Genomic DNA, 56723 nt, shown 5'->3' with positions numbered 1-56723 from the left:
CTGCCGCAGAAAGCGCCGAGCGACGCCGAACTGGAAAGCCTGTTCGCCGCCCGCCTCGCCGGGCGCACGCTCGATGCCAGCGAACTCGGCCAGTATCTGGCCGGTCTGCTCGCCCACCTCGGGCGGCACTATGCGCGCCACGACTGGGCGATGTGTCTGCACATCGGCGCACAACGCAATAACAACAGCCGCCAGTTCGGCACGCTGGGCGCCGATACCGGATACGACTCGATCTCGGACATGAGCTGCAGCGCCGGCCTGGCCTGCTTGCTCGACCGGCTCGACAGCGACGGCTGCCTGCCCAAGACCATGCTGTTCTGCCTGAACCCCGGCATGAGCACGATTCTGTCGACCATGCTGGGAAATTTCCAGGATGGTTCGATCGCCGGCAAACTGCAGTTCGGTCCTGCCTGGTGGTTCAACGATCACCGCGACGGCAATCTGGAACAGATCCGCACCCTGGCCTGCCACGGCGTGCTCGGTTCCTTTGTCGGCATGGTGACCGACTCGCGCAGCTTTGCCTCCTATCCCCGCCATGATTACTTCCGCCGCCTGTTGTGCCGGCAGCTGGGTCAATGGGTGGACGGCGGCGAATATCCGGCCGGCGAAAGCGCGCTCGCCGAAATCGTACAAGGTATCTGCTACACCAACGCGAAAAACTACTTCGCGTTATAAGAACGGCGCCCCGCCGCCCATACGGCGGGGTAAGCCCATACATACCAGCCGTCTGCCGCTCGGGAATAAACCGGCAGACAGCCGGAACCAACGCTATTTTTTTGGAGGTGGGCCACGGCCAGGCGCCGTGCCCGGAGAGAGGAACGATTATGAAAATCAAAGGACTCCGCTGGTGGATGATCGGGCTGGTGACATGCGGCACGATCCTCAACTACCTGGCGCGCAATACGCTGGCGGTTGCCGCTCCGACCTTCATGGCCGAGCTGCATATCACGACCCAGCAGTACTCTTACATTGTTGCCGCCTTCCAGGCCTGCTATATGTTCATGCAGCCTGTCGCCGGCTTCCTGCTTGACTTGCTGGGCACCAAAATCGGCTTCGCCCTGTTTGCGATCGCCTGGTCGGCTGCCAACCTGGTCCACGGCTTCGCCTCGGGCTGGCTGTCGCTGGCCATCTTCCGCGGCCTGCTCGGCATGTCCGAAGCCTCGGTGATTCCGGCCGGCCTCAAGGCCTCGTCCGAATGGTTCCCGGCCAAGGAACGCTCGATCGCGACCGGCTGGTTCAATATCGGTTCGTCGATCGGCGGCCTGATCGCCCCGCCGCTGGTGGTATGGTGCATCCTGCACTCCGGCTGGCAGAGCGCGTTCATGGTCACCGGTGGCATCGGCTTCATCTGGGCCCTCGCCTGGCTGCGTTTCTACAAGCACCCGAAAGACCAGGCGGCACTGACCGAAGAAGAACGCGATTACATCCTCGACGGCCAGGAAGCGCAACACAAGGTGGACTATGAAAAGCCGTCCTGGAAAGCCATCGTCGCCTGCCGCCAGTTCTGGGGCATCGCCCTGCCGCGCTTCCTGGCGGAACCGGCCTGGCAGACGTTCAACTTCTGGATTCCGCTGTACATGATGACGGTTCATCACATGAATCTGAAGGAAATCGCGCTGTTCGCCTGGATGCCCTTCCTGGCGGCCGACCTGGGTTGCATCGTCGGCGGCTATCTGCCGGCCTTCTTCCTGAAGTACTTCAAGGTCAACCTGATCACCTCGCGCAAGCTGGTCGTGATCATGGGCGCGGTACTGATGATAGGACCGGGCTGCATCGGTCTCGTAGCCAGCCCCTATACGGCAATTGCGCTGTTCTGCCTGGGCGGCTTCGCTCACCAATCGCTGTCCGGCGCGCTGATCACCCTGTCGTCCGATGTCTTCGGCCGCAAGGAAGTCGCGACCGCCAATGGTCTGACCGGCATGGCCGCCTATCTGGGCGCCACCATCTTCACCCTGATTCTCGGCGTACTGGTCAAGACCGTCGGCTACACCCCGATGTTCTTCGCCCTGGCCGCTTTCGACCTGCTCGGCGCGATCATCGTGTGGAATGTTCTGCAGAACCGTCCGGCTTTGCTCGGCGTCAATCAGGACCGCGACGCCGTCGTCGCTCACAAACCCGCTTAAGCTCCGCGGCCGGGCCTTGCCCGGCCGGTTTTGAATGGAAAAATCATGCTGAAACTTGAACACTTCTCGATGGGCGTGGGCGACCGCTTTGCGCACCAGGCCCGCGCGCAACTGACCGCCCTGATCGAAGGCCGCAAGCTGGGGATCAATGTCGTCCCGGTGTGGAATAAATCCTTCCGCGAACACGATATCGTTCACTCGCAACCGGCCAGCGTCCGCGTCGCCGCCGACGCCGCCGTCGCCGCGCTCGAATGGACGTTGCCCTACCACGTCGACGCCGACCACATTCGGCTGTCCACGGTCGACGGCTTTATCGACAGCAGCGACTTTTTCACCCTCGACGTGGCCGAAGCCATCGGTCAGCCGGCCGATGCCGCTCGTGTCGCCGCCTTCGTCGACCGTCATCCCGAACTGCAAACGACGCTCACCATCGCCGGCATCGCCGAACCGCTCAAGCTCGACCGCAGCCGTTTGGCCGCCATCGTCGGCCAATATCTGGCACCGGTCGAAGAAGCCGCCGCCATTTACCAGCACATCGCCGCGCGCCGCGACGCAGAGACCTTCATCGTCGAAGTCTCGATGGATGAAGTGGACACCCCCCAAAGCCCGCTGGAACTGCTGGTGATCCTGGCTCTGATCGCCGAGCTCGGCATCCCCGCGCAGACCATCGCTCCGCGCTTCTCGGGCCGCTTCAACAAGGGCGTGAACTACGTCGGCAACCCGGAAGAATTCGAACGCGAGTTCCGCGCCGACATCGCCGTCATCGCCTACGCCGTCGCGCACTATGCGCTACCGGCCAATCTGAAACTGTCGGTGCACTCCGGCAGCGACAAATTCTCCATCTACGGGCCGATCCGCCGCGTTCTGGCCGAAACAGGGGCCGGCCTGCATCTGAAGACGGCCGGCACCACCTGGCTGGAAGAAATCATCGGCCTGGCCGATGCCGATGGCGAAGGTCTCGCGGTCGCCAAGGACGTCTATCGTCAGGCTTTCCACCGTCGGGATGCCTTGTGCGCGCCTTACGCCAGCGTGATCGACATCGACCCTTCGCGTCTGCCGGAACCGGCCGTCGTCGACGGCTGGACCTCGGCCGAATTCGTCGCCACCCTGCGCCATGAACTGGCCGAACCGCGCTACAACGCCGATATGCGCCAGCTGTTGCACGTCGGCTACAAAGTCGCGGCCGAAATGGGCGATCGCTATCTGAATGCTTTGGTTGAGCACGAAGAGCATATTGCCCGTAACGTGACTGAAAATCTGCTGGAACGCCACCTCAAGCGGGTGTTCCCGGCAGCCTGAGCACCAAAAGCAGCTCCCAGAGACACCCTGGTGGGGTGTAGTTTGCGCCGATGGACTTGCCGTCCATCGGCGTTTTTTTATCTCTGCAGCGCAAGCCCGCATCGCCCGGGGCGAAGAGTCGATTGCTGTGGCCAAAATATTTCTTGCAATTAAATTGCACGCAATGTAAATTGCTTTCCAGAGGGCGCGGCCACCCGCCATCGCCCGCCGGACAACCACTGGAGAACCCCATGTCGATCGAAAACGTACTCTACCGTGCCCATGCCAAAGTCAGCGGGGGGCGCGAAGGCCACGCCGTCTCGTCCGATGGCGTACTCGACGTCAAACTGACCACGCCCAAGGAACTGGGTGGCGCCGGCGCCATCGGGACCAATCCGGAACAACTGTTTGCCGCCGGCTACTCCGCCTGCTTCATCGGCGCACTGAAGTTCGTCGCCAACCGCGACAAGATCGCGATCCCGGCCGATGTCTCGGTCGAGGGCACGGTCGGCATCGGTGTGATCCCCAATGGCTTCGGCATCGAAGTCGAGCTCAAGGTCGCGCTGCCGGGACTCGATCGCACCATCGCGGAAGACCTGATAGCGCGAGCCCACGTGGTCTGCCCGTACTCGAACGCCACCCGCGGCAATATCGACGTGCGCCTGTCGCTCATCTGAAGACAGCCCGCAGCGCCCGCGGCGACGGCACCAGCCTGCGGCGGGCGTTCAGCCGCCGCGGCAGGGCCAGGGCTCGACGACGAAGCGCAAGCGCAGCCACCGCAGCATCAGCATCAGCCCCCAGCCAATGACCGGCCAGCGCGACCAGCTGATGCCATGGTTCTGGCTCATGTCCAGCATCAGCATGAAGGCCGAGACCGCCAGAAACACCAGCACATGGTACTGGCCCCAGCTCAGATGAAAGCTGGGAGCCGCCGGCTTGACCGCCGGCGCGGCGGTGGCAAGCGTCGCCGCGCCCGCCGTTTCGCACGCGTCAAGCGTTTCCAGCCCGACGCCGAAAGCAGCGGCAATCGCCATGCGCGACTCGGCCGAGGCATTGCCTTCGGCCTCTATACGCTGAATGGTACGCACGCCGAGCCCGGCCGCCGCAGCCAGATGCTCTTGCGACCACGCCCGGCGTTCGCGCAGTTGCCGGATCCTTTCCGCATTTACATTCATAATCGTTTGCGACGCTCCCCGACTATAGCGGTTCAGTACGCGCTACCGTCGTTTCGCTTCGCCTCCTCCATGCCACAAAATCACACACCAGACGCCCGGGCGGCGCCTTCGCTATTCGGCCAGGCTCTGCAAAGGCGCCAGCAGGAATGGATCACTCAGATGCGGCAGCGCCAGATAGCCATGCGACTGCATCTCGGCCAGGCGGCTCACGGTACGAAAGAACTCGCTGGCCTGCACGCCCTCGGTGTATATCGCCTCCGGCTCCGCCGCCGCCGATGCGATCAATTTGACGCGATGATCATAAAATACATCGACCAGCCAGGTCAGCCGCCGAGCTTGCGACGCCTGGGCCGCTCCCAGTACAGGAATGCCCGACAACAGCACCGTCGGATACTCGCGCGCGATTTCCAGATAATCGTTCTGCGAGCGCGGGCCATCGCACAAGGCGGCGAAATCGAACCAGACCACGCTGGCGGCATGACGCCTGACCGCGATACGACGCCCGAGGATCTCCAGGCTGGCGACATCATCGGCCCCATCTCCTGCCAGGCGCTCGAACATCTGCTCGAGCTGGGCTGCGGCATGCGCATCGTCCGGCACGACAAACAGCGGCTCGCGCGTGAGTTCGCGCAAACGGTAATCATTGCCGCCATCGACATTGAGGACGTCGAGATGGCGGTTCAGCAAAGCGATCGCCGGCAGAAAATTCGCACGCTGCAATCCATTGGGGTAAAGATCGTCAGGCGCATAATTTGAAGTCATCACCAGGACGACGCCGCGCTCGAAAAGCACGGTCAGTAACCGCGACAAGATCATCGCATCCGCGATATCGCTGACGTGAAATTCGTCGAAACACAGCACCCGGGTTGCGCGCGCGATGCGCAGTCCGACCTCGCGCAAAGGATCGGGCTCGCTCGACAGCGTGCGCAACTCGCGGTGCACTTCGGCCATGAAGTGGTGAAAATGCACGCGCCGCTTTCGCCGGAAAGGCAGCCCCGAGTAAAAGGCATCCATCAGAAAACTTTTACCGCGGCCGACGCCGCCCCACAGATACAGACCGCGCGGCACGGACGGGCTGCGCAGACTGCGGCCGAGAAAGCGGTTGCGCCCGGCCTTGAACTCGACCAGCGCCTGCCACAGTCCATCCAGACGCTCGATGGCGGCTCCCTGCGAGGCATCGCGGACGAAACCCTTGCGTTCCAGTGCCTGCCGGTACCATTCGAGCGGACGCTCGAGCGTTCCCTCTTGCTGGGAAAAATACGATGCTTGCGGCATAAACACCTCAGGCAAACAGGCCGGTCGACAGATAGCGATCGCCACGATCGCAGACAATGCTGACGATGACGGCGTTTTCCACTTCCGCCGACACCTTCAACGCAGCGACCAGGGCGCCGCCGGAGGACGGCCCCGCCAGAATGCCTTCTTCCCGCGCCAGACGGCGCGCCATCTGTTCGGCGTCATGCTGTGACACCAGCTCGAGGCGGTCGATGCGGGAAAAGTCGCAGATCTTCGGCACATAGGGTTCTTCCCATTTGCGAATGCCGGGGATCTGGCTGCCGGGCTCTGGCTGAACGCCGACAATGGTAAGCGCCGGGTTCTGCTCCTTCAGATAACGGCTGGTTCCCATGATGGTGCCAGTGGTCCCCATGCTGGAGACGAAGTGGGTAACACGCCCTTGCGTAGCCTGCCAGATCTCGGGGCCGGTGCTTTCATAATGCGCGAGCGGATTATCGGGATTCGAGAACTGGTCGAGGATGCAACCGACGCCGGCCGCCTCCAGGCGCCGCGCTTCGTCGATGGAGCCGGGCATGGACAAGGCGCTGGGCGTCAGGACGACTTCCGCACCATAGGCACGCATGGACTGGACACGCTCGGCGCTCGAATTGTCGGGCATGACCAGGATCAGGCGGTAGCCCATCACTGCCGCCGCCATGGCCAGCGCGATGCCGGTATTGCCGCTGGTGGGCTCGATCAGGGTGTCGCCCGGGTGGATATCGCCGCGCTGTTCGGCGCGACGGATCATGGACAGTGCGGGCCGGTCCTTGACCGAACCTGCCGGATTATTGCCTTCCAGCTTGAGCAGTACGATATTGCTCGTCGCGCCGGGCAGGCGCTTGAGCTTGACCAGGGGGGTACGGCCAATGAAATCTTCTAGGTACGCGTACACAGGGATTCTCCGGATCGGATGCCACATTATAACGTCATTGTGGCTGCGAGCCAGAGCCCCCGTGCTTCCTGCACCGTTTCAGCGGCGGACCATCCAGTCGACGTAGCGGTCCACGCCCTGCTCCACCGTCAGCATGGGCGACTGATAACCGGCCGCGCGCAGCTTGCCGATATCGCCCTGGGTGAAGCTCTGGTATTTACCCTTGAGCGCATCCGGAAAATCGATGTACTCGAGGATGCCGTGTTCCACCATCTCGGCCAGAGTCAGCGCCGGTTTGTTCTCATGCCGGCGACAGGCGTTAACCGTGCTCATGGCAACGTCGTTGAACGGCTGGGCACGCCCCGAACCGAGGTTGAAGATGCCGCTCTTCTCCGGGTGGTCCAGAAAATACAGATTGACCTTGACCACGTCTTCCACCGAAACGAAGTCGCGGCTTTGCATGCCATCGGCCCAACCATCATTGGAACCGAACAGCTTGACCTTGCCGGTTTCGCGGTACTGGTTGTAATTATGGAATGCCACCGACGCCATGCGCCCCTTGTGCTGCTCGCGCGGACCGTAGACGTTGAAGTAGCGGAAGCCGACGACCTGCGCCGACAGGCCTTCCTTGATGCGACGGCGCAGCACCTGATCGAACAGGAACTTGGAATAGCCGTAGACATTGAGCGGCCCTTCAAACTCGCGCTCTTCGCGAAAGACGGAGCCCGCGCCATAGGTGGCGGCGCTCGAGGCATACAGCAAGGGAATTTCTTCGTCCTGACAGTAGTCGAGCAGCGACAGCGTGTACTGATAGTTGTTCGCCATCATGTACTTGCCATCGTGGTTCATGGTGTCGGAGCACGCACCCTCATGCAGCACGGCGCGGATCTCGCCATCGAACACGCCGTCCTGCAGCTGCGCGAGGAAATCGTTCTTGTCGACGAAATGCGAAATTTCACAATCCACCAGATTGAGGAACTTCTCCCCCTTGGTGAGATTGTCTACCGCGATGATATCGGTGACGCCGCGATCATTCAGCGCCTTGACGATATTGGATCCGATAAAACCGGCAGCACCGGTGACAACGATTGACATGCGTGCCTCTCTCGCAAAATTAGACGGCGAACAATTCATCCTGGCGACAGACCGCCGTGCCCAGCTTGCCAACCACGATGCCGGCCGCGGCATTGGCGAGCGACATGGCTTCAGGCATGGACAGGCCGGCGGCCAACATCAGGCCCAAGGTGCCGATGACGGTATCGCCGGCACCGGAAACATCGAACACTTCGCGCGCAAGCGTAGGCTCGTGCTGCGCGCCGGCAGCCGAAAACAGCGTCATGCCCTCTTCGCTGCGGGTGACGAGCAGGCCGTCGAGTTCAAGCTGAGAACGCAAGGCCTGCGCCTTGGCGATCAGTTCGTCCTCATCCTGCCAGCGTCCTGCGACTTCCCTGAATTCGCTGCGGTTCGGGGTCAACAGCGTCGCGCCCGCATAGCGTGCGTAATCGTCGCCCTTGGGGTCGATCAGGACCGGTTTGCCATGAGCGCGCGCCACTTCGATCATGCGCGCCACATGGGTCAGCCCTCCCTTGCCGTAATCCGAAAGAATAACGACATCGTGGTGTTCAACCAGCTCTTCGTACTTGCTCAACGTCGCGGCCAGAACCTCGTGGCTGGGCGCATCCTCGAAATCGAGCCGGATCAGCTGCTGTTGACGCGCAAGCACACGCAGCTTGATCGTCGTGCAGATCGAGGCATCGCGCTTGAAGAAAGTGCGGATGCCATCGGCCTGCAGCAACCTCGTCAAGGCGGCAGCCGCCTCGTCGTCGCCGACGACCGAAAGCAGGGTCGCCTGCCCCCCGAGACTGGCGATGTTGCGCGCCACATTGGCCGCGCCGCCGGCGCGCTCTTCCATCTTCCCGATTCGGGCCACGGGGACCGGGGCCTCGGGAGAAATTCTGGACACATCGCCGAACCAGTAGCGATCGAGCATGACATCGCCGACAACCAGCAGACGAGCATTGCCGAGCCGCTCGGCCAGCGCGACGGGTTCCAGTCCCAGGGTGTTCAGTCGTCCCATAGCGTCCTCAGCGTCCGATTGCCTGATAATCGAAGCCCAGGCTGCGCACCCAGACCGGATCATACATATTGCGACCGTCTATGATCAGCGGCGTCTTGAGCGCAGCGCGGATCGCGGCGAAATCAGGGCTGCGGAAGACCTTCCACTCGGTGACGATCAGCAGCGCATCGGCCCCCTGCAACGCAGACATCATGTCATCGGCGAAAGCGACCGCGGGATTGCCGGCCAGAACCCGGCGCGATTCGTCCATTGCGACAGGATCGAAGGCCGTCACGCGGGCGCCGCGGCGGGTCAATTCGTCGATGATGACGCGTGATGCCGCTTCGCGCATGTCGTCCGTATTCGGCTTGAACGCCAGCCCCCACAAGGCGATGGTGCGGCCATCCAGATTGTCGCCGAAACGCGCGACCAGCTTTTCGACCAGGCGGTGCTTCTGTGCCTCATTGGCCTCTTCAACTGCGGTCAGCACGCGCAGATGATGACCGTTGTCCTGCGCGGTCTTGATCAGCGCCTTGACGTCCTTGGGGAAGCAGGAACCACCGTAGCCGGCACCCGGATACAGGAAATGATAGCCGATGCGCGGATCGGAGCCGATACCGCGCCGGACGAGTTCGATATCGGCGCCCAGGGTTTCGGCCAGATTGGCCAACTCGTTCATGAAGGAGATGCGCGTCGCCAGCATGGCATTGGCCGCATATTTGGTCAGTTCGGCCGAGTGCACATCCATGAACAGGATGCGGTCGTGATTGCGCTGGAACGGCGCATACACCCGGCGCATCACCTCGATCGCACGCTCGTCCTCGGCGCCGACCACGATGCGGTCCGGCTTGAGGAAGTCTTCGATGGCCGCCCCTTCCTTCAGGAATTCGGGGTTGGACACCACGGAGAACGGCAGGTCGACGCCACGCGCGGCCAACTCTTCGGCCAGGGCCGCACGCACTTTGTCGGCGGTGCCGACCGGCACGGTCGACTTGTCGATGACGACCTTGTATTCGGTCATGTGACGACCGATGCTGCGCGCCGCGGCAGTCACATACTGCAGGTCGGCCGAGCCGTCTTCGTCCGGCGGCGTGCCCACGGCGATGAACTGCACCTCGCCGAAGGCAACCGACTCGGCCACATCGGTGGTGAAACTCAGCCGCCCGGCTTCGACGTTACGGCGGACCAGATCTTCCAGGCCCGGTTCGAAAATCGGAATGCCGCCGGCATTCAGGGTGGCAATCTTGGCGGGGTCGACGTCGAGGCAGCAGACATGGTTACCGACTTCGGCCAGGCAAGTCCCTGTGACCAGACCAACGTATCCAGAACCGATGACAGTTATTTTCATGATTGTTTAGCCATGTAGTAAGAAATTTCTTGATTGATTTTATTCAGCACCGACATCGGGTCGTCGGCGCGGGTGATCGGACGGCCGATCACCAGATAATCGGATCCGGCGGCAAGCGCGCTCGTCGGCGTCATCACGCGGCGCTGATCGTCGGCCGCGCTGTCGGACAAACGGATACCCGGCGTCACCAGCTTGAAAGTCTGCCCGAGGGCCGCCTTCAGCATCGGCGCTTCCTGCGCCGAGCACACCACGCCGTCGAGGCCGCAGTCCTGCGTCAGTCGTGCGAGGCGCAACACATGATCCTGCGGCGACTCCTCGATGCCGATATCGGCCAGATCGGAGGCATCCATGCTGGTCAGCACCGTCACGGCGATCAACAGCGGGCGCTGGCTGAAGCCGGACAACCCTTCGCGCGCGGCCTCCATCATGCGCCGTGCGCCGGAGGCATGCACGTTGACCATCCAGACGCCGGCGTCGGCCGCCATTTTGCAGGCCTGCGCCACCGTATTCGGAATATCGTGGAATTTGAGGTCGAGAAAAACCTGAAACCCGCGCACGGTCAACGTTTCCACCAGGCTGCGCCCGGAAGCGGTAAACAATTCCTTGCCGACTTTGACCCGGCACTCGGCAGGATCCAGCCGCGCGGCAAAGTCCAGCGCACGATCGGCGTCGTCGAAATCGAGCGCCACAATCACGGGGGAGACGGGCTCCAGTTGCAGACCGGCTGCGATCATAGGATTCATCGTATCTCCTGATTCAATGGGATTCGGAACGGTTGGCCGTGAAACTTTCCCATTCGCCGCAGGCCGGGCAATGCCAGAAGAAGGCGCGCGAGCGGAAATTGCAGCACTTGCAGCGATGTACCGACAGACGTTGCGCATGCTTCATGATCAGCGCGCGCGCCGTCTCCGCATCCATGCGTCCTTCGGGCGAAAGGACGTCCATTTGCGCTTCGATCAAGCGATAGATGCCTCCCAGGCTCGGCCGAGCGTGCACGGCCTCGCGCGTCGCTTCCAGCGCGCGGTCGCTGTCTTCGTAAATGGCGATTTTCTGGTACAGCAAATCGGTCAGTTCCAGCTGCGGGAATGTCTTCTGATAACCGCGCAGCAGCGCGATACCTTCCGCCGGCTTGCCCAGTTTTTCGTAGGCATCGAACAGGCGTTCGGCGGCCATGGCCAGATATTCGTGGTTCTGTTTCTCTATGCTCTGCCAGGAGGCGATGGCTTTGCCGTACTCGCCTTCGGCGAACTCGATGTCGCCAAGAATCAGGCTGGCCCGCACGCATTTGCGATTGGCCGACAAGGCCTCGGTCACGCGCAGGCGCGCCGATGCGAAATCGGAGCGGTACAGATCGCCCTGCGCCAGCTCGCAATAAAATTGCGCCACCTCATGCATGAAGGTGTGCGCATCGCTGGCCAGGTCGCGCGCGGTCTCGATCGCCTTTTGCCAATCGCGATCCTGCTGATAGATATCCAGCAGCTGTCGGCGAGCGGCGAGCCCCATATTGCCTGGCAGCAGGGTCAGCAGGATTTCCTCGGCGCGGTCGACCAGACCGGCCTTGCGAAAATCCTGAGACAACTCGAACCGGACCGGGTCGCGATGCTCGGCGGCCAGATCGCTCGACTCGAGCATGCGTTGATGCAGACGTATCGCGCGGTCATTCTCACCGCGCTTGCGATACAGTTTGCCCAGCGTCAGTTGCAGCTCGGGCACCGACTGCTGCTGACGGGCGACCTCGGCCAGCGCTTGCGCGGCGATGTCGGTCTTGTCCTCGACCAGGGCATCCAGGCCGCGGAAAAATCCGGCCGGCACCTGCTTGGCCTGTTTAAGGACGGTGCGCATATCAACACGGGCGGCCAACCAGCCCAGCGAAAAAAAGGCAGGCAGAAGCAACAGCCACCAAAGGTCTAGTTCCAAGCGGAATCCTTTTCAATCGAGCGAAACGCGCATCTAATCCGCCAGCACGTCGCTGGGGTCGTTCGGCACCTTGCCCTGATGCAACTGCCGAAGTTCTTTTTTTAGATGAGACAGCTCACGCCGCATGCGCAAGTAATAGGAAAACGTTCCCAGCAAACCCAGCAGGATGCCGCCCACGAAGAAGCCCAGCAGATAGACGATCAGCGGCGCATTCCAGGACTGCCCGAAGAAGAGACGGAACTCGACCGACTGGCTGTTTTGCACGGTGATGGCGACCAGGAGCACCAGCAAAGCCAGTTCAACGATCCGGAGCAAGTAGCGCATGGCTATTCTCGTGATGTTTCCAAGTGTGCAAGTTTAAACGATAGCCCGCGCCAACCCAAGCAGGACGTCGCGACCGGCGCGTAAAAATTCTGCGTCGGGGCCTGGGCAAATTTGGAAAGACGGGCCGCGCCGCCTGCGGGCAGTATACCCTGCCCCCCCGACAGGAGACCACCATGCCCGAACCCGGTTCAGCCCTCCATGGCGCGGAAGCCGCCGTCTATCGGCCGCAACTGGCCGACCCGCCTGAAACCCTTGCCGACGATCTGGAACACTGGGAGTTTTCTCAGCCGGGCGAGAACCGCGGCGTCGCCGCCGCGCGTCTACGCGAAGTCCGTGAAAAAAGACTGACGCGGCTGGATTTGAGCGACTGCGACGCACTGAGCAGCCTGCCCTCGACGCTGCCGGACTGCCTGCACGAGGTCGACCTCAGCGGCTGCAAGTCGCTGCTGGCGCTTCCGGTACAGGGAGCGCACGCTTTGCACCTCATTCCACCGCCCCACCTCGCGGCAGCGCACGGGGCGACCGAAGTGGACATCGGCCTGCTGCCCACGCCGGACCGGCTGCGCACCGAGGCGCAGGTTCCCTTCAAACGGCGTGGCAAAGACTATCTGACCCTGCTGGACGCACTGGCCCGGGTGCATCGCTTGCAGGGCGATGCCCGGCTTGAGGCCCTGCCCGCGCTGCATGGCATCGCGCACCGCTACCGCGAACAACACCCGGGATCGGGCCGCAACGCCGCCATCGACAAGCTGTGCGGCGCCATCGCCAGCGTCATCCTGTCCGCGCACGCGGCAGCGGATGACCTGCCGCGGCAACGTTACTTCGACGAAGTGCGCGCCCGCTTCGAACTGGAGAAAATCCGGGTGCCGGTCATCACCCATGCCGGGCAGGGCGACGTCCGGATAGAGATACGCATGGACGGCCCCTGTCGCCTTCACAGCGCCGGATGGCAGGCGAGGCGATCCTCGGCGGCATCACCGCCAGTCGGCGCCATGAATGGCCGGACGGCTTCGTCCGCACGCTGGTCTTCGGGGTCGGCGACGCGTTGAAAACGCAGGCCTTCGCCGGCAACGCGCGCCAGGTGATCACACTGGGCAGGAACCTTTTCGAGCCCAACCCCATGCAGGCCGGCAGCGAGCACAGCATCGCAGGCGGCCTGGGTACACGGGGGCCGCGCGGCGTGGCGGACATTGTTGCAGATCGCGCGGGGACAGCGGCGCTGCACCGCCGTGGCGAAGCCATCGTCGGTCACGAGATGATGCATCTACTGCACCAGGCGATCGACCCCGAGGGCTTCTGGCGCTCCAAATTCGACAGCAAGCAGGCCCAGGCTGCGCGCCACCTGCCGGCAGCCTTCGAGCTCAGCCACTACTCGAGCGGCAACGAGCTCGAATATGTCGCGGAAGCACTCACGCATGAGCTCTATCTCGGCCAATTGCCGCAACGCGCCGACGCTGCGCTGCGCACCATCCTGCGCGAAGCTTGACGCGCGGACAAAACAAAACCCCGGGTTTCGAAAAACCCGGGGTTGGTCAGAGGTCTGAAATCCACCGCCTGAGCGGCAGGACTTCTGGGCTGTGTAATTACTGCTCGGCCCGCGCCGCCTCTTCCATCTCGAGAGACAGATCGACGCGTTCGCGCAATTCCTTGCCGGCCTTGAAATGAGGCACGAACTTCTCAGGAACCGAGACGCTGCTGCCCGACTTCGGGTTACGCCCGACACGCGGGGGACGGTAGTTCAGATCGAAGCTACCGAACCCGCGAATCTCGATGCGTTGCCCCTGGGACAGGCTACTGGCCATTTCGTCCAGAATGGTCTTGACGGCCAGCTCAGCGTCCTTGTAGACCAACTGAGAATTGCGCTCGGCAAGACGTTCCGCCAGCCTCGCGATCAGCTCAGACTTGGTCATGATGTCACTTACTCAGCGCTGTTGCCGGAGGACAGCTTCGCTTTCAGAAGCGCACCCAGATTGGTGGTACCGGCAGTCACGTTCTCGGACTGCAGACCCTTCATGGCTGCGGTTTCTTCTTGAGCGTCCTTGGCCTTGATCGACAGGCTGATGGAACGGCTCTTGCGATCCACGGCGATGATCAGGGTTTCGACTTCGTCACCTTCCTTCAGGTGGGTGCGAATGTCTTCGACGCGATCACGCGACACTTCGGAAGCACGCAGGTAGCCTTCGACTTCGGTATCCAGGGCGATGACGGCACCCTTGGCGTCCAGAGTCTTGACGGTGCCCTTGACCAGGGCGCCCTTGTCGTTCATGGCAACGTAGTTGTTGAACGGATCGCCTTCCAGTTGCTTGATGCCCAGCGAGATGCGTTCCTTCTCGACGTCGATGGACAGAACAACGGCCTCGACTTCGTCACCCTTCTTGAACTTGCGCACGGCTTCTTCGCCGGTGTCGGTCCAGGACAGGTCGGACAGGTGCACCAGACCATCGATGCCGCCCGGCAAGCCAACGAACACGCCAAAGTCGGTGATCGACTTGATCGCGCCCTTGAGCTTGTCGCCCTTCTTGAAGTTCTGGGCGAATTCGTCCCACGGGTTGGCCATGCACTGCTTCATGCCGAGGCTGATACGACGGCGGTCTTCGTCGATCTCGAGGATCATGACTTCGACTTCGTCGCCAACTTGAACGACCTTGGACGGGTGTACGTTCTTGTTGGTCCAGTCCATTTCGGACACGTGAACCAGGCCTTCGATGCCTTGTTCGATTTCAACGAAGGAACCGTAGTCGGTCAGATTGGTGACCTTGCCGAACAGGCGGGTGCCCGACGGGTAGCGGCGCGACAGGCCAACCCACGGATCTTCGCCCAGCTGCTTCAGACCCAGCGATACGCGGTTCTTTTCCTGATCGAACTTGAGAACCTTGGCTTCGACTTCGTCGCCCACGGCCAGAACTTCGGACGGGTGCTTGACGCGGCGCCATGCCAGATCGGTGATGTGCAGCAGGCCATCGATGCCACCCAGGTCAACGAACGCACCGTAGTCGGTGATGTTCTTGACGATGCCCTTGACGACGGCACCTTCCTTGAGGGTTTCCAGCAGCGCCTTGCGCTCTTCGCCCAGGGTCTCTTCCAGAACGGCGCGGCGCGAAACGACAACGTTGTTGCGCTTGCGGTCGAGCTTGATGACCTTGAATTCGATCTGCTTGTTTTCGTACGGGGTGGTGTCTTTCACCGGGCGGACATCAACCAGCGAACCCGGCAGGAAGGCACGGATGCCATTGACCATGACGGTCAGGCCACCCTTGACCTTGCCGCTGATCAGACCGGCCATGATGGTGCCGGCTTCCAGCGCTTCTTCCAGCTCGACCCAGGCGGCCAGGCGCTTGGCTTTTTCGCGGGACAGCTTGGTTTCGCCAAAGCCGTTTTCCAGCGCGTCGATAGCTACGGTGACAAAGTCGCCGACACCCACTTCAACTTCGCCCTTGTCGTTCTTGAACTCGTCGACGCTGATCAGGGATTCGGACTTCAGGCCGGCATTCACGGTCACGAAGTTGGAATCGACGAAAACAACTTCGGCGGTGATCACTTCACCCACACGCATGTCGTGCAGGGTCAAGCTTTCTTCGAACAGCTGGGCAAAGTTTTCCATAGCGAGGCTAGTCATTAATGAGTACTCACACTTGCATGCCTCACGGCATGCGGGTTAGGGTTGAACACAACGTTGCTTGCTGCGATGCAGCAACAAACGTCTTACCAAAAATTCACGAACCGGAGACTTGCCGCTCGGAGAACCAGCCCAGAATGCATTCGACAGTGCGATCGATGCCAATCGAGGTGGTATCCAACAGCAAGGCGTCCGGTTCTTGTCGCAACGGCGCCACCGCCCGGTGGGCGTCGCGTTCGTCGCGGGCAATAATGTCCTGCTTAATCTGTAGGAGATTAGCAGATTCTCCCTTGCCGATCAACTGCTTATAGCGACGATTGGCCCGCTCGTCGGCACTGGCCGTCAAAAAAACCTTGAGCGTGGCATCCGGAAACACGACCGAGCCCATATCGCGCCCGTCGGTCACCAGCCCAGGGGCGCGGCGAAAGTCGCGCTGCCGCTCCAGCAAAGCCGCGCGCACCGCCGGGCAGGCCCCGACGCGCGAAGCCCCGATGCCGATCGCCTCGCTGCGTATCGCCGCGCTGGCGTCCTCGCCTGCGAGCAGGACACGCTCGTCGGCAAATTCGACCGGCAGATGGCGCGCGGCCCGCGCCAAAGCATCCTCGTCGTCCAACGCCAATCCCGTGCGCTCGGCATGCAGAGCCACCAGGCGGTAAAGACTGCCCGAGTCCAGGTAATGAAACCCCAGACGCGCGGCCACCAGGGAGGCCACCGTACCCTTCCCGGAGGCGGAAGGTCCATCGATGGTAATCACGGCTACCGTCATGAGTGCGCTCTTTCGCTTAAAACCCTGCATTGTAACCGCACTCGCGCCGAAGCGGGGCATCCCCCCACCTGTCCGCTCGACCGACAGACAATCCGCACCACCGCGTGGATCATCCGCTGGCGACATCCATCGCCCCATCCGAGAGCCATCGATGAAAACCCGTTGCCAGATCGTCGCCCCGCGGCGCTTGCCCGCCGCCGCCCGTTCCCGACTCGCGCGCACGCTCTACGCCGTGCACTGTCAAATTTTCGAAGGCGTCGAGTTCGACGCCTTCGTGCGCTGCGTCCTCGATTCGCCGGCCGAGCAGAGCGCCATCCTGCTGCACCTGAACGCGGCCGGCGACATCGTGGGCTATTGCGCGCTGCACCTCCACGCGCCATCCGGCCTGCGGGCCACCGTACTCAGGCTCGAGGCCGGCCTGCTGCGCGACTACCGCGGAGCGGGACGCAACGCGCCCTTTGTCCTGCGACACCTGCTCTGGCACCAGTTGCGCCACCCTCTGAACCGGCTCTACTTTCTGAGCACGCCGGTTCACCCTTCGAGCTATCTCTCGCTCGCCCGGCTCGCCGGGCTCTTTCTGCCCGGCCGCGACGCTCCGCTGCCGCCGCTGTCCGCTCTTTCGGGCACGCTGCGCGCGCGCTTCGACCTGCAAGCGGTCAGCGCCGACTGTCCCGCCATCATCCGCGTCGGCTGGATTACCCGCGAAAGCGCGTCGGAGCGCAAACACTGGCAGGAACACCCGCACCCTGCGGTGCGCTTTTTTCTGCGCCACAATCCGGGCTATGGAGAAGGCCACGGCCTGCTGACGATGATACCGGTCAACCTCGGCAGCGTCGTGCGCGCCGGGCTTCGTTTTGCATGGCACAAGCTCGTCAGGCTCGGACAAGGGTTTACGCCAGCCGATGCGGACAGGTAGAGTGTGGATTCAATTCAACGCCCCCCATTGCCGATACCATGGAACAGTTGCACCTCTGCGCCGCCACCCGGGTCGCTGGCCACCTTCGCCTGCCCGGATCGAAAAGCATTTCCAACCGCACCCTGCTGCTCGCCGCACTGGCCGACGGCGTCACCCTGGTGCGCGATCTGCTCGACTCCGACGACATACGGCACATGCTCAATGCACTGCGCCTGCTCGGGCTCGAGATCGAGCCGCTTGCCGACCGCGATTTTCGCGTCACGGGCAGCGGCGGCGTCTTTCCGGTCAAAAGCGCCGACCTCTTTCTCGGCAACGCCGGCACGGCCTTCCGGCCGCTGACCGCCGCGCTCGCACTGATGCACGGACGCTACCACCTCAGCGGCGTCGAACGCATGCACGAACGTCCCATCGGCGACCTGGTCGACGCGCTGCGCGGGGCTGGCGCCGATATCCGCTACCTCGGCCAGGCGGGCTACCCTCCGCTCGAGATCGCGCCGGCCACGGTAAGCACCGGGCGCGACATCACCGTGAAAGGGAACGTGTCCAGTCAGTTTCTCAGCGCCTTGCTGATGGCCCTGCCCCTGACCGGCGCCGAAGCCACGGTCGCAGTCGAAGGCGAACTGATTTCCAAGCCCTATGTCGATATCACGCTCAAGTTGATGCAGCGCTTCGGCGTCGAGGTCGAACGCAGCGGCTGGCAGCGCTTCACCATCCCGGCCCAGAGTCGCTACCGCTCGCCGGGCGAGATCGTGGTCGAAGGGGACGCATCCAGCGCCTCCTACTTTCTCGCTGCCGGCGCCATCGCCGGCGGTCCGGTCAGGGTCGAAGGCGTCGGCCGCGACAGCATCCAGGGCGACATCCGTTTTGCCGAGGCACTGGCAAGCATGGGGGCGCACGTCACCTTCGGCGACAACTGGATAGAAGCGAGCGGCAGCGGCACCTTGCGCGCGATAGACGCCGACATGAACGCTATCCCCGACGCGGCGATGACGCTGGCGGTCGTGGCGCTCGCAGCCGAAGGAACGACCACGCTGCGCAATATCGCCAGTTGGCGCGTCAAGGAAACCGACCGTCTGGCGGCGATGGCCGCCGAGTTGGGCAAACTTGGTGCCACGGTCGAAGAAGGCCCCGACTATATCCGCATCACCCCGCCGGCCCGGCTCGTTCCCGATGTGGCCATCGATACTTACGACGACCATCGCATGGCCATGTGCTTCGCGCTGGTATCGCTGCTCGACTGCCCGGTCACCATCAACGACCCGAAATGCGTGGGCAAGACCTTTCCCGGCTTTTTCGACGCGCTCGCCGGCCTCGCACCGGGCAGGGGTCCGGCGTGAGCGACCTGATCGGGCAACGACGCGAGTTCATGCGCCGCTTCGACCTCGAACAGCCGGCGCACCCCGGCATGCGCCCCCGCGAGCTGGCCATGTGGACGGCGATGCTGAACGAAGAATGGAAGGAGTTCGGGCAGGCACTCGACGAGTATGCGACCCCGCCCGACAGTGACCCGGCCGGAGAACGGCGCCGCATGGCCGAGCTCACGGCAGAAGGGGTCGACCTGCTCAATGTCGTGATCGGCCTGCTTCTGTCGCAGGGCATGCCCGTGGCCGCGATGAGCGAAGCGATCCATGCCGCCAATCTCGCAAAATGCGCCGACGGCAAGGTGCTGCGCCGCGCTGACGGCAAGATATTGAAGCCGCCTCAGTGGCGCCCTGCGGACAAGGAAGCCGTGATCCGTTCGGCGCAGGAGGCGACGGGCGATGCCGCTTGACCATCCCCTTGCGCCCAAGGGCGCGCTCCCGCCCGGGATCGCAAGCGCTCAGCCCTGCCGCATGAAGCGCTGGTGCCAGGCATTGCGCGCCGCGCGTGCCGTGTCGAAGGCATCGAGCAGGGCATCGCCATCGCCCGCCTCCAGCTGCACGGACAAACTGTCCAGCGCCGCACGATAATCGGCCAGCTCGGCCAGCAGGGCTTCACGGTTGGCCAGGGCGATATCTCGCCACATTTCGGCCGAACTGCCTGCGATGCGGGTGAAATCGCGAAAACCGGTGGCGGCAAAGTCGAAACAGCGCGCCGCATCCGCGCGCCGCGCCACCATCCCGACGTAGGAAAAAGCCAGCAGGTGCGGCAGATGACTGACCGCGGCAAACACGGCGTCGTGCTCGTGCGCCCCCATGCAGTGCACCCGGGCGCCGCAAGCCTGCCACAGCCCGGCAACCCGTTCGCAGACTGCGGCGTCCGTTTCGGGCAGCGGGGCCAGCACCACGTTGCGGCCATCGTAGAGACCGTACTGCGCGGCCGCCGCGCCGGTCAGTTCCGACCCGGCGATAGGGTGCGCGGGCACGCAGCGCGCGAGATGTCCGGGCAGATGGCGGCGCAACATGGCGACCACATCGCACTTGGTGCTGCCGACATCGCTCACGATCGTCGTCGCGGCGAGCACGGGCGCCAGCGTGGCCAGCTGCGTCGCCATCTGCCCGACCGGGGTCGCCAGCAACACCATGTCGGCGCCTCGGGCCGCCTGCGCCAGATCGTCGCAGGCCACATCGATCACGCCGAGTTCGAGCGCCCGCTGCAGGTTTTCGCGGCTGCGATCGACACCGATGACATGCCCGACGCGGCCGGCCCGTTTGAGCGCGAGAGAGAATGAACCGCCGATCAGACCCACGCCGACCACCACCAGGGTGCCAATGCCTTGCTGCAAACCGCTCCCCTTTCGAGAGAAAATCATCGCTGCGGATTCGAAATGAAGCCCGCGTTTCATGATAAGCGATTTTGCCCCCGGCTTGGACGCCGCTGCGCAAGCTCAGTCAGACAGCCGCAGGCGCGGCAGCCGGCCTCCCCAGAAAATAGCCTTGGGCGAAATCGCAGTCGCAGTCTCGCGCGATGTCGAGTTGCAATGCGCTTTCAATGCCTTCGGCCACCACTTGCGCACCATGCAGATGCAAAATCGCCACGAGCTTGGCCAGCGGCTCGCGGGTAGACGGCAGCATCAAGGCCTGACGCATCAGGCGCCTGTCGAGCTTGACATAGTCGGGTTCCAGCAACCACACCCGCTCCAGATTGGACGCTCCCTGTCCGAAATCATCGAGCGCAATACCGAAGCCCAGCTCGCGATAGCGTGTCACCGCCTGCAACAGGCGCATGGGATCGTCGACAGCGTCTTCGACGATTTCGAGACAGATGCGCTGTGGCTGGACGTCTAGTCCGCTCAACACTTCGGCGAAAAACCGGCCGTGGCTTTCACTGACATTGACCAGATGCTGGGCATTGACGTTCAACGTCAGCAGCAATCCCGGATCGGCGCGACTGCGCAGAAAATTCAACAAATGCAGACAGCGCAACAGTCGATCGAGAAAGACGCTGCGCCGAGGCGATGTCTCCGCAGCAAACAGGACGGCTGGCGCAACGGAATTGCCGTTGGTATCGCGCACGCGGGCCAGCGCTTCGAATGCAAACGGTAGCAGCTCGCGCTCGTGCAAGCGGAACAGCGGCTGAAATACCGAACTGAAACTCCAGTCCTCATGCCGTGCGCGCACCACGCCAGCCGCGAGGTAGAGCGGCTCGCGTTCGAAACCGTGCCCGGCCAGCAAACGGTTGATCTCGCCCGGCAAAATGGCGGGGGACAGAATATCGATCATAGGCGGATACGCCACTCCTTGCCGTAGTCGGATTTACCGCCGGGTGGCGGCATTGCGATGGCGTGACTGTATCCGAGGACGCTTTAGCGCATAAAATAATATATATCTTGATCCATATACCGGTAAAATCTAAAAGGCCGGATCATCGGCAGCGGCCAGCGCCCGTGCCAGTGCCTGCGCCCGCGGGAACTCGCGCCAGCAGTGCGCGCCAAACCGCGCGATCGGCCAGATGCCGGCCAGGCTGTTGCAAAGAAACGCCTCGTCGGCCGCCTCGAGATCGGCCAGCGTCAGACGTCCGACATGCACAACGTCCTGCGCGAGCAAGCAGGCGCGGACGGCACCGGCAACGCCGCAGCGGTCCAGGGCCGCCGTCCTCAGCTCGCCGTCGCGGACCAGGAACACATTGCTCATTGTCCCCTCCACCAGCGTGCCCTCGCTGTCGAGCAGCAGGCCCTCGGCAATATCGGCGTCCGTCCACTCGGAGCGCGCGAGAACGTTTTCCAGGCGGTTCAGGTGCTTGATGCCGGCGAGTCGGGGCTGCAGGCCGAGCCGAAGCTCGCACAGGCGCACGGCCACGCCTCGTTCGCTCATCGCCGCCGGGTAACCGTTCCATGGCACGGCGGAAATCGTGCGACGCGTGGCGGCGTCGGGCGCGATCGCATAACCGCGCCGACTGCCGTCCCGGCTCAGAATGATTTTGCAGACGGCGCGCTGCAGCCCGCCGACCGCGCGTGCCAGCTCCTCCAGAATGCGTTCAGGCTCCGGCAAGTCAAGCCCGAGTGCGGCGGCGTCATGCGACAGCCGCTGCCACTGCCACGGCCACAAGCGCGCCCTGCCCTCACGCCATTCGAGTGTCCGGTATACGCCATCGCCATAGTGCAGGGCGCGATCGCTGGCAGGAATGCTCCCTGCCTCCCGTCCGTCGACCAGTATCGTCATGCCTGCTCCACCCCGAGCGAACGCAACAAGCCGCGCGCCTTGTGTCGCGTCTCCTGCAGCTCGCGCTCCGGGTCCGAGTCGGCAACGATGCCGCCACCCGCGCGAAAACGCAGCGTATCCCCCTGCCGCATGAACGTCCGGATCAGGATGTTGAAATCCATGCTGCCATCGCGGTTGAGGTAACCCAGGCTGCCGGTATAGGCGCGGCGCGGCTCGTCCTCGAGTTCGCGAATGATCTGCATGGTCCTCACCTTCGGGCAACCGGTGATGGTGCCGCCGGGAAACATCGCGCGCAGCACATCCGTCGGCTTGAGCCCGGCGCGCAGGCGGCCGCGCACATTGGACTCGATGTGGTGCACAAAGGCATAGCTGGCCAGCGCCATCAGTTCGTCCACCTCGACCGTGCCGGGCAGACACAGGCGGCCGAGATCGTTGCGCTCAAGATCGATCAGCATCACATGCTCGGCCCTCTCCTTGGTGCTGGCCAGCAGCCTTTGCCGCAGGGCTTCATCCTCGGCCGGATCGACGGAACGCGGATGCGTGCCGGCAATGGGGCGGGTATCGGCGAAGCCCGCACGCACCCGCACCAGCCGTTCCGGCGAAGAACTGACGATCTGGGCCGCACCGAAGTCGGCGATGGCGGAAAACGGAGCCGGATTGGCATGGCGCAAGGCGGCGAACAGGTCGGCCGCCGAAGTGGCGCCGTCGAGCCGGGCACGCCAGCCGCGCGAGATATTGACCTGAAAAACATCGCCGGCGGTGATGTAACGCTTGATGCGCTCAACTGCGGCGCAATAACGCGCGGGATCATCTTCTTCCAGTGCGCGCAGCGCCACCGCCCGCGGCAGCCACGGCCGCTGCGCAGCCAGCGCCTGTCTGAGCGCGGCGAGCTGCGCCCCCGTCTCCGCCACCAGCCAGGCCTGCCCGGAGGCACGGTCGTACAGCACGGCTGCCGGCACGCGCGCCAGCACCGCCAGCGGAAAATCATCGTCACGGGCGTCGCCCACGCGTGTTTCGAAGGCATGCAGCATCTCGTAGCCGAGGTAGACGAACCAGCCCCCGGTGAACGGCAGCGCATGTGCGCCGCAGGCGCCGACATCGTTAGCCAGCACCGACAGATCGGCGAGAAAGCGGTCGGCCTCGCGGCTGCCATAGACGGTCTGCGCCTGCGGCAAAGCGAACAGGATGTCCCAGCCGCCAGCGCCGGACGACATCAACAGATAGGGGAAGCGCTGCCGATCCTGCTGGTGCAGGCTCAGCAGATCGGGCAAGTGATCGAGGCGTTCGCTTGGCATGCAGGCCTTCCGGGAAACGAGAGGGATCAGACCGTGGGAGACGGGTACAGTTCATGACAAAGGCCGCTGCAAACGCTGCAGCGGCCTTTGTTCCGGAGGCTCGAACGCGATCAGACGCGCTTGAACACCAGCGTACCGTTGGTGCCGCCAAAACCGAACGAATTGGAGATTGCATATTCGATCTGCATGTCGCGTGCACCGTCCTTGGCGTAGTCCAGGTCGCATCCGCCTTCGATATCCTGCTCGAAGATATTGATGGTCGGAGGCGTGACCTGATTGTGCAAGGCCAGAATGGAGTAGATGGCTTCCACACCGCCGGCGCCACCCAGCAAGTGCCCCGTCATCGACTTGGTCGAGTTGACCACCAGCTTGTAGGCATGGTCGCCGAATACGGCCTTGACCGCCGCGGTTTCGTTGGCATCGCCCAAGGGAGTCGAGGTGCCGTGCGCGTTGATGTAGTCGATTTGATCGGCATTCACCCCCGCGTCGCGCAGCGCATTCTTCACGCCGCGTGCCGGGCCTTCGCTGTTCGGCGCCGTAATATGATACGCATCCGAACTCATGCCAAAGCCGACCAGCTCGGCATAGATGCGCGCACCGCGCTTGACCGCATGCTCGTACTCTTCCAGTACGACGACACCGGCACCTTCCCCCATGACAAAACCGTCGCGCCCCTTGTCCCAGGGGCGGGAGGCCGTCGCCGGATCATCGTTGCGGGTCGACATCGCCTTCATCGCAGCGAAACCGCCGACACCGAGACGGGTAATTGCGCCTTCGGCACCGCCCGCCACCATCACGTCGGCATCGCCGTGAATGATCAGTCGCGACGCGTCGCCGATGCAATGCGCACCCGTGGTACACGCCGAGACGATCGCATAAGTCGGCCCTTGAAAGCCCTTGGCGATCGAAACCTGCCCCGAAATCATGTTGATCAGCGAGCCGGGAATGAAAAACGGACCGATCTTGCGCGGGCCGCCGGCCAGCAATTGGGTTCCGGTTTCTTCGATCAGCGGCAGGCCGCCGATGCCGGAACCGATATTGACGCCGATGCGCGTCTTGTCCAATCCGGGCACATCTTCGATGCCCGAATCAGCGATGGCTTGAAATGCCGCCGCCACACCGTAATGGATGAACAAATCCATGCGGCGCGCATCTTTCGGCGAAATATAATCGCTGATGTTGAAATCTTTGACCTCGCCGGCAATACGACAGGTCATGTCACTCGCATCGAAGCGGGTGATGGCGGATATGCCGGATTTACCTGCCAGAATATTGGACCAGGCTGTGGCAACGTCGTTGCCCACCGGGGACACTTGCCCCAGACCGGTAATGACGACTCTTCTTTTGGACACGGGATATCTCCGCGTAAGCCGGGAGGGCTTTCTCCCGATTGTTCGGACACGGTGTTATCTGCCCGAACCGGGCAATACCGCAAACACGTGTTGACGAGCTGACTTGCAAAAAACCCCTGTTCCGGACGCCAGGGCGCCTTTACAGGGGTCCTTCGATGGCAGCTTACTTGTTCAAGTGAGCGGTTACGTAGTCGACCGCCTGTTGAACGGTAGTGATCTTCTCGGCTTCTTCATCCGGAATTTCGCACTCGAACTCTTCTTCCAGAGCCATGACCAGCTCCACGGTATCAAGGGAGTCGGCGCCCAGGTCGTCCACGAAAGACGAATCGATCTTGACTTCGGCTTCGTTCACGCCCAGTTGTTCGGCAACGATCTTCTTGACACGTTGTTCGATGTTTTCCATTTGGTAAATCCTTTCCCTTTTAGTCGTGGGATATCAAAACCCGACTATTCTACAAAAAAAAATTAGAGTAGCCTACCTAACTCTGAGGCGAGTCGGGTTAAAGGCCTCACGGCATCAACATGCCGCCATTGATATGCAGGGTCTGCCCGGTAATATAGGACGCCCTGTCCGACGCCAGAAACACGACGGCGTCGGCAATATCCTTGGCATCGCCTAGGCGACCAAGGGCAATCTGTCCAACCAGCGCTTCACGCTGCGCTTCGGGCAAGGCGCGAGTCATATCGGTGTCGATGAATCCCGGCGCGACACAGTTGACCGTGATATTGCGACTGCCGACTTCGCGGGCCATGGACTTGGTGAAGCCCATGATACCCGCCTTGGCCGCCGCGTAGTTAGCCTGCCCCGCATTGCCCATGGCGCCGACCACGGACGCGATATTGATGATGCGTCCGCTGCGCGCTTTCATCATCGCGCGCAACACCGCCTTGGATGCCTTGAATACCGATTTCAGATTGGTGTCCATGATGACATCCCAATCTTCATCCTTCATCCGCATCAGCAAGGTATCGCGCGTAATCCCGGCATTATTCACCAGAATCGCAACATCGCCAAATTCTCGTGCCAAAGACTCGACCAAAGCATCGATGGCGCCGGGCGCCGTAACGTCGAGTTCGCGGCCAAATCCCCCCTGCGCAGCCAGGCGCTCGCCGATGGCGGCAGCGCCGGCCGCCGAGGTGGCGGTGCCAATCACGATCGCACCTTGCTGCGCGAGCGCATCGGCGATCGCCGCGCCGATCCCGCGCGACGCGCCGGTCACCAGAGCCACTTTACCTTGCAACTGCATGTTTTTCTCCCGCTTGCGTTCAGGCCAGCTCGACCAGGGCGGCGCTCAGCGCCGCCGCGTCGGTCAGAGCCAGACATTTCACATTGCCGTCGATGCGCTTGGCCAGCCCGGCCAGCACCTTGCCCGGTCCGCACTCGGCCATCAGCGCGATACCGTCCGCCGCCATCGACTGCACGGTCTCGGTCCAGCGCACCGGGCTGTACAACTGGCGCACCAGGGCATCGCGTATGCGGTCGGCTTCGGCATAGGATGCCACGTCGGCATTATGCAACACGGCGATGGCCGGCGCCTTGATCTCCAGACCGGCCAATGCACCGGCCAGCCGTTCGGCCGCCGGCTTCATCAGTGCGCAATGCGACGGCACCGAGACCGGCAGCGGCAGTGCGCGCTTGGCACCGCGTGCCTTGCACGCTTCCATTGCGCGTTCGACCGCCGCCTTGGAACCGGCGATGACGATCTGGCCGGGAGAATTGAAGTTGACCGCTTCGACGACATCGCCCGCAGCGGCATCGGCGCACGCGGCGCGGACGTCGTCATCGGACAGGCCGAGGATGGCAGCCATGCCGCCGCTGCCGGCGGGAACGGCCTGTTGCATCGCTTCGGCGCGCAGGCGCACCAGGCGCACGGCATCGGCGAAAGAGAGGGCTTCGGCCGCGACCAGCGCACTGTACTCGCCCAGGCTGTGCCCGGCCAGCAGCGAAGGGGTCGCCCCACCGGCCGCGCGCCATGCGCGCCATGTGGCCACACCCGCCGCCAGCATCAGGGGCTGGGTATTGACGGTCGCATTGATCGCCTCAGGCGTTTCCGCCTGCAGCATCGACCACAGATCCTCGCCCAGCACGGAAGACGCTTCGTCGAAAGTCGCTTTGACTTCGGCATGCGCAGCGAAACCATCCATCATATGCAGGCTCTGGGAGCCCTGCCCGGGGAAAACGAAGGCAAACGACATGGTCTGTCTCCTGTATCAGGATACGTAAAAGTCGACGCCGGCTGGCGTCGACCCGGAATTCAGAAGGTCAGCAGGACCGCGCCCCAGGTAAAGCCGCCGCCGATGCCTTCCAGCATCAGGGTCTGGCCACGCTGGATGCGTCCGTCGCGAACCGCGGTGTCCAGCGCCAGCGGGATCGAGGCGGCCGACGTATTGGCCTGCTCCGGCAAGGTCACCACGACGCGCTCCATCGGCAGGCCGAGGTGCCTGGCGGTGGATTCGATGATGCGCAGATTGGCCTGGTGCGGCACCAGCCAGTCGACCTGTGCCTTGTCCATGCCGGCGGCCGCCAGCGTGCGCGCGGCGATGTCGGACAAGGCCTTGACCGCGAACTTGAACACCGCCGGACCATCCATATGCAGATAGGGACTGCCATGAATCATGCCGTCGGCAACCCGCCCCGGCGTATTGAGAATGGACTGATAGTGGCCGTCCGCCTCGAGCTTGGCGTGCAGAATGCCAGGCTCGTCGGAAGCGCCGAGCACCACCGCTCCGGCGCCGTCGCCGAACAGGACACAGGTCCCGCGATCGTTCCAGTCCATCAGGCGCGACATGGTCTCGGCCCCGACGACCAGCGCATTCTTCGCCATTCCGCTCTGGATATAGCCGTGCGCCGTCACCAGCGCATAAATGAAGCCCGCGCACACCGCCTGCACATCGAAGGCCGCAGTCCCGCGCATGCCCAGCTTTTCCTGCAGAATACAGGCCGTGCTGGGGAACATCATGTCGGGAGTCGTGGTGGCGACGATGATCAGATCGATATCGGCGCGATCGACGCCCGAAGCTTCGATTGCGGATTCGGCGGCTCTGAGCGCCAGATCGCTGGTCAGTTCGTTGTCGGCGGCGATATGCCGTGCACGGATACCGGTACGGGTGACGATCCACTCGTCACTGGTATCCACTCGCTCTGCCAGCATCGCATTGCTAACGGTGTTGGCCGGCAGGTAACTGCCTGTACCAAGAATACGGGAATGGGCCATGTATCTCAGTTCGCTTCTGCCTCCGGGTGCTTCAGATTCAGAATCTGTCGCTCAACCCGCTCGGCGATGTGACCAATCACGTCGGAGGCGGCCTCGACACAGGCCTGCTCCAGCGCGTAACGGAAACCCAGCGCGTCGGTACCACCGTGGCTCTTCACCACGATCCCCCTCAGCCCGATCAGACTGGCGCCGTTGTAACGGCGCGTGTCCATGCGGCTGCGAAAGTGCTTGAGCACGGGCAGTGCCGCCAGCGCGCACAGACGCGTCCACCAGCTGCGGGTAAATTCTTCGCGCAGGAAAAAAGCAATCATGTGCGCCAGGCCTTCAGCCGATTTCAGCGCCACATTGCCGGTAAAGCCGTCGCAGACGACAACATCTACCGTACCGTGGTAGACGTCGTTACCTTCGACATTTCCATAAAAATTCAGTTCGGATTCTTTTAGCAGAGTCGCGGCACGCTTGACGTTGTCGTTACCCTTGATGTCTTCCGATCCGATATTCAGCAGGCCCACTGTCGGATTGCTACAGTGATTGACGCACGAGACCAGCTCGGAGCCCATGATACCGAATTGCAACAGTTGTTCCGGGCTACAGTCGACATTGGCGCCGAGGTCCAGCATACAGGTGGTCCCCTTCACCGTCGGCAACAGCTTGGCAATCGCAGGTCGATCGATTCCCGGAATGGTTTTAAGCACAAAGCGGGCGGTGGCCATCAGCGCGCCGGTGTTTCCGGCGGACACGGCAGCCTGCGCCTTACCCTCTTTGACGAGATTAATCGCCACGCGCATCGACGAGTCTTTTTTATTCTTGAGCGCGAGCTGAGGCGCCTCATCCATATCGACGACCTGGGCGGCATGTCGAATCTGGACGCGGTTCCCCGGCACGGTCTCGTGCAAGGACAGTTCTGCCGCGATGGCATCGCTGTCACCTACAAGAATAAGACTGGCGTGCGGGTGGTCTTTGAGGAATTGGATCGATGCCGGCACGGTGACTTTGAGTCCAATGTCACCGCCCATGGCATCAACCGCTACGGTGATAGTCATCAACGTTTGCGGTAGTGGCCCTACCTGTTGTTATTAGAGCCGCAGCTCGGAATGCGAGCTTACTCGCCCTTGGCCTTGACGACCTTGCGGCCGCGGTAGAAGCCGTTCGGGCTGATGTGATGGCGCAGATGCGCTTCACCGGTGGTCGGTTCCTTGGCCAGCGCCGGAGCGGTCAAGAAATCGTGGGCGCGGTGCATACCGCGCTTGGACGGGGACTTTTTGTTCTGTTGAACAGCCATGGTCGAACTCCTAAATAATTCAAGAAAACGTTTATTCGGACCTGGAGGTCTTAAGCGACGCCAACACCGCAAACGGATTGGGCTTTTTGGCCCGGGCGCGCTCCAGCTCCTCCGAACCGCAATCGTCATGCAAAGGCGACAGCGGCAGGCCCATAATGATTTCGTCTTCGATCAGCGCCCTCGCGTCGAGCTCGGGCTCGGCGATGATCGCATCCAGTTCCTCGTCGTCCTCGACGGCGGCGAGCAAGCGTTCCTCGCTGGTGAACAGCGTGACGACCGAATCGGCCTTCACGTCGACGAACATTGCCTCGAGGCAACGCCCGCACACCACAAGAACCCGTGCCGCCAACTCGAGGCGCAAACAGGGACGACGAAGCCTGTCGACGTAGCCGGTCAGGGTGTATTCCACCTCGCCGTCACGGCCGGCAAGCTCCGCCAGGACGCGCTCATCCAGCGCCGCCACGGCCATTTTGCCGGACTGCGCCCTGCCTTCGCGGGCGTACTTGAGCGGATCAATCAAAATCGGGTTAGACATAAACCGTGCATGATATAATCCGGGCCCCTGATTTGTCAAAAGAATCAAGACTTCATCGCCATGCAAATCATTCTCGCATCCACCTCGCGCTATCGGCGCGAGATCGTGTCCCGGCTCGGCCTCGCCATCGATGCCATCGCCCCGATCTGCGACGAAACGCCACTTCCCGGCGAAAGCGCTCTCGCGACCGCGCGCAGGCTCGCGCGGACGAAAGCCGAATCGCTGATACCCGCCCACCCCGCCGCGCTCATCATAGGCTCGGATCAGGTCGCCCTGCTGGACGGCACCCAGATCGGCAAGCCGCGTTCGCTCGAACATGGCGTGGAAATGCTGACCTGGATGGGCGGTCGCTGCGTCGTCTTCCATTCGGCGCTCGCGCTCGTCAACAGCGCGAGTGGTCGCGTGCAGACCTGCGAAGGCATCAGCCGCGTCACGTTGCGCCCGATCTCGGAGCGTCAGGCGCGCGAATACCTGCGACGCGAGCCCGATGCGCTGAACTGCGCCGGCGCGGCCAAAAGCGAAGGCCTCGGCGGCGCGCTGATCGAACGAATCGAGTCCGACGACCCCAACGCCCTGATCGGCGTCCCCCTGTACGGCCTGGTAGGCCTGCTGCAAAACGAAGGCGTGGAGATACTGTAATGGCCAGACTGTTTCTGATACCGACCCCGCTTGGCGACGAAGCCACGCCCTGGCTGCCCGAAGCCGAGCGCCAGCGCGTGCTGCACCTCACCCATTTCGTGGTCGAGGCGGAAAAGACCGCACGCAAGCATCTGAAGGCGCTCGGCGTGAGCACCCCGATCCGGGAGCTGTCGCTCGCCACCCTGGACGAACATACCCGCCCCGCCGATGTCGCCGCCCTGCTCGCGCCGCTCGAAGCCGGACATGACCTCGGCCTGGTATCCGAGGCCGGCTGCCCGGCCGTCGCCGACCCAGGCGCCCGGCTGGTGGCCCTCGCGCACGAGCGCGGATTCGAAGTCGTGCCGCTGATCGGGCCGTCCTCCATTCTGCTCGCACTGATGGCCTCAGGCGCCAACGGTCAGAGTTTCGCCTTCCATGGCTACCTGCCGGTCGAGGCGGGCGAACGCGAAAAACGGATCAGGGCGCTGGAAACGCGCTCGCGCCAGAACGGTGAAACGCAGATCTTCATCGAGACGCCCTACCGCAACAACGCCCTGCTCGAACATCTGCTCGCCACCCTGGGACCGGACACCCGGCTCGCGATCGCGTGCGACCTGACCTTGCCGACACAGACGATAGTCAGCCGTCGCGTCGCCGACTGGCCGCAGCCGACACCCGACCTGCACAAGCGTCCGTGCCTGTTCGTGCTGTACGCACAAGCCTAGAGTCCGGCTACGAGCCCGCGACCGGGCAGCGGTTGTGCGTGCGATAGTCGACCACCTTGAGCCGGCCCGCGACGATATCGTCGCGGGCCGCATTCAACCGTTTCTCCACCTTCGCCGTGACCAGCGCACGATTGTGACTGTCGAGCGCCCAGTCGACGCCCCCCTCCTTCAAGCCCAGCGTCTGCAGACCCGGGCGCCAGCGGCCTTCGCGGCCCGCCTTCATCACGGCAAAGACCGCATTGTCGGCACGCTTGACCATGGAAGTCAGCATCGTCCCCGGATACAGGTGATTCTGGTTGCTGTCGACCCCGATGAAGAAGCGCCCGCCGGCTTTCGCCTGCTCCATCATACCCACCGAGCTCGGCCCGGCTGCAGCGAAAATCACATCGACGCCGCGATCGAACTGGCTGCGCGCGATTTCCCCGCCGCGCCCCGGATCGTAAAAGGCGGCGGGGGTATTGCCTATGGTATTGCGGACGATCGTCGTCCCCTTCGCCACATGCTTGACCCCTTGCGCATAGCCGCAGCCGAAGGAACGGATCAGCGGCACGTCCATCGCGCCGATGAATCCGACCTTGCCGCTCTCCGACTTCAGCGCGGCGGCCATGCCGACCAGAAACGAACCCTCTTCCTGCCGGAACAGCGTGGACGAGACGTTGGCCCCCTTCGCTTCCGAATCGATGATGGCGAACTTGACCGCGGGAAACTCGCGCGCCACCGTCTCCACGGCGGGCCGGAAGGCAAAACCCAGCGCGATCACCATATTGGCGCCGCGCCGCACCATCGCCCGCAGGGCCTGCTCTTTTTGTGCCTCGGCCGCTATCTGGATCTCCAGATAGCGCGTTGCATAGGTTTTCTTGAAGCGGTCGGCCCCGAGGTAGGCCATCTCGTTGAAGCTCTGGTCGTACTTGGGGCCATAGGACACCAGGGCCGGCAGGAACTCGGCGGCAGCGGCGCCGGTCATTGCCAGCGCCACCGCCAGGGCTGCGCCGGCGGTTTGCAGTTTTCTCGTCATGAGTTGTCGTCTCGCGCGGTGAGTTGATAAAGCGGCGACCCGCGTGGGCCTCCGCGGTCGCTGAGTCAGCACGCCAGACGCTAACGCGCCCTTGCTACGGCATCCAGCCCACGCGGATCGGGTATGCACGGCGCGACACGCCGGCTTGACAGACAGTAAAGCGCCGCTTAATTTGAAAGATAATCTATCAAATGCATGGATTATTTAATGGAAAAACCAACTGGCGGCAACAGCGACGGACGGTACGCAGTCGTTATCGGCAACTCCAATATGGACATCGCAGGAACGCGGGTTCCCGGTGTCGCGATGCGTGCTTTCGATGCCGGACCCGGCGTCATCCGCTACAAGCGCGGCGGCGTCGCGCGCAATGTCGCGGAAAATCTTGCGCGCCTCGGCTGCGACTGCCGCTTCGTCAGCGTCTTCGGCGACGACCATCACGGGCAGGCGCTGTGGGCCGCCACGAGCGAGGCCGGGGTCGATCTTTCTCCATCCCGCATCGTGCCGGATGCCACGACATCGACCTGCCTGGTCGTGAACGACAGCGCCGGAGAGATGTTCTATGCCATCGCCGACCTCTCCATCATCGAGCGGCTTTCGCCCGCCCACCTCGCCGATCACAGCGAATTGCTGGAGGGGGCCGCGCTGATCGTCACCAATACCGACCTCAGCGAAGAAGCCCTCGACTGGCTGTTCACCCGCCACGGCGACCGCCCTCTGCTCGTCGACACCGTCGACGCGTTCTACGCAGGCCGCATCCTCCCCTGGCTGTCGCGGGTCCACACCATCAAGCCCAACCGCGCAGAGGCGAGCCAGTTATCGGGCCTGCCGTTCAAATCGCGCGAGCATGCGCCCCCCATCGCCGACTGGTTCCACCGCGCCGGCGTCATGCAGGTCGTGCTGAGCCTAGGCGAGTACGGCCTGTATTACAGCAACGGACAGAGCGCAGGCTGGATGGAACCGCTGCCGGTCGACGTGGTGAACGTCAGTGGCGCGGGCGATGCATTGCTGGCCGGACTGGCCTATGGCTGGCTCGAGGGCCAGCCCTTTGTCGACGCACTGCGCTTCGCGTGCGGCTGCGCCGCCCTCACGCTGACGACCGAAGACAACAACTACCCCGCGTTGTCCCCCTCCGCCGTGCGCGAACTGCTGCGCCGCGCGCGCGCGCCGCTCGCCCCCTCCATTGCCCCGCCCGCTCCGCGCTAGCGGCTCAGGCATCCGCCCCCGGCGCAAGCTCGGCCGCCAGGCGTTCGAGATCGTCGGGGGCGAGACCGGGCGCCGCCATCTCCAGGGTGGCGCGGCCTAGCGCCAGATAGGTCGCGCGCGCCATCGGCGACGGCATTACGGCCAGATGCCGCGCCACGGTCTGCACATCGCCGCGGGCGATCGGCCCGGTCAGGGCCGCCTGCGGGCCGATCTCGAGAGCGTTCTCCAGAGTTTGCCGCATCAGCGCGCCGATCAGCGGCAGGGCCTGCTCGACGCCCCCTGCACACGCCAGCTCTTGCGCCAGCGCCGTCAGCGCAAGCAGATAATTGGATGCGACACATAGCGCCGCGTGATAAGCCGGCTTGCCCCCCGGCGCCAAGCGAAATGGCAGCCCGCCGATATCGCGCGCCAGGGACTCGAGCTCGACGCAGGCATCCGCCTCGCCCTCGAGCGCGCAACGGGTTCCGGCGAATGTCGCGACGGCCCGCTCGGCGTCGGCAAAGGAAAATGCCGGATGCAGGCTGGCACAGCGCAGCCCGCGCCGAGCCAGCGGCCCGAGCAGGGCCGCTTCGCACGCCCCGCTCGCATGAAACGCCAGCGCCCCCGGCGCGACCCGAGCCTGCATGGCGAGTTCGGCTGCCACGCGCCCGATCGCTGCATCCGGCACCGCGAGCAGCCACATATCGGCGGCGGGCAAGGCCGATAGCGAAGCGCACGCTCTCCCCTCGCCGACAAAGGCAACGGCGGCGGCAGCCGACTCCGGACTGCGATTGCAGATGCCGGCGACACGGTAGCGCCCGCTATTTCGCGCGAGCCGCGCGATGACTTTTCCCAGGCGCCCGGCGCCGACAATATTCAGTGTTTTCATGATGAACGACTCTAGCAGGCGATCGCGGACGACGGAAGACAACGGCGGCGAACGATAGCGTGATGGCAACACCCCCACCCGCGGCAGACAATCGACACCAGCAGAATAAAAGTTTTGATTTAACTCAAACCGTCGCCAGATAAATGGCATTGATATAAATCAATACTTGTCCAGTGCGAATTGATTCTCGATTCCCCTCGCTTTATAAAGACTACATTGATTGGCAAAAGCAGGGCCCGGATCACGCGACGCGACTGCTTGACACTTTGCGTAACGGCACCGCGACGTGTAGTGGCGTCACTACAATCCATCTCAAATAATCAATGGCTTACAGATCATGAAACCGCTGGCCCGACCCTCGCCCGGCCGCCATCATGACTGGATTAATATCAAAGAAATTTTATTAATTTATGCCATAATCCGCGTCCTGAAGTGAGTGCGGTCTTCGCCTTGCATTATGACCGGTCCGTTATACGGATAGTCGCTTGCCGTAGACCGGAATTATTCGGATAACCGTATGCAGCGACCGTGGGAAAATACGTGTTCCTTCGCACGAAGCACTATTTTTCAACGCTTTGCGTCCCATCGGCTGCAATAGAAACGGTTGGCACGGACTCTGCTATTCATTAAGCCAGGCATGCCCGCTCGCGGCACGTCGGTACTTTGCCCGTTACAGCACTGCGCACAACCCATCCTGGCGTTGAGGTATGCAGTAGTCGAACCGTTTTACAGGATAGGGAAACGTGATGAACACAGCGGAAACAGGAACGATAGCGGCCATCTTGCGCAAGCCGGTTCTGCTCAAACAGGACCTGGTAGCCATCCTTGCCGCTACGGATCCGGCCGACATTGAACGCATCCGCGCGGCAGCCGAATCCACGCTGCTCGAACACTGCGGCCCGACCGTCCGCCTGCGCGGCTTGATCGAGTTCTCCAACCTCTGCGTCTCCGACTGCCTCTACTGCGGCATCCGCAAGAACAACCGCGAAGTCGAGCGCTATACGCTGAGCGACGAGGATATCGTCGAGTCCGCACGCTGGTGCGCCACGACCGGCTACGGCTCGGTGGTGCTGCAATCGGGCGAGCGCCGCGACCGCCGCTTCATCGACTCGCTGGTCAGGAACATCCATGCCATCAAGGACGCGACCCGTTCGGAAAAGCTGCCGGATGGCGTCGGCATCACGCTGTGCGTCGGCGAGCTCGCGCGCGCCGACTATGAACGTCTGTATCAGGCGGGCGCCCACCGCTATCTGCTGCGCATGGAAACCTCTTCGCGCGAGCTGTTCGCCGCCCTGCACCCGCCGGCGCAATCATACGACAGCCGCCTGGCCTGTCTGCACATGCTCAAGGACATCGGCTTCCAGATCGGTACCGGCGTCATGATCGGCATTCCGGGGCAAACCATCGAACAGTTGGCCGACGATCTGCTGTTCTTCCGCGATCTCGATATCGACATGATAGGCATGGGGCCCTACATCCCCCACGCCCAGGCCGCGATGCCGCCCGATGCGCCCTTGCTCGACGTCGCCACACGCATGGACCTCGCCTTCAAGATGATAGCCGGTGCCCGACTGCTATTGCGCAACGTCAATATCGCGGCGACCACCGCCTTGCAGGCGCTCGACCCGGTAGGACGCGAAAAAGGCCTGCGCTTTGGGGCCAATGTCATCATGCCCCAGGTCACCCCGCTGCATGTGCGCCAGATGTACACCCTCTACGATGGCAAGCCCTGTCTTGGCGATACCGCCTCGCAATGTGCCAGCTGCCTCGAACAGCGCATCCATTCGGTCGGTCGCCGCATTCTGCACGACGGGTGGGGAGACTCGGCCCACTACGCGCGACGCCATGCCATGAACGTTCCAGCAGCCATGCAGCCGCCGGCCATCGGGCCGGCGCAGCCCGCCATCCCGTCGCATGGCGCGCGCAGGGTCATCCCGCTGCAGCTCAAACCCTGACGCCGCCGCCCGCACGGCCCGAATTCGCAATGTGTATTAAGTAATGACTAAATCAAATCAACGCTTGGAGTAGAAATTGAATCAACTGACTTATGGGGTATGGGACGGTAAAGTCTATGACTTCCGTAACGGCTCGCCGGAGGCAAACGATGCGCTCCCCGCTCTGTCCGGACTGGACACGTTCGCTCCCGACAACACGGTGCAGGCCTTCGTCGCCGACCGCGGCTTTCTGGTGTTCGACCCGGCGGTAAGCCTGGTCGAGACCTTCTGGATGTATATGCAGCGTGCCGCCGAGGAGTCTTGCGGCAAGTGCACCCCCTGCCGCGTCGGTACCAGCCAACTGCGCGATGAACTCGACGCGATGCGCAAGGGCCGGGGCGATGCCAGCCGCCTCGATGCCATCGCTCTGCTCGCGGAACAAATCGCCACCACCTCGCTGTGCGGCCTGGGTAAATCCTGTAGCCGCGCCTTGCAGTCCGCCATCGCGCACTTCAAGGAGGTGTTCGAGCAGGAAATCGCCGCCGGAGAAACCCGGACCCAGCACGGAATGGTCTACGCCACCGCGCCCTGCATCGAAGCCTGCCCGGCCAAGCTGGATGTGCCGCACTACATTGATGACATCCGCGACGGCAAGCCCTCGCATGCGCTCGGCATCATCCTCGACAAATACCCGATGGCCTCGTCCTGTGGCCGCGTTTGCGTCCGCTTCTGCGAACTCGCCTGTCGCCGCAAGGACGCGGAAGGCGCAGTCGGCATCAAGATGCTCAAGCGCTTTGCCGCCGATCAGGCCTATACGCCCGGCCACAGCCTGTTCTCGAAAGATCTCGTGCGCCCGGTGCTCGATACGCCCAAGCGCGTCGCCGTCGTCGGCGCCGGTCCGGCGGGCATTACCTGCGCCTACCAGCTGCTGCGCAACGGCATTGACGTCGATGTACTGGACTCGCAACACAAGGCCGGCGGCATGACCTCGGTCGGCATCCCCAGCTACCGCTTGCCCAAGGATGTCCTGAAGGCCGAGACCGAAGATGCCATCACCCGGCTTGGCGGCCGCATGCTCTATGGCAAGACGCTGGGTAGCGATTACAGCGTCAGCGACCTTCTGGCCCAGGGTTACGACAGCGTCTTTCTCGGTTACGGCGCAAGCCGTGGCACCCTGCTCGGCGTCAAGGACGAAGATCCGTCGCTCAAGGGTTACTACTCCGGCATCGACTTCCTGAAAGATGTGCATGACCACGTCGAAGACGGCAAGCCGTTCAGCCTCGACGGCGAAGTCGTCGTCGTCGGCGGCGGCAACGTCGCCATGGACTGCGTACGCTCGGCGGTGCGCATGGGCGCAAAGAAAGTGCATCTGGTCTACCGGCGCACCGTGGCCGACATGCCGGCCGACCATGAAGAAATCGAGGCCTCGGAAAAAGAAGGCGTGGTGTTCCACTGCCTGACCAATCCATCGCGCCTGATTTCCGCCGATGGCGTCGTCACCGGCGTCGAAGTCGTCACGATGCGCCAGACCGAAATGGACGCCAAGGGTCGTCGCAGCGTCGAAGCCGTACCCGGTTCGGAAAGCATCCTCCGGTGCGAGTACGTGATCGCGGCCATCGGCCAGCAGGTCGACCGGGCGACGCTAAGCGAAGCCGACGGCATCGCCACCGACCGCTGGGGCTGCATCGTGGCCGACACCGATACGCTGGTCACCTCGCGCGAAGCCGTTTTCGCCGGCGGCGACTGCGTGCTGGGACCGTTGACCCTGATCCACGCGATGGATCAGGGTGCCAAGGCCGCGGCCAGCATCACCGAATACCTGAAAAACGGCACGACGACGGTCAAGCCCGAACAGCGCATGCAACGCATGTTGGCCGCCAGCAAGCTGGTATCCGGCGAGTGCCTCGACCGCGAACTGGTCGACAAGCAGCGCTTCACCATGCCCGAGCTGAGCGTAGCCGATCGCGTGAATACCTTCGAGGAAGTGGAACAGGTGATTTCGCAGGAAGAAGCCTACCGCGAAGCCGACCGCTGCCTGCGTTGCTACCGCCTGTATTCCGTGATTACGGAATCGCCGTTGGCTGCGCCGCAAACCTCAACCCAATACGCATAATCGAGTCTCGAGTCATGAAAGCACAAATCAACGGTAAGGAATATTCCTTCGAGTCGTCCGATACGATTCTGAAGCTCGCGCGCCGCAACGGGATCTATATCCCGACGCTGTGCGAACTGCACGATACCGGCCATGCCCCGGGCACCTGCCGCGTATGCATGGTTGAAGTCCGCACCGAGGGCGCCGAAGCCGCCTATGTCACGGCCTGCGACACGCCTTTGCAAGATGGCGCAAGAATCTACACCCGCACGCCCAAGGTGCAGGAACTGCGCCGCATGCAGCTCGACCTGATGATGGGCGACCATAACCAGGACTGCGCCTCCTGTTCGCGCCACGGCGCATGCGAATTGATCGACGTGGCCGACGCCGTCGGTCTGAAGAAAAGCAGCATCAGCATCCAGCCGCTCCAGACGGCGCCGTGCGAAGCCGCCGACTCGGCCGTCGTTTACGATCAGAGCCGCTGCATCCGTTGCATGCGCTGCGTATCCATCTGCCGCGACACGCAAGGCGTCGATGCGCTCGAAGTCAGCGGCCGCGGCGTCAACTCGGCCATCGTCATCAAGGATGGCAAGACCCGCAACGAGTCCGACTGCGTGTCCTGTGGCCAGTGCGTGATGGTGTGCCCGACCGGCGCCTTGTCAGAACGCGATCAGACCCAGGAAGTCATCGACTACCTGGCCGATCCCAAAATCGTTACCGTATTCCAGATCGCGCCGTCCATCCGCGTCGGCTTCGGTGAAGAGTTCGGTCTGGAACCCGGCGGCAATGTCGAAGGCAAAGTCGTCGCCGCCTTGCGCGCAATCGGCGCCGACGTGATCCTGGACACGAACTTCGCCGCCGATGTGGTGATCATGGAAGAAGGCACCGAAGTCCTCGGCCGCGTCACCCGCAGCGAAGGAACAACCTTCACCTCCTGCTGCCCGGGCTGGGTGGATTTCGCCGAGAAGAACTTCCCGCAGATCCTGCCCATGCTCTCTTCGACCCGTTCCCCGCAGCAAGTGCTGGGCTCTCTGGCCAAGACCTATCTGCCGAACAAGATGGACATCGATCCGGCCCGGATCCGGGTCGTGTCCATCATGCCGTGCACGGCCAAGAAAAATGAGGCCGCGCGTCCGGAACTGGGCAAGGATGGCATCCCCGATGTCGACATCGTATTGACGATACGCGAATTCGCCCGTTTGCTGCGGCGCGAAGGCGTCGATCTGCGCGAACTGGAACCGTCAGCCTTCGACGATCCGCTGATGAGCGAATACAGCGGCGCCGGCGTCATTTTCGGGACGACCGGCGGGGTGATGGAAGCGGCGATCCGTACCTTGTACTTTGTCGCCAACGGCAAGGAGCTGGACGGCATCGAAGTCCATGCCGTGCGCGGCTTCGACAACGTCCGCGAAGCCACCATCGAGGTTGGCGGCAAGGTCGGCACGCTCAAGGTCGCCATGGCCCACGGACTGACAGCGGCACGTGCGATTTCCGAAGCGGTTCTCGCCGGCACCGTCAAATACGATTTCATCGAAGTCATGGCTTGCCCGGGCGGTTGTATCGACGGTGGCGGCCACCTGCGCAGCAAGAAACGCTATCTCAAGCATGCGCAAGAGCGCCGCAACGGCTTGTTCGCGATCGACCGCAAGACCAAGGCCCGTCAATCGCATAACAACCTGCAGGTGCAGAAACTGTATCGGGACTTCCTGGGCGAGCCGAACTCGCACCACGCGCACGAACTGCTGCACACGCACTATCACGCGCATCAGCAAGAAGCCCGCGTCTGCCTGAAGAAGATTTGGGCCGACAAGGAGTAAGCACGTCGTCCGGGGCGCCGCCGGTCGCATGGACCGGTGGCGGACTCTCGAGAATCCGGCGCAAAGTGGCGCTCACTATCAGACCACTTTGTTACGGTTTTTCGAAACAAGCAAACGACCTTTGGAGCACCGCATGACACACATCCATAATACCGAAGCCAGCTGGCTTGACCCTGCAGTCGTCGAAGCCGCGCTGGCCGGCGCCACCGGCGATGCCGCCCGCATCCGCGAAATCCTGGTCAAGGCACGCGAGCTGAAGGGGCTGAATTTCGAAGAAGTGGCCGAGTTGACCTGCATTGCGACCGACGAACTGCGCAACGAACTGTTCGCCACCGCCCGCTACGTCAAGGAGCAGATCTATGGCCGCCGCATGGTGCTGTTCGCTCCGCTGTATATTTCCAATGTCTGCGCCAACGAATGCAGCTACTGCGCGTTCAGCCGCTCGAACAAGAGCCTGCAACGCCACGCCCTGGACATGGACGAAATCAAGTCCGAAGCCCTGCACTTGATCGATCAGGGACAAAAGCGCGTACTGCTGGTTGCCGGCGAAGGCTATTCGGCCGCCAAGGGCGGCTTCCAGTACGTACTCGACGCCATCGCCGCGGTCTATTCCGTCACCCACGAGAAAGGCAATATCCGTCGCCTGAACGTGAACGTGGCACCGCTGAGCATCGACGATTTTCAAAAACTGAAGGCCGCCGAAATCGGCACCTATCAGTTGTTCCAGGAAACCTACCACCGCCCGACCTATGCCGCCGTTCACACCGGGGGCAAGAAGACGGATTTCGACTGGCGCTGCACCGCCATGGACCGTGCCATGGAAGCCGGCATCGACGACGTGGGCCTGGGCGCGCTGTTCGGCCTCTACGACTGGCGCTTCGAACTGCTGAGCCTGATGCAGCATAACGCCCACCTTGAAGAACGCTTCGGCGTCGGCGCGCACACCATCAGCGTACCGCGTATCGAACCGGCGCAAGGCGCGCCGATGTCGGATGCGCCGCCGGCCGTCGTCTCCGACAACGACTTCAAGAAGATCATCGCCATCCTGCGCCTGGCCGTGCCGTATACCGGCCTGATACTGTCTACGCGCGAATCGGCCGAGATGCGGCGCGAAGGCATAGAGCTCGGCATTTCGCAGATCTCCGCCGGCAGCCGGACCAATCCGGGCGGCTATGGCGCCGACGAAGGATCGCTGGCCCAGTTCCAGCTTGGCGACCATCGTTCGCTGCAGGAAATCGTGCAGGAACTGGCGTCGACCGGCTATGTCCCGTCATTCTGCACCGCCTGCTACCGCATGGGCCGCACCGGCGTCGATTTCATGGATCTGGCCAAGCCAGGCCTGATCAAGCGCAAGTGCGATCCGAACGCGGTCACCACCCTGCTGGAATATGCGACCGATTACGGCACGCCGGAAACCCAGGCCGCCTGCAATGTCGCAATCGTCCAGGAATTGGGTACGATGGATGAGAAAACGCGGCGCAATGCTGAAAAAATGCTGAAAATGATACGCGACGGCCGTCGCGATATCTATTGCTGAAATAGGCGACGGCACGTAAATCGGCGGCGCCGACCGGCAGTGCCCGGGCCGGTGCCGCCGGTGCCCGACTCAATGGCGGTGACAGGATGACACGAATCGAATCCGACTCGCTGGGCGAGCTGCGCCTCCCGGCCGATGCGCTCTATGGCGCACATACCGCGCGCGCGCTCGACAATTTCAGGCTCAGCGGGCAAGCGCCGGCTGCCGAACTCGTGCGCGCGATGGCGCAAGTCAAGATCGCCTGCGCACGCACCAACCGCGAGCTGGGACTGCTCGCGCCGGATGTCGCCGATGCGATCGTCGGCGCAAGCCGCGAACTGATGGACGGGACGCTCGCCCGCGCCATCGTGGTCGATGCACTGCAAGGCGGGGCGGGAACGTCCCTGAACATGAACGTCAACGAGGTCATCGCCAACCGGGCCGAGGAGATGTTGGGCGGACGCCGCGGCGAATACCGTCTCGTCCATCCCATCGACCATGTCAACTTGCATCAGTCCACCAACGACACCTATCCGACGGCGCTGAAAGTGGCAGCCATCGGCCTGCTGCGCGAACTGCACACGTCGATTTCGGGCCTGCAGTCGGCATTTCAGGATAAGGAACGCGAATTTGCCCATGTGGTGAAGGTTGGGCGGACCCAATTGCAGGATGCCTGCCCGACAACGCTAGGCGCGAGTTTCTCCGCCTGGGCCGAAGCACTCGCGCGCGATCGCTGGCGTGTCTCCAAATGCGAAGAAAGACTGCGCGTAGTCAATCTGGGCGGGACGGCCATCGGCACCGGCATCACCGCGCCGCGCGATTATATCTTCACGGTTACCGAACGGCTGCGCGAAGAAACCCGGCTAGGGCTCGCACGCGCTGAAAACCTGGTCGACGCCACGCAGAATGTCGATGTATTCGTCGAAGTTTCCGGCATTCTCAAAGCACACGCGGTCAACCTGCTGAAAATTTCATCCGACCTGCGGCTTTTGTCGTCCGGCCCGCGCGCCGGGCTGGGCGAACTGCATCTGCCCGATCGTCAGGTCGGCTCCAGCATCATGCCGGGCAAGGTCAATCCGGTCATCTGCGAAGCCGTGGCCCAGGTCGCCATGCAGACCATAGGCAACGATGCGACGATCACGCTGGCCGCCCAGGCCGGGCAGCTCGAACTGAACGCCTTCCTGCCGCTGCTCGCGCATGCGCTGCTCGGCTCGCTCACCTTGCTGGTGCGCGGCAACGACATGTTCCGCTCGCACTGCGTCGAGGGGATCGCGGCAAACGAGGCGCAGTGCCGGGAACAGGTCGTGCACTCGCTGGCGACCGTGACGGCGCTCGTGCCGCTGCTCGGCTATCAGACCGCCGCCGCCGTTGCCAAGGAGGCCCTGGCCACGGACAGCACGATCGCTGCCGTCGTACTGAAAAACGGACTGCTGACACAGGCGGTGCTCGATCAGGCACTCTCGCCCGGCGCCATGACCACTCTGGGTTTTCGCGGCAAAGCGAGAACCTGAACCCCCAAGAATCGAGAATAGCCATGCTAGATACTCCCAAGGGACTCAGACTCCATATCGGACTTTTCGGACGGCGCAACGTCGGCAAGTCGTCGCTGATGAATGCCCTGGTCGGGCAAGCGGTATCCATCGTTTCCGACACCCCGGGCACCACGACCGACCCGGTGGAGAAGACCTTCGAACTGGCACCGCTGGGTCCCATCGTCTTCATCGACACCGCCGGCCTCGACGATGTGGGCGAGCTCGGCGAGCTGCGCAAGCAGAAAACCCTGCAGGCGCTGGAACGCACCGACGTCGCCATCATCGTCGCGACGGCGCAGGGCATCGGCCCGTTCGAACATGAGCTGATCGCATTGATGCAGGAGCGCAAGACGCCTTTCCTGGTCGCGTTCAATAAATGCGACCTCGCAGCGCCGGATGAAGACGCGCTGCAGGCCTTGCAGAAAGCCAAGATACGCCTGGCGACGGTCTCGGCGACCCACGGCAGCGGCATCGCCGCCGTCAAGGAAGCCCTGTTTCACCTGGCGCCGGAGAATCCGATAGACGAGCCGCGCCTGATAGGGGATCTGTTGTCTCCGGGCGATCTGGTGGTGCTGGTGGTGCCCATCGATCTGGGCGCGCCCAAAGGACGTCTGATCCTGCCGCAAGTGCAGACCATACGCGACATCCTCGACAGCGACGCCAGCTGCATGGTGGTGAAAGAACGCGAGCTGGCCGATTCGCTGGCCAAACTCGACAGCCCGCCGCGCATGGTCGTCTGCGACTCGCAAGTCGTTCTCAAGGCGGCGGCCGACACCCCGCCCGACATCGCCTTGACCACCTTCTCCATCCTGATGTCGCGCTTCAAGGGCGATATGGTGAAGCTCGCGCGCGGGGCCGGTGCGATCAACGCCCTGCAGCCTGGCGACAAGGTCCTGATCTCGGAGACCTGCTCGCACCACTCGCTGGCTGACGATATCGGCCGCGTCAAGATCCCGCGCTGGCTGCGCCAGTTCGCCGGAGGCGATCTGCAGACCGAAGTCGTGGCCGGCAAGGATTTCCCCGACGATCTGTCGCCCTACTCGCTGGTCGTTCAGTGCGGCGGCTGCATGGTCACCCGCAAGCAAGTGCTGCATCGCCAATATCTGGCCGAGCACCAGGGCATCCCCATGACCAACTATGGCATGGCCATCTCCCTGGTACAGGGCGTGCTGGAGCGTACCCTCGCCTGCTTCCCTGCTGCACGGGACGCATTTCGCGAAGGTGCCGGATCCGGTTCTTGAACCGTCGCCGCGGCTCGAACACGTCGGGCGCGGCGACGCGGTGGATACTATATACTGAGTGAAAGAGAGTGATTATCGATCAGGATGACGATCATGATTCGGTTGATCTACAGCAGCGCATCGGTGGAACCCCTGACGGCAGCCAAGGTGGCGGCGCTGCTGAGCGACAGCAGGCGGCGCAATCAGGCTGCCGGCATCAAAGGCCTGCTCGTGGTGATGAACGACGATTTCATGCAAGTCCTGGAGGGGGAAGACGCGGCGGTCGACGCGCTCTACGCGCGCATCCTGGCCGACACGCGCCACAGCATGCAGACCCTGCTGTCGCGCGAAGCCATCACCCATCCCGCTTTCGCAAACTGGAGCATGGCTTTCATCGATGCTCGCGTGCTGCTCGATAATGTCGGACTCATGCCGGTGGCACTGCAAAATCTTTCACGCGACCGCGAAACGCAGCGCACCTTGCGCCTGGTACGCGAATTCATCGACGGCAAGTGGCATCACCACCTGCCGTCGGGACTCTTGCCGCAAGTCGTGCACCGGTGACCGGCCAGCCGTAAAGCACAATGCGCTTCGGGGGGACAAATGATACGCTTGGTCTACAGTGGCAGCGCCATCACCTCCTCGCGGGGCGAAGACATCGGCCCGCGTCTCGCCGCCTTTCGTGAGCACGCACTCGCCAACGGCTGTACCGGCGTACTGATTCTGATGGGCCAGGATTTTCTGCAGGTGCTGGAAGGCCCCGACGATGTCGTCGATACCCATTACTGCCACATGCTGAGCCATCCCGCCAACTATCAGGTCACGCTGCTGGCACGTGAAGCCATCGCCCGCCACCTGTTCAACGAATGGAGCCTGGGCGTGATACCAAGCTCGCCGCAAACGGTCAACGATCTGCTGCCGTCGCCAGGCTCTCCGGCCGACCCCGGCTCGGTGCGGGCATTGCGGTTGATAGAAGAGTTCGTCGCCGGCAAATGGCACCACCACGGCACCATGGGCGACAATCCCCTGGTGGTGCACCGCCGCTGATGCCGCCCGAGGGGCGGCTCTCGCTGTTGCACCGCGCCGGTGTTCAGCGGGCGGCGTTCAGCGCCTGCTCGACATCGGCAAGGATGTCATCGACATGCTCGATGCCGATCGACAAGCGGATCAGCTCCGGCCTCACGCCGGCTCGGGCCTGCTCTTGTGCCGACAACTGCCGGTGCGTGGTCGACGCCGGATGGCAAGCCAGCGACTTGGCATCGCCGATATTCACCAGCCGCGTGACCAGGGCAAGCGCATCGATGAAACGCCCGCCGGCTTCTTCGCCGCCCTTGATGCCGAACGACAGAATGCCGGAAGCCTTGCCGCCCATATAAAGATCGACCAGCGCGCGCGAAGGGTGCCCTTCCAGGCCCGCGTACTCGACCCACTCGACCTGCGGATGCGCGGACAGATACTCTGCCACGCGCAAGGCATTCTCGCAGATACGGTCCATGCGCAAGGGCAGCGTCTCCAGCCCCTGCAGGATGAGGAAAGAATTGAACGGCGAGATCGCCGCACCGGTATTGCGCAGGGGAACCACCCGCGCACGACCGATGAAGGCGGCATCGCCCAGCGCCTCGGTATAGCAGACGCCATGGTAGGAAGGATCCGGCTCGTTGAGGCGGCGGAAGCGGGCTGCGTGTTCGCGCCAGGGAAAACGCCCGGAATCGACGATGATACCGCCGATGCTATTGCCATGACCACCGATGTACTTGGTCAGGGAATGGACGACAATGTCGGCCCCATGCTCGAAGGGGCGGCACAGATACGGGCTGGGCACCGTATTGTCGACGATCAAGGGGATGCCGTTGGCGTGAGCGACATCGGCGAAAGCCGCGAAATCGACGACATTACCCAGCGGGTTGCCTATCGACTCGACGAATACGGCCTTGGTGCGCTCATCGACCAGGGCGGCGAGCGAGGCTGGATCACGGTAATCGACAAAGCGGACGTCGATGCCGAACTGGCCGAAGGTATGCGCGAACAAATTGTAAGTCCCGCCGTACAACGTGCTGGTCGCGATGATATTGTCGCCGGCCTCGGCGATGGTCTGGATCGCATAGGTGATGGCGGACATCCCCGAGGCCACCGCCAGGGCCGCGATCCCCCCCTCCAGCGCGGCAACGCGCTTTTCCAGCACGTCCGTGGTCGGATTCATGATGCGGGTGTAGATATTGCCTTGCACTTTGAGATCGAACAGATCGGCCCCATGCTGCGTATTGTCGAAAGCATACGACGTCGTCTGATACAAGGGGACCGCCACCGCGCGCGTGGTGGGATCGGGCGCATAACCGGCATGCACGGCCAGGGTTTCCAACTTCATCCGTCTCTCCTCCAGAGGTTGTCGCGGGAGTTTCTGACGCTCAGATCCCCGGCTTCAGTCGCTAACCATACCCGATTTCAAAATAATAATAAATATCATAATCTTCGCAAGCAAATAACCGAATGATATAAGCACCTGCGCTTTCGGCCGGGTGCCTGCCCCGGCGACGCCATGCCACACTGTCCCAGCTGCCTGCCCATCAAGCAGGTCGGGGCGAACCATGAGACAGATCCTGATTATCGAAAACGACGCGCTCCTGCGCTCCGCGCTGGGGCGCAGGCTCGGTGCCGAAGGTTTTGCCGTACTCGAAGCCGACGCGATCGAAGATGGCCGAAACAACGCCCAGAGGCAGATGCCCGATGCCATCATGCTGCAACTGGGCATGTTCGGCGCCATCGACGCCATCCGCGGCTTGCGCGACTGGTATCGCGGCGTCGTCATCGGCCTCGCGCACAGCCCGGGCGAAGCCCGCATGCTCGACGCATTCGAGGCCGGCGCCGACGACTTTCTCGCTCTGCCGTTCAGTCTGGAAGAGATGTCGGCCCGCTTGCGCGCGGCGCTCCGGAGGATGGCACAAGAAGAGTCATTCGGCCTGCCGCGCATCTCAACCGGCGAGCTTGAAATCGACTTGGCCGCCTACCGCGTCAGCCGCCGCGGCGAGACCGTGCACCTGACGCCGCTCGAGTTCAAGTTACTGGCCAAACTCGCGGGACGGCTCGGACGGGTGGTATTGCAAGGGCAGTTGCTACGTGAAATATGGGGACCGTACGCTGAAGACTACCGCCACTACCTGCGCATCTATATCGCCCAGCTGCGCCGCAAGCTGGAGGCGAATCCCGCGCGGCCCGAGTACCTGTTTACGGAGAACGGCATAGGCTACCGGCTGGCCGAGCTTCCACCGCGGCGGCAGCCGGAAGAGGCGAGCCCGCTCGCGACGGAGCCGATGCGGGCCCGACCGTCCATGGCCGGAGGCCGATAAACGGCCCGACGCCGGCGACCGGGCGCGAATGCGGCCCGGTCGCCGGCCTGCTCGACTCAATCGTAAGACTCTGGCGGCGGGCAGGAACACACCAGATGACGATCTCCGTAGACGTCGTCGATCCGGTTTACGCTAGGCCAGAACTTGTTGTCGTAGACATAGGGCAAGGGGAAAAACGCCAGGGCACGGTCGTAAGGTCTGTCCCAGACGCCGGCGATATCGGCACGGCCATGCGGGGCGCGGCAGAGCGGATTGTCGTCGGCCGGCCACTCGCCCGCTTCCACGCGCTCGACCTCGCCGCGAATCGAGATCATCGCGTCGATGAAGCGGTCGAGCTCTTCCTGTGACTCGGATTCGGTCGGCTCTATCATCAGCGTCCCCGCCACCGGGAAGCTCATGGTCGGAGCATGAAAACCGTAGTCCATCAGACGCTTGGCGATATCGACCTCGGTCACGCCGCTCGCCGCCTTGATCGGCCGCAGATCGATGATGCACTCGTGCGCAACCCGGCCGCCGGTGCCGGTGTACAGCACCGGATAGTACGGCGCCAGCCGGGTCGCGACATAGTTGGCGTTAAGCAGCGCCACTTCGGTCGCCGTCTTGAGTCCGGCGGCTCCCATCATGCTGATATACATCCATGAGATGGGCAGAATCGAGGCAGAACCGAAAGGTGCGGCGGCAACCGCCCCCAGGCCGGAGTTCGTGAACACATGCCCTGGCGCAAACGGGGCCAGATGCGATTTCAGCCCGATGGGCCCCATGCCGGGGCCGCCGCCGCCATGCGGAATGCAGAAGGTCTTGTGCAGATTCATGTGGCTGACGTCGGCGCCGATATCGGCCGGGCGCGACAAGCCGACCTGGGCATTGAGGTTGGCGCCGTCCATGTACACCTGCCCGCCATGGCGGTGCACGATCTCGCAGATCTCGCGGATGGCCGGCTCGAATACGCCGTGCGTGGACGGATAGGTGATCATCAGCGCGGCCAGGCGATCGGCATGCAACACGGCCTTGGCCTCCAGATCGGCGACGTCGACGTTGCCGCCCTCGTCGCAATCGACGACGACCACCTGCATGTTCATCATCTGCGCGCTGGCCGGATTGGTGCCGTGCGCCGAACGAGGAATCAGGCATACCGTGCGCGCGCTGTCGCCGCGTGCATCATGATAGCGGCGAATGGCCAGCAGACCGGCGTACTCGCCCTGCGCTCCCGAATTAGGCTGCATCGAGACCGAATCGAAGCCGGTGATGGCTGCCAGTTGCTGCGCCAGCTCGTCTATCAGTTGCCGATACCCGAGCGCCTGCCCGGCCGGTGCAAACGGATGCATATCGGCAAACTCGGGCCAGGTGATAGGGATCATCTCGCTGGTCGCATTGAGTTTCATGGTGCAGGAACCCAGTGCGATCATCGAATGATTCAAGGCCAGGTCTCGATTCTCCAGGCGCTTGAGATAACGCAGCATCGCATGCTCTGTGTGATGGCGGTTGAACACCGGATGGGTGAGCACCGCGCTCGTGCGCACCAGCGCAGCCGGAATGGCCGTCGCCGTTTCCGCGTCCAGATTTGCGATGACGGGCGCGTGTCCGGTAAACAACGCGCACAAGCGCGCCAGATCCTCCAGCCCGGCCGCCTCGTGGAAGGACACGCCGAGAACGCCGTCAGCCACGCGCCGCAGGTTGTACCCGGCCGCGAGCGCGGCCTGGTAGACGGTCTCCGCTTTTTCACCCAGATCGACGGTCACCGTATCGAAAAAATGACGGTGCCGAACGGCGAGCCCCGCGCGCTCGAGCGCGCCGGCAAACAGCGCCGCCAGGCGATGAATGCGCGCGGCGATGCGCTTGAGCCCGTGCGGACCGTGGTAAACCGCGTACAGGCCGGCAATATTCGCCAGCAGGACTTGCGAGGTGCAGATATTGGAATTGGCCTTCTCGCGGCGGATGTGCTGCTCGCGCGTCTGCAGCGCCATCCGAAGCGCGGGCTTGCCCAGCGCATCTTGCGAAACGCCGATGATGCGGCCCGGCGCAGAACGCTTCATCTCGTCGCGGAAGGCAAAATAAGCCGCGTGCGGCCCGCCGAAGCCCATGGGCACGCCGAAGCGCTGGGTGGAACCGATGGCAATGTCGGCGCCCAGCTCGGCCGGAGACTTGACCAGCAGCAAGGCCATCAGATCGGCCGCCACCACGGCAACGGCGCCGCGCGCCTTGCACGCCGCGATTGCGGCGCCCGGATCGGCGAGTTCGCCGTCCACACCCGGATACTGGAACAGCGCGCCGAAGCAATCGACCTCGCCAGCCGTCGCCGCGGGGGCACAGACCAGTTCGAAACCGAAATGTTCGGCACGCGTGCGCAGTACATCCAGCGTCTGCGGCAGCACTTGTTCGTCGACGAAGAAACGCATCGTCGCGTTGCGCGATACGCGGCGTGCCATCGCCATCGCTTCGGCGGCGGCGGTCGCCTCGTCCAGCAGCGACGCATTGGCCATTTCCAGCCCGGTCAGATCGATGATCATCTGCTGGTAATTGAGCAATGCTTCGAGCCGGCCTTGCGCCACCTCGGCCTGATAAGGGGTGTAGGCGGTATACCAGCCCGGATTTTCCAGAACATTGCGCAAGATGACCTTGGGCAACTCGGTCGGGTGGTAACCAAGCCCGATGAAACTGCGCTGCAGCTGGTTACGGCCCGCGATCTCGCGTAGCCGGCTCAGGGCATCGACTTCGGACAAAGGGCCGGGCAGCGGCAAGGCCGCGCCCAGGCGGATGGATTCAGGTACGGTCTGGGCGACCAGATCGTCGCGGCTCGCCACGCCGAGGGTGGCCAGCATGCGGGCCTGCTCGTCGGCTGAGGGGCCGATATGGCGGGCGATGAACTCGCCCGCATCAAACAACTCGGAAAGCGGCATTATCGGTGTTCCCGGTCACAAACAATCGATACCGCTCCCGTCGGGCACCGGTCGGAGCCGACCATCGCGACGGGAGCGGTCGTTCAGGCGCCGATTTCGGCGGCGTACTGGCTGGCGTCGAGCAGACCGCCGATCTCGGCGGGATTCGACGGCTTCAACCGGAAAAACCAGCCTTCGCCGTAAGAATCGCTATTGGCCAGTTCCGGTGCAGACTCCAGCGCCGCATTGACGGCGATCACTTCGCCCGCGATCGGGGAATACACATCGGAGGCCGCCTTGACCGACTCGACGACGCCGGCTTGCTCGCCGGCAGCCAGTGCCTGGCCGGCTTTCGGCAGTTCGACGAAGACCAGGTCGCCCAGCAGTTCCTGGGCATGGTGGGAAATCCCGACGGTAACGCTGCCGTCGGCTTCCAGGCGCAGCCATTCGTGGCTTTCCGCATATTTCAGGTCGGCGGGGATCGTATTCATGCAATTTCTCCAGCAGGGATTGAACGGTGGGCTTAGCAATAGACTTGTTTGCCGTGGCGCACAAAGGGCAGTTTGACAACGCGAACGCCGGTCTCCACGCCGCGCAGATCGACTAGGGCATGCTCGCCGGTCGCAAACGGAACGCGGGCGATGGCCACGGAATATTTCAGGGTGGGAGAGAAGCTGCCGCTGGTGATCACGCCTTCGCCCACGCCTTCGACGCGCACGGCTTGGCCGGCGCGCAGTACGCCGCGCCCCTCCAGCACCAGACCGACCTGCTTGAACGGCACACCGCCCGCGCGCTGCGCCTCGAGCGCCGCGCGACCGATGAAATCGCGGCTGGCCGGCTCCCAGGCAATGGTCCAGTCCATGCCAGCCTGCAAAGGCGACACGGTCTCGTCCATCTCATGCCCGTACAGATTCATACCGGCTTCCAGACGCAGCGTGTCGCGTGCGCCGAGACCGCAGGGTGCGACGCCGACTTCCAGCAAGCGGGCAAAAAGAGGCGCCGCCTCGGCGGCCGGGATCATGAGTTCGAGACCGTCTTCGCCGGTGTAGCCGGTGCGGGCCAGGAAGCTTTCGCCGCAAGGCACGCCCTGAAACACCTTGAGCGCGCGGATGGCATCCGCCCAGTCGGGCCTGGCCTGACAGACCTTGGCGATGGCCTGTGGCCCCTGCACGGCCAGCATCGCCAGGTCGCGGCGCACGTCGAGCGCCACCGCGAAGCCGGATGCCTGTTTTTCCATCCAGGCCAGATCCTTGGCGGTCGTGCCGGCATTGATCACCATGCGATAACCGTCGGCGACGAGATAGACGATCAGATCGTCGATGACGCCGCCCTGATCGTCTAGCATGGCGGAATACAGGGCCTTGCCGGTTTCGCGCAGCCGGGCGACATCGTTGGCGATCAGGCGCTGCAGCCAGACGCGGGCGTCCGCGCCGGTGATGTCGACGATGGTCATATGCGACACGTCGAACATTCCGGCATCCTGCCGTACCTGATCGTGTTCTTTAATTTGGGAGCCGTAGTTTATAGGCATTTCCCAACCCGCAAAATCGACCATGCGCGCGCCGGCGGCAAGATGGGAATCGTAGAACGGGGTATGTTGCGGGGCCGTCATGTGCGTCCTTCAAAAGGGTGGGTACGTTACGTTCCTCACACCCCTCTGTCCTGACACCTGAGATTTTCCGGCCTTGGCCGTTAGCCCCTTCGGTGGGCGCACGTGGCGCCGCTCTCCAGAATTGACGAGCCGTTCACGGCCCGATGATGCAGTCCTTTTGCCTGAGCGATTGCGGGTGCACTTGCGCCTTCGGCGGCGGCGCTGGCGCGCCGCTCTCTCCTGCATGATCGCTTGATTATCACGACAGCCGCCTGGCTTGGCAAGACAAGAATAGGTCGATCTGAAGATATCCGGCTGGCAGCCGGCGGCTCAGGCGCCGCCGATGACGACCGGCCCCGCCGGCACCTGCGCGAGCCTCCAGTTGGCGAAAGCCCACGCCCACAGTTCGTCCAGCCCGCCGACATCGGCCGCCGGCTCATGCCCGAGGCGGCTTAGCGCACGCCACAGCTCATCGCGCGCCGCGTCGCGCGAAATCGCCGGTGCCAGCGTCTGCTTGGACAGCTTCTCTCCTGCGGCGTTGACCATCAGCGGCAAGTGGCAATAACCGGGCCGGGCATAAGCGAGGCAGTGTTGCAGCCAGAGCTGGCGCGGGGTGGAAACCAGCAGATCGCTGCCGCGCACGATATCGTTGATGCCCTGTTCGGCATCGTCGACCACGACGGCCAGTTGATAGGCCCAGCAGCCGTCGGCGCGCAGCAACACAAAGTCGCCGACATCGCGCGCAAGTTGCTGGCGGCAATCGCCTTGCAGCCGGTCGACGCATGCGATTTCCTGCTCCGGCACCCGCAAGCGCCATGCATGCGCCTCGCGTCCCGCGCGCATGCCCGAGCGGCAGAACCCCGGGTAGACCATGCCATCCACTCCCGCCCGCGCCGCAAGCGCAATCTCGCGCCGGCTGCAGTTGCAGGCGTAGGCATGACCTTCCGCGATCAAGCGTTCCAGCGCCTCGCGATACAAGCCATGGCGCCGGCTCTGGTAAACCACTTCGCCATCCCAGTACAAGCCGCAGGCCTCGAGCGTGGCAAGAATGGCGCGGCTGGCGCCGGGAATTTCGCGCGGCGGATCGAGATCCTCGATCCGGACCCGCCATATTCCATTGCGGCAGCGCGCTTCAAGATAGCTGCCGACGGCGGTGGTCAGGGAGCCGGCATGCAGCAGGCCGCTGGGGCTGGGCGCAAAACGCCCGCAATAGGGGGGGGTAGCGGTCGTGGTCATGGCAAGATTGGGGGAAAGCCTGACAGGCCGGGCATGGCATGGCTAGAATAGGGGAAATAACCGAGCAAAACAGTCAACCATAAACCGGGAGTCACCATGGCCTACGTTGTAACCGAAGCCTGTATCAAATGCAAATACACCGACTGCGTCGACGTGTGTCCGGTCGACTGCTTTCGCGAAGGCCCGAACTTCCTGGCGATCAACCCCGACGAGTGCATCGACTGCACGCTGTGCGTGGCCGAATGCCCGGTCAATGCCATTTACGCGGAAGAGGATGTCCCCGCCGAACAGCAGGTCTACATCGCACTCAATGCCCAACTATCGGCCCTGTGGCCGGTCATCACGGCCAGCAAGGCACCGTTGCCGGATCACGCCGACTGGGCCGACGTCGGAGACAAGCTTCGCTTTCTGGAAAAATAAGGGCGGCGGCAGCACGGGTTCAACGGAACAGTTCTATCGTGCCGCCCGCTTCCGCCGCATCCTTCGCCATCCGCTCGCGGTATTCGCGTTCGGTTTCTTCCAGCTTGCGCAGGCGGTCGCTTCTCAGGCGCCGTATCATCACCTTGCCGGTATCGGTAAAGAAATAAACCTTGCGCGGCACTTCGCCATACAGATCCTCTGCCACGATGGGAATGCCCTCGGTATCCAGGAAAGAACGGACAAAACGGCAGTTGCTATCCCCCACCTGCGCGAGCTGGATTCCATCCAGAACGCTCGCACCGCCAAACACCTTGGCCTGCATCCGCTCGCGCAGCGCGCCGAGTTTCTGCATCCTGGTAATCAGATGCTCCATGGCAAAGATGCCGAAACGCTCGGCACGATGCCCGTCTGCATCGGCATTCAGGCCGGGGAGCATGAAATGATTCATGCCGCAGACGCCACTGACCGGGTCGCGCAGGCAGGCGGCCACGCAGGACCCCAACACCGTCACCATCAGCAACGGATTCGCGATTGCGACATAGTCACCGGGCAACAATTTGACCGCCGGCAACTGAAAATGCTTGTCGTAATAGTTCACGGCGCCTCGCAATCCTAGCCTGCCAGAAAATTCCGTATGCCGGAACCGGTGCGACCCTCGTCCCGGCTGTCAGCCGGTGCGGCATAAACAGTCGACGATCCGTCCCGCGATCCGGTCCAGCGATTCGCTGACGTCGACGCCCCCTGCCGCCACCGCGGCCTTGGGCATGCCATAAACGACACAGGAGTTCTCGTCCTGAGCCACGGTAAACGCACCCGCATCGTGCATGCGTTTGAGGCCGTCCGCGCCATCGCGCCCCATGCCGGTCAAGATCACCCCCACTGCCGAGCGCCCGGCCAGCGCCGCGGCCGAGTCGAACAGGACATCGACAGAAGGGCGGTGCCGGTTGACCTTCTCCTCTTGCGACAAACCGATGCGCCAGCCTCCTCCGGCAGCCCGCACCAGAAACATATGCGAATGACCTGGCGCGATATAGGCGGTGCCGCGCTGCACCGCCTCGCCCTGTTCAGCCTCCTTGACCGTCATCGCGCACAAACCGTCAAGCCGCCGCGCGAAGGACTGGGTAAAATTCTCCGGCATGTGCTGCACGATCAGCACCGGCGCGCAATCGGCCGGCAAGCCGGCGAGCACGGCGTGGATCGCCTCGGTGCCTCCGGTCGAGGCCCCAATGAAAACCAGGCGGTTGCCGCGCATGACGCCTACGGACGGCGCCGCACGAACGGGCACCGCCGGCAAGCGCCGCACACGGGCTCGCGCCGCGATGCGGATTTTCTCGCGGATCTCGTCCGCATAAGCTTGCATGCTGTTACTGACATCCAGCGTCGGCTTGGCGACCACATCGACAGCGCCGAGCTCAAGCGCCGTCAGCGTCGTATCCGACCCCTGCCGCGTCAGCGACGAAATCATCAGCACCGGCGTCGGACGCAGACGCATCAAGCGGCGCAAAAACTCGATGCCGTCCATGCGCGGCATTTCGACATCCAGCGTCACCACATCCGGATTGGTTTCGCGTATGCGTTCGCGGGCGAGCAAGGGATCCGACGCCGTCGCCACCACCTCCATGTCCGGTGCGGTATTGATAATATGGCTCAATAATTCGCGGATCATGGCCGAATCGTCGACCACGACTACGCTTATTTTTTTGTCTGATAACGGCATAAGCATTGGCAGCCTCATCGCCCTGCCATGCGATAGATCGTTCGACCGCAGGGTATAAACGCATCGGTTTGCAATTGAATATTTTCGGAATGCCCGAGAAACAGGCGGCCATCGGGTTCAAGGTGGCGCCCCAGACTGGTCAGTATCCGGTTCTGTGTCGGCTTATCGAAGTAGATCATGACATTTCGACAAAAAATGGCATGAAAAAGACCAATCTGCGGCCAGTTGCTGGCGATCAGATTGATCTGGCAAAACCGGATCGCCTCGCGCAGCTCGGACTTGATACGGACCAGGCCGGATTTGTCGCCGGTCCCGCGCTGAAAATAGCGTTTCAGCTTCGCTTCGGGCAAGGCACTCACCCGCTCCAGCGGATACACGCCCAGAGCGGCCGTATCCAGCACATGGGTATCGATATCGGATGCCAGCACTTCGAAAGAGCCGGCGGCACGCGACTCGAGCAGCGTCATGGCGATCGAATACGGTTCTTCGCCGGTCGATGCCGCCGCACACCAGACGCGATACGGCTGTGCGTCGCCATGCTGGCCGATATGCTCGGCCAGCGCATCGAAATGATGGGCTTCGCGAAAGAACGCTGTCAGATTGGTCGTCAGCGCGTTGATGAAATACTCCCATTCCGGATCGCTGCTATTGCCCTCCAGGCGCGAGAGATAGCTGCCGAAGTCTTCCAGGCTGTGGGCGCGCACCCGGCGCGCGAGCCGGGCATACACCATATTCGCCTTGGAGTCGTTCAGCGCGATACCGGCATGGCGGTAGACCAGCGCCTGTATCCGGCGAAAATCCTCGCCGTCGAATCTAAGATCGCGCTCCGGACTCAGAACTCTTCCCATTCGCTTTCCACCGACGATTTACCCTGTCCCTTCGCAACGACCCTGGCCTTGGGCGGCACGGCGGCCACCGGCGCAAGGGGCTTGGCTGCGGCTGCCGACGGCCTCTTGAGCGGTACGCGCGCCGCTCCCGCTTCCAGCCGGAAGCGGCTGACCGCGGCCGACAACTGCTGCGCCTGCTCTTCCAGCGACTCCGCCGCCGCCGCCGCTTCTTCCACCAGCGCCGCGTT

Annotated in this window: 57 protein-coding genes, 1 pseudogene and 2 riboswitches (1 of these 60 running past the window's edge); of the genes and pseudogenes, 22 read left to right on the top strand and 36 right to left on the bottom strand. The window is 63.1% G+C overall.

What is annotated here, in order from left to right:
- The 4 genes from uxaC to G520_RS0100275 all read left to right on the top strand — a co-directional run.
- On the top strand, positions 1–675 hold the 3' portion of the coding sequence (gene uxaC / locus G520_RS0100290) for a glucuronate isomerase (RefSeq protein ID WP_028533928.1). Its footprint begins 720 nt before the window's first position; the window shows 675 of its 1395 coding nt (coding positions 721–1395); its start codon lies off the left edge, out of view; it ends in the stop codon at positions 673–675.
- A gap of 149 nt (positions 676–824) precedes the next feature.
- On the top strand, positions 825–2123 hold the full coding sequence (locus G520_RS20900) for an MFS transporter (RefSeq protein WP_281424649.1): 1299 nt from the start codon (positions 825–827) through the stop codon (positions 2121–2123).
- Positions 2124–2168: 45 nt separating this feature from the next.
- The gene (locus G520_RS0100280; RefSeq protein WP_028533927.1) at positions 2169–3422 is read left to right on the top strand and encodes a tagaturonate epimerase family protein; all 1254 of its coding nucleotides are present in this window, start codon (positions 2169–2171) and stop codon (positions 3420–3422) included.
- Between the two features lie 230 nt (positions 3423–3652).
- Complete coding sequence (locus G520_RS0100275) at positions 3653–4078, top strand: organic hydroperoxide resistance protein (RefSeq protein WP_028533926.1); 426 nt, start codon at positions 3653–3655, stop codon at positions 4076–4078.
- 48 nt (positions 4079–4126) lie between these two features.
- Here G520_RS0100275 and G520_RS25155 read toward each other — a convergent pair whose 3' ends face one another.
- The 9 genes from G520_RS25155 to G520_RS0100230 form a co-directional block, all read right to left on the bottom strand.
- Positions 4127–4576: an XRE family transcriptional regulator gene (locus G520_RS25155; protein WP_051228748.1), complete on the bottom strand. Its 450-nt coding sequence runs from the start codon at positions 4574–4576 to the stop codon at positions 4127–4129.
- A 111-nt stretch (positions 4577–4687) separates the two neighbouring features.
- Complete coding sequence (gene zapE, locus G520_RS0100265) at positions 4688–5851, bottom strand: cell division protein ZapE (RefSeq protein WP_051228746.1); 1164 nt, start codon at positions 5849–5851, stop codon at positions 4688–4690.
- Positions 5852–5858: 7 nt separating this feature from the next.
- Positions 5859–6770: a cysteine synthase CysM gene (cysM, locus tag G520_RS0100260; RefSeq protein ID WP_036664908.1), complete on the bottom strand. Its 912-nt coding sequence runs from the start codon at positions 6768–6770 to the stop codon at positions 5859–5861.
- Between the two features lie 51 nt (positions 6771–6821).
- Entirely contained in the window at positions 6822–7817 is a 996-nt protein-coding gene (gene rfaD / locus G520_RS0100255) for an ADP-glyceromanno-heptose 6-epimerase (RefSeq protein WP_028533923.1), read from the bottom strand.
- Between the two features lie 19 nt (positions 7818–7836).
- Entirely contained in the window at positions 7837–8799 is a 963-nt protein-coding gene (gene rfaE1 / locus G520_RS20890; protein ID WP_051228744.1) for a D-glycero-beta-D-manno-heptose-7-phosphate kinase, read from the bottom strand.
- Positions 8800–8806: 7 nt separating this feature from the next.
- Positions 8807–10126 carry a UDP-glucose dehydrogenase family protein gene (locus G520_RS0100245; protein ID WP_028533922.1) on the bottom strand — a complete coding sequence of 440 codons (1320 nt, stop codon included), beginning with the start codon at positions 10124–10126 and terminating at the stop codon, positions 8807–8809.
- The gene (gene pyrF, locus G520_RS0100240) at positions 10123–10869 is read right to left on the bottom strand and encodes an orotidine-5'-phosphate decarboxylase (protein ID WP_028533921.1); all 747 of its coding nucleotides are present in this window, start codon (positions 10867–10869) and stop codon (positions 10123–10125) included. Before pyrF ends, G520_RS0100245 begins: the two co-directional genes overlap by 4 nt.
- A gap of 13 nt (positions 10870–10882) precedes the next feature.
- Positions 10883–12043: a lipopolysaccharide assembly protein LapB gene (gene lapB / locus G520_RS0100235; RefSeq protein WP_028533920.1), complete on the bottom strand. Its 1161-nt coding sequence runs from the start codon at positions 12041–12043 to the stop codon at positions 10883–10885.
- Between the two features lie 33 nt (positions 12044–12076).
- Positions 12077–12367, bottom strand: a complete 291-nt coding sequence (locus tag G520_RS0100230) for a LapA family protein (protein WP_028533919.1) — start codon at positions 12365–12367, stop codon at positions 12077–12079.
- Positions 12368–12540: 173 nt separating this feature from the next.
- Here G520_RS0100230 and G520_RS0100225 point away from each other — a divergent pair, with 173 nt between their 5' ends.
- The gene (locus G520_RS0100225; RefSeq protein ID WP_028533918.1) at positions 12541–13416 is read left to right on the top strand and encodes a membrane-targeted effector domain-containing toxin; all 876 of its coding nucleotides are present in this window, start codon (positions 12541–12543) and stop codon (positions 13414–13416) included.
- Positions 13413–13853, top strand: coding sequence for a hypothetical protein (locus tag G520_RS0100220; RefSeq protein WP_169449795.1), 441 nt, complete (start codon positions 13413–13415; stop codon positions 13851–13853). The genes G520_RS0100225 and G520_RS0100220 overlap by 4 nt, the downstream gene beginning before the upstream one ends.
- Positions 13854–13950: 97 nt before the next feature.
- Here G520_RS0100220 and G520_RS0100215 read toward each other — a convergent pair whose 3' ends face one another.
- The 3 genes from G520_RS0100215 to cmk form a co-directional block, all read right to left on the bottom strand.
- Entirely contained in the window at positions 13951–14277 is a 327-nt protein-coding gene (locus G520_RS0100215; RefSeq protein WP_028533916.1) for an integration host factor subunit beta, read from the bottom strand.
- 8 nt (positions 14278–14285) lie between these two features.
- Positions 14286–15983, bottom strand: coding sequence for a 30S ribosomal protein S1 (gene rpsA, locus G520_RS0100210; protein ID WP_246542739.1), 1698 nt, complete (start codon positions 15981–15983; stop codon positions 14286–14288).
- Between the two features lie 97 nt (positions 15984–16080).
- The gene (gene cmk, locus G520_RS0100205; protein ID WP_028533914.1) at positions 16081–16749 is read right to left on the bottom strand and encodes a (d)CMP kinase; all 669 of its coding nucleotides are present in this window, start codon (positions 16747–16749) and stop codon (positions 16081–16083) included.
- A 151-nt stretch (positions 16750–16900) separates the two neighbouring features.
- On the opposite strand from cmk, the gene G520_RS0100200 reads away from it, so the two are divergent.
- Genes G520_RS0100200 through G520_RS20885 form a run of 3 tightly spaced genes read left to right on the top strand, consistent with a single transcriptional unit; the run spans position 16901 to position 19436 of the window.
- Positions 16901–17665: a hypothetical protein gene (locus tag G520_RS0100200; protein WP_028533913.1), complete on the top strand. Its 765-nt coding sequence runs from the start codon at positions 16901–16903 to the stop codon at positions 17663–17665.
- Between the two features lie 38 nt (positions 17666–17703).
- The gene (gene aroA, locus G520_RS0100195) at positions 17704–19002 is read left to right on the top strand and encodes a 3-phosphoshikimate 1-carboxyvinyltransferase (RefSeq protein WP_028533912.1); all 1299 of its coding nucleotides are present in this window, start codon (positions 17704–17706) and stop codon (positions 19000–19002) included.
- Complete coding sequence (locus G520_RS20885; protein ID WP_036664905.1) at positions 18999–19436, top strand: nucleoside triphosphate pyrophosphohydrolase family protein; 438 nt, start codon at positions 18999–19001, stop codon at positions 19434–19436. Before aroA ends, G520_RS20885 begins: the two co-directional genes overlap by 4 nt.
- Positions 19437–19484: 48 nt before the next feature.
- On the opposite strand, the gene G520_RS0100185 is transcribed toward G520_RS20885, so the two are convergent.
- The 12 genes from G520_RS0100185 to G520_RS0100130 all read right to left on the bottom strand — a co-directional run bounded on the left by G520_RS0100185 (position 19485) and on the right by G520_RS0100130 (position 29924).
- Positions 19485–20396, bottom strand: coding sequence for a prephenate dehydrogenase (locus tag G520_RS0100185; protein ID WP_246542738.1), 912 nt, complete (start codon positions 20394–20396; stop codon positions 19485–19487).
- A 79-nt stretch (positions 20397–20475) separates the two neighbouring features.
- Complete coding sequence (locus G520_RS20880; RefSeq protein ID WP_051228742.1) at positions 20476–21306, bottom strand: EAL domain-containing protein; 831 nt, start codon at positions 21304–21306, stop codon at positions 20476–20478.
- A 129-nt stretch (positions 21307–21435) separates the two neighbouring features.
- On the bottom strand, positions 21436–22245 hold the full coding sequence (gene pabC / locus G520_RS0100175; RefSeq protein ID WP_028533910.1) for an aminodeoxychorismate lyase: 810 nt from the start codon (positions 22243–22245) through the stop codon (positions 21436–21438).
- Positions 22242–23540, bottom strand: a complete 1299-nt coding sequence (locus G520_RS0100170; RefSeq protein ID WP_028533909.1) for an aminodeoxychorismate synthase component I — start codon at positions 23538–23540, stop codon at positions 22242–22244. Before G520_RS0100170 ends, pabC begins: the two co-directional genes overlap by 4 nt.
- Positions 23541–23650: 110 nt before the next feature.
- A complete protein-coding gene (gene fabF, locus G520_RS0100165; protein ID WP_028533908.1) occupies positions 23651–24892 on the bottom strand; it encodes a beta-ketoacyl-ACP synthase II in 1242 nt (413 codons plus the stop codon).
- A 163-nt stretch (positions 24893–25055) separates the two neighbouring features.
- Positions 25056–25295 (bottom strand): acyl carrier protein, encoded by a 240-nt coding sequence (gene acpP / locus G520_RS0100160; protein WP_028533907.1) that lies wholly within the window; start codon positions 25293–25295, stop codon positions 25056–25058.
- Positions 25296–25401: 106 nt separating this feature from the next.
- The gene (gene fabG, locus G520_RS0100155) at positions 25402–26139 is read right to left on the bottom strand and encodes a 3-oxoacyl-ACP reductase FabG (RefSeq protein WP_028533906.1); all 738 of its coding nucleotides are present in this window, start codon (positions 26137–26139) and stop codon (positions 25402–25404) included.
- A gap of 19 nt (positions 26140–26158) precedes the next feature.
- The gene (gene fabD, locus G520_RS0100150) at positions 26159–27088 is read right to left on the bottom strand and encodes an ACP S-malonyltransferase (RefSeq protein ID WP_028533905.1); all 930 of its coding nucleotides are present in this window, start codon (positions 27086–27088) and stop codon (positions 26159–26161) included.
- A 59-nt stretch (positions 27089–27147) separates the two neighbouring features.
- On the bottom strand, positions 27148–28107 hold the full coding sequence (locus G520_RS0100145; RefSeq protein ID WP_028533904.1) for a beta-ketoacyl-ACP synthase III: 960 nt from the start codon (positions 28105–28107) through the stop codon (positions 27148–27150).
- 5 nt (positions 28108–28112) lie between these two features.
- A complete protein-coding gene (gene plsX / locus G520_RS0100140) occupies positions 28113–29150 on the bottom strand; it encodes a phosphate acyltransferase PlsX (RefSeq protein ID WP_028533903.1) in 1038 nt (345 codons plus the stop codon).
- A gap of 59 nt (positions 29151–29209) precedes the next feature.
- On the bottom strand, positions 29210–29389 hold the full coding sequence (gene rpmF / locus G520_RS0100135; protein WP_028533902.1) for a 50S ribosomal protein L32: 180 nt from the start codon (positions 29387–29389) through the stop codon (positions 29210–29212).
- Between the two features lie 31 nt (positions 29390–29420).
- Positions 29421–29924 (bottom strand): YceD family protein, encoded by a 504-nt coding sequence (locus G520_RS0100130; RefSeq protein WP_028533901.1) that lies wholly within the window; start codon positions 29922–29924, stop codon positions 29421–29423.
- 60 nt (positions 29925–29984) lie between these two features.
- Between G520_RS0100130 and G520_RS0100125 the strand changes: the two genes are divergently transcribed.
- Both G520_RS0100125 and G520_RS0100120 read left to right on the top strand, forming a co-directional pair.
- Positions 29985–30563: a Maf family protein gene (locus G520_RS0100125; RefSeq protein WP_028533900.1), complete on the top strand. Its 579-nt coding sequence runs from the start codon at positions 29985–29987 to the stop codon at positions 30561–30563.
- Positions 30563–31267, top strand: a complete 705-nt coding sequence (locus tag G520_RS0100120) for an SAM-dependent methyltransferase (protein ID WP_028533899.1) — start codon at positions 30563–30565, stop codon at positions 31265–31267. The genes G520_RS0100125 and G520_RS0100120 overlap by 1 nt, the downstream gene beginning before the upstream one ends.
- A 7-nt stretch (positions 31268–31274) precedes the next feature.
- Here the strand turns inward: G520_RS0100120 and G520_RS0100115 are convergent, their stop codons facing one another.
- Positions 31275–32282 (bottom strand): BMP family lipoprotein, encoded by a 1008-nt coding sequence (locus G520_RS0100115; protein WP_036664903.1) that lies wholly within the window; start codon positions 32280–32282, stop codon positions 31275–31277.
- Between the two features lie 207 nt (positions 32283–32489).
- Between G520_RS0100115 and G520_RS20875 the strand changes: the two genes are divergently transcribed.
- Positions 32490–33485: a PfkB family carbohydrate kinase gene (locus G520_RS20875; RefSeq protein ID WP_051228740.1), complete on the top strand. Its 996-nt coding sequence runs from the start codon at positions 32490–32492 to the stop codon at positions 33483–33485.
- A 4-nt stretch (positions 33486–33489) separates the two neighbouring features.
- Here G520_RS20875 and G520_RS20870 read toward each other — a convergent pair whose 3' ends face one another.
- The gene (locus G520_RS20870; protein WP_036664901.1) at positions 33490–34353 is read right to left on the bottom strand and encodes a Rossmann-like and DUF2520 domain-containing protein; all 864 of its coding nucleotides are present in this window, start codon (positions 34351–34353) and stop codon (positions 33490–33492) included.
- Positions 34354–35099: 746 nt separating this feature from the next.
- Between G520_RS20870 and hydE the strand changes: the two genes are divergently transcribed.
- The 8 genes from hydE (at position 35100) to G520_RS20855 (ending at position 45511) form a co-directional block, all read left to right on the top strand.
- On the top strand, positions 35100–36308 hold the full coding sequence (gene hydE, locus G520_RS20865) for a [FeFe] hydrogenase H-cluster radical SAM maturase HydE (RefSeq protein ID WP_084637376.1): 1209 nt from the start codon (positions 35100–35102) through the stop codon (positions 36306–36308).
- A 76-nt stretch (positions 36309–36384) separates the two neighbouring features.
- The gene (locus tag G520_RS0100095) at positions 36385–38400 is read left to right on the top strand and encodes an FAD-dependent oxidoreductase (protein WP_028533897.1); all 2016 of its coding nucleotides are present in this window, start codon (positions 36385–36387) and stop codon (positions 38398–38400) included.
- A 14-nt stretch (positions 38401–38414) separates the two neighbouring features.
- A complete protein-coding gene (locus G520_RS0100090; protein ID WP_028533896.1) occupies positions 38415–40196 on the top strand; it encodes a [FeFe] hydrogenase, group A in 1782 nt (593 codons plus the stop codon).
- Positions 40197–40329: 133 nt separating this feature from the next.
- On the top strand, positions 40330–41733 hold the full coding sequence (gene hydG / locus G520_RS0100085; RefSeq protein WP_028533895.1) for a [FeFe] hydrogenase H-cluster radical SAM maturase HydG: 1404 nt from the start codon (positions 40330–40332) through the stop codon (positions 41731–41733).
- Between the two features lie 86 nt (positions 41734–41819).
- Positions 41820–43223 carry an aspartate ammonia-lyase gene (locus G520_RS0100080; RefSeq protein WP_028533894.1) on the top strand — a complete coding sequence of 468 codons (1404 nt, stop codon included), beginning with the start codon at positions 41820–41822 and terminating at the stop codon, positions 43221–43223.
- Positions 43224–43246: 23 nt separating this feature from the next.
- A complete protein-coding gene (gene hydF / locus G520_RS0100075) occupies positions 43247–44485 on the top strand; it encodes a [FeFe] hydrogenase H-cluster maturation GTPase HydF (RefSeq protein WP_028533893.1) in 1239 nt (412 codons plus the stop codon).
- Positions 44486–44578: 93 nt separating this feature from the next.
- Positions 44579–45028, top strand: coding sequence for a BLUF domain-containing protein (locus G520_RS23745; protein ID WP_051228738.1), 450 nt, complete (start codon positions 44579–44581; stop codon positions 45026–45028).
- A gap of 39 nt (positions 45029–45067) precedes the next feature.
- Entirely contained in the window at positions 45068–45511 is a 444-nt protein-coding gene (locus G520_RS20855; RefSeq protein ID WP_036664900.1) for a BLUF domain-containing protein, read from the top strand.
- Between the two features lie 43 nt (positions 45512–45554).
- On the opposite strand, the gene G520_RS0100060 is transcribed toward G520_RS20855, so the two are convergent.
- Together G520_RS0100060 and G520_RS24685 are read right to left on the bottom strand one after the other, a co-directional pair.
- Entirely contained in the window at positions 45555–46829 is a 1275-nt protein-coding gene (locus G520_RS0100060; RefSeq protein ID WP_028533892.1) for an O-acetylhomoserine aminocarboxypropyltransferase/cysteine synthase family protein, read from the bottom strand.
- A 54-nt stretch (positions 46830–46883) separates the two neighbouring features.
- Positions 46884–47051, bottom strand: a complete 168-nt coding sequence (locus G520_RS24685) for a hypothetical protein (protein ID WP_156876816.1) — start codon at positions 47049–47051, stop codon at positions 46884–46886.
- On the opposite strand from G520_RS24685, the gene G520_RS20850 reads away from it, so the two are divergent.
- Positions 47050–47808 carry a winged helix-turn-helix domain-containing protein gene (locus G520_RS20850; protein ID WP_051228735.1) on the top strand — a complete coding sequence of 253 codons (759 nt, stop codon included), beginning with the start codon at positions 47050–47052 and terminating at the stop codon, positions 47806–47808. The two genes, G520_RS24685 and G520_RS20850, sit on opposite strands and share 2 nt — an antisense overlap.
- Positions 47809–47864: 56 nt before the next feature.
- On the opposite strand, the gene gcvP is transcribed toward G520_RS20850, so the two are convergent.
- From gcvP to gluQRS, 4 genes are all read right to left on the bottom strand, one after another.
- Positions 47865–50705 (bottom strand): aminomethyl-transferring glycine dehydrogenase, encoded by a 2841-nt coding sequence (gcvP, locus tag G520_RS0100045; protein WP_028533891.1) that lies wholly within the window; start codon positions 50703–50705, stop codon positions 47865–47867.
- 83 nt (positions 50706–50788) lie between these two features.
- On the bottom strand, positions 50789–51175 hold the full coding sequence (gene gcvH, locus G520_RS0100040) for a glycine cleavage system protein GcvH (RefSeq protein WP_028533890.1): 387 nt from the start codon (positions 51173–51175) through the stop codon (positions 50789–50791).
- Positions 51176–51207: 32 nt separating this feature from the next.
- A complete protein-coding gene (gene gcvT / locus G520_RS0100035; RefSeq protein WP_028533889.1) occupies positions 51208–52296 on the bottom strand; it encodes a glycine cleavage system aminomethyltransferase GcvT in 1089 nt (362 codons plus the stop codon).
- Between the two features lie 35 nt (positions 52297–52331).
- A riboswitch (glycine riboswitch) is annotated at positions 52332–52425 on the bottom strand.
- Between the two features lie 10 nt (positions 52426–52435).
- A riboswitch (glycine riboswitch) is annotated at positions 52436–52528 on the bottom strand.
- Between the two features lie 77 nt (positions 52529–52605).
- A complete protein-coding gene (gluQRS, locus tag G520_RS0100030; protein ID WP_028533888.1) occupies positions 52606–53511 on the bottom strand; it encodes a tRNA glutamyl-Q(34) synthetase GluQRS in 906 nt (301 codons plus the stop codon).
- Between the two features lie 96 nt (positions 53512–53607).
- On the opposite strand from gluQRS, the gene fdxA reads away from it, so the two are divergent.
- Complete coding sequence (gene fdxA, locus G520_RS0100025) at positions 53608–53931, top strand: ferredoxin FdxA (protein WP_028533887.1); 324 nt, start codon at positions 53608–53610, stop codon at positions 53929–53931.
- 19 nt (positions 53932–53950) lie between these two features.
- Here the strand turns inward: fdxA and cheD are convergent, their stop codons facing one another.
- The 4 genes and pseudogenes from cheD to G520_RS25435 all read right to left on the bottom strand — a co-directional run.
- Positions 53951–54529, bottom strand: coding sequence for a chemoreceptor glutamine deamidase CheD (gene cheD / locus G520_RS0100020; RefSeq protein WP_246542737.1), 579 nt, complete (start codon positions 54527–54529; stop codon positions 53951–53953).
- A gap of 69 nt (positions 54530–54598) precedes the next feature.
- Positions 54599–55654, bottom strand: coding sequence for a protein-glutamate methylesterase/protein-glutamine glutaminase (locus G520_RS0100015; RefSeq protein ID WP_246542736.1), 1056 nt, complete (start codon positions 55652–55654; stop codon positions 54599–54601).
- An 8-nt stretch (positions 55655–55662) separates the two neighbouring features.
- On the bottom strand, positions 55663–56496 hold the full coding sequence (locus G520_RS0100010) for a CheR family methyltransferase (protein ID WP_028533884.1): 834 nt from the start codon (positions 56494–56496) through the stop codon (positions 55663–55665).
- A pseudogene (locus G520_RS25435) lies at positions 56481–56723 on the bottom strand (methyl-accepting chemotaxis protein); the annotation flags it as partial. The gene G520_RS0100010 and the pseudogene G520_RS25435, both read right to left, overlap by 16 nt.

Origin of the sequence: Paludibacterium yongneupense DSM 18731 (assembly GCF_000422925.1) — a bacterium.
Taxonomy (GTDB): Bacteria; Pseudomonadota; Gammaproteobacteria; order Burkholderiales; family Chromobacteriaceae; genus Paludibacterium; species Paludibacterium yongneupense.
This window is presented reverse-complemented; position numbering and strand designations above follow the sequence as displayed.

Bases quoted from the DNA above. Each gene is read 5' to 3' on its own strand.
- G520_RS20900 (WP_281424649.1), top strand. From the start codon at position 825: ATGAAAATCAAAGGACTCCGCTGGTGGATGATCGGGCTGGTGACATGC.
- G520_RS0100280 (WP_028533927.1), top strand. From the start codon at position 2,169: ATGCTGAAACTTGAACACTTCTCGATGGGCGTGGGCGACCGCTTTGCG.
- G520_RS0100275 (WP_028533926.1), top strand. From the start codon at position 3,653: ATGTCGATCGAAAACGTACTCTACCGTGCCCATGCCAAAGTCAGCGGG.
- G520_RS25155 (WP_051228748.1), bottom strand. From the start codon at position 4,576: ATGAATGTAAATGCGGAAAGGATCCGGCAACTGCGCGAACGCCGGGCG.
- zapE (WP_051228746.1), bottom strand. From the start codon at position 5,851: ATGCCGCAAGCATCGTATTTTTCCCAGCAAGAGGGAACGCTCGAGCGT.
- cysM (WP_036664908.1), bottom strand. From the start codon at position 6,770: ATGTGGCATCCGATCCGGAGAATCCCTGTGTACGCGTACCTAGAAGAT.
- rfaD (WP_028533923.1), bottom strand. From the start codon at position 7,817: ATGTCAATCGTTGTCACCGGTGCTGCCGGTTTTATCGGATCCAATATC.
- rfaE1 (WP_051228744.1), bottom strand. From the start codon at position 8,799: ATGGGACGACTGAACACCCTGGGACTGGAACCCGTCGCGCTGGCCGAG.
- G520_RS0100245 (WP_028533922.1), bottom strand. From the start codon at position 10,126: ATGAAAATAACTGTCATCGGTTCTGGATACGTTGGTCTGGTCACAGGG.
- pyrF (WP_028533921.1), bottom strand. From the start codon at position 10,869: ATGAATCCTATGATCGCAGCCGGTCTGCAACTGGAGCCCGTCTCCCCC.
- G520_RS0100230 (WP_028533919.1), bottom strand. From the start codon at position 12,367: ATGCGCTACTTGCTCCGGATCGTTGAACTGGCTTTGCTGGTGCTCCTG.
- G520_RS0100225 (WP_028533918.1), top strand. From the start codon at position 12,541: ATGCCCGAACCCGGTTCAGCCCTCCATGGCGCGGAAGCCGCCGTCTAT.
- G520_RS0100215 (WP_028533916.1), bottom strand. From the start codon at position 14,277: ATGACCAAGTCTGAGCTGATCGCGAGGCTGGCGGAACGTCTTGCCGAG.
- rpsA (WP_246542739.1), bottom strand. From the start codon at position 15,983: ATGACTAGCCTCGCTATGGAAAACTTTGCCCAGCTGTTCGAAGAAAGC.
- cmk (WP_028533914.1), bottom strand. From the start codon at position 16,749: ATGACGGTAGCCGTGATTACCATCGATGGACCTTCCGCCTCCGGGAAG.
- G520_RS0100200 (WP_028533913.1), top strand. From the start codon at position 16,901: ATGAAAACCCGTTGCCAGATCGTCGCCCCGCGGCGCTTGCCCGCCGCC.
- aroA (WP_028533912.1), top strand. From the start codon at position 17,704: ATGGAACAGTTGCACCTCTGCGCCGCCACCCGGGTCGCTGGCCACCTT.
- G520_RS0100185 (WP_246542738.1), bottom strand. From the start codon at position 20,396: ATGATTTTCTCTCGAAAGGGGAGCGGTTTGCAGCAAGGCATTGGCACC.
- G520_RS20880 (WP_051228742.1), bottom strand. From the start codon at position 21,306: ATGATCGATATTCTGTCCCCCGCCATTTTGCCGGGCGAGATCAACCGT.
- pabC (WP_028533910.1), bottom strand. From the start codon at position 22,245: ATGACGATACTGGTCGACGGACGGGAGGCAGGGAGCATTCCTGCCAGC.
- G520_RS0100170 (WP_028533909.1), bottom strand. From the start codon at position 23,540: ATGCCAAGCGAACGCCTCGATCACTTGCCCGATCTGCTGAGCCTGCAC.
- acpP (WP_028533907.1), bottom strand. From the start codon at position 25,295: ATGGAAAACATCGAACAACGTGTCAAGAAGATCGTTGCCGAACAACTG.
- fabG (WP_028533906.1), bottom strand. From the start codon at position 26,139: ATGCAGTTGCAAGGTAAAGTGGCTCTGGTGACCGGCGCGTCGCGCGGG.
- fabD (WP_028533905.1), bottom strand. From the start codon at position 27,088: ATGTCGTTTGCCTTCGTTTTCCCCGGGCAGGGCTCCCAGAGCCTGCAT.
- G520_RS0100145 (WP_028533904.1), bottom strand. From the start codon at position 28,107: ATGGCCCATTCCCGTATTCTTGGTACAGGCAGTTACCTGCCGGCCAAC.
- plsX (WP_028533903.1), bottom strand. From the start codon at position 29,150: ATGACTATCACCGTAGCGGTTGATGCCATGGGCGGTGACATTGGACTC.
- rpmF (WP_028533902.1), bottom strand. From the start codon at position 29,389: ATGGCTGTTCAACAGAACAAAAAGTCCCCGTCCAAGCGCGGTATGCAC.
- G520_RS0100130 (WP_028533901.1), bottom strand. From the start codon at position 29,924: ATGTCTAACCCGATTTTGATTGATCCGCTCAAGTACGCCCGCGAAGGC.
- G520_RS0100125 (WP_028533900.1), top strand. From the start codon at position 29,985: ATGCAAATCATTCTCGCATCCACCTCGCGCTATCGGCGCGAGATCGTG.
- G520_RS0100120 (WP_028533899.1), top strand. From the start codon at position 30,563: ATGGCCAGACTGTTTCTGATACCGACCCCGCTTGGCGACGAAGCCACG.
- G520_RS0100115 (WP_036664903.1), bottom strand. From the start codon at position 32,282: ATGACGAGAAAACTGCAAACCGCCGGCGCAGCCCTGGCGGTGGCGCTG.
- G520_RS20875 (WP_051228740.1), top strand. From the start codon at position 32,490: ATGGAAAAACCAACTGGCGGCAACAGCGACGGACGGTACGCAGTCGTT.
- G520_RS20870 (WP_036664901.1), bottom strand. From the start codon at position 34,353: ATGAAAACACTGAATATTGTCGGCGCCGGGCGCCTGGGAAAAGTCATC.
- hydE (WP_084637376.1), top strand. From the start codon at position 35,100: ATGAACACAGCGGAAACAGGAACGATAGCGGCCATCTTGCGCAAGCCG.
- G520_RS0100090 (WP_028533896.1), top strand. From the start codon at position 38,415: ATGAAAGCACAAATCAACGGTAAGGAATATTCCTTCGAGTCGTCCGAT.
- hydG (WP_028533895.1), top strand. From the start codon at position 40,330: ATGACACACATCCATAATACCGAAGCCAGCTGGCTTGACCCTGCAGTC.
- G520_RS0100080 (WP_028533894.1), top strand. From the start codon at position 41,820: ATGACACGAATCGAATCCGACTCGCTGGGCGAGCTGCGCCTCCCGGCC.
- hydF (WP_028533893.1), top strand. From the start codon at position 43,247: ATGCTAGATACTCCCAAGGGACTCAGACTCCATATCGGACTTTTCGGA.
- G520_RS23745 (WP_051228738.1), top strand. From the start codon at position 44,579: ATGATTCGGTTGATCTACAGCAGCGCATCGGTGGAACCCCTGACGGCA.
- G520_RS20855 (WP_036664900.1), top strand. From the start codon at position 45,068: ATGATACGCTTGGTCTACAGTGGCAGCGCCATCACCTCCTCGCGGGGC.
- G520_RS0100060 (WP_028533892.1), bottom strand. From the start codon at position 46,829: ATGAAGTTGGAAACCCTGGCCGTGCATGCCGGTTATGCGCCCGATCCC.
- G520_RS20850 (WP_051228735.1), top strand. From the start codon at position 47,050: ATGAGACAGATCCTGATTATCGAAAACGACGCGCTCCTGCGCTCCGCG.
- G520_RS24685 (WP_156876816.1), bottom strand. From the start codon at position 47,051: ATGGTTCGCCCCGACCTGCTTGATGGGCAGGCAGCTGGGACAGTGTGG.
- gcvP (WP_028533891.1), bottom strand. From the start codon at position 50,705: ATGCCGCTTTCCGAGTTGTTTGATGCGGGCGAGTTCATCGCCCGCCAT.
- gcvH (WP_028533890.1), bottom strand. From the start codon at position 51,175: ATGAATACGATCCCCGCCGACCTGAAATATGCGGAAAGCCACGAATGG.
- gcvT (WP_028533889.1), bottom strand. From the start codon at position 52,296: ATGACGGCCCCGCAACATACCCCGTTCTACGATTCCCATCTTGCCGCC.
- gluQRS (WP_028533888.1), bottom strand. From the start codon at position 53,511: ATGACCACGACCGCTACCCCCCCCTATTGCGGGCGTTTTGCGCCCAGC.
- fdxA (WP_028533887.1), top strand. From the start codon at position 53,608: ATGGCCTACGTTGTAACCGAAGCCTGTATCAAATGCAAATACACCGAC.
- G520_RS0100015 (WP_246542736.1), bottom strand. From the start codon at position 55,654: ATGCTTATGCCGTTATCAGACAAAAAAATAAGCGTAGTCGTGGTCGAC.
- G520_RS0100010 (WP_028533884.1), bottom strand. From the start codon at position 56,496: ATGGGAAGAGTTCTGAGTCCGGAGCGCGATCTTAGATTCGACGGCGAG.